The following is a 57,671-nucleotide window of genomic DNA, read 5'->3' on the forward strand; positions in this document are numbered from 1 at the left end:
CGGTGAAAATGGGATTGGCGACGTTGACCTTCCCGAACCAAGCGGTGCGGTCCAAAGTAAAAACGGGGTCGACTTCATGATTGAATCCGCTAAAAAGTACGGTAACGATCTAACGATTGTGCCAACTGGTCCTCTTACTAACTTAGCCCAAGCAATCAAACAAGCTCCAAAAGCCATGGAGCAGGTTGGCAATGTGACTTTAATGGGTGGTGCTTTAACAGTTCCGGGTAATGTCACCCCCGTCGCCGAGGCCAACATCAACCAAGATGCCATTTCAGCCAACGAAGTCTTCACCAGTAACCTTCACATCAACATGGTCGGCCTTGACGTTACGTTACGAACCCTTTTGACCAAGCAAGAAACCCAAAAGTGGCGCGATTCTGGGACAATGGCTGGAAAGAAAATGGCTGACATCGTGGATTTCTACATCAACATCTATGCTGATATGTATCCTGAACTTGGCGGCTGTTCACTTCATGACCCACTCGCCGTTGGTGTAGCGGTCAACCCTAGTTTCGTAAAATTCATTGATATGAATATGATCGTTACCACCAAACCCGACGCATACTATGCTAGAACGATTGGTGATAAGAATCGATTAGATGATCCTAACACCAACGTTAAGGTGGCTGTAGCGGTTGACTCCAAACGCTACTTAAAAGAATTTATGAAAAATATGAATAATGCGTTTGAGACCATGTAAAAAACCAAATAAAAATGAGCTAAACATAATTGTTTAGCTCATTTTTATTTGGTTGTGTTTATATTTATTGATCAGCTTTAAAATACTTCTTTAAAAAAACTGCCACACCATCATCGTCATTCGATTTAGTCACATCCGTCGCAATTTTCTTGATTGGTTCCTGCGCATTCGCCATCGCAACTCCAACCTTGGCCTTCTTAATCATTCCGGCATCGTTTTCAGCATCACCAAATGCCATTAGATTAGAAAAATCATCACCATAGTGACTAAGCAATGCTCCTAATCCATAGGCTTTATCAACACTGGGTGCCAAGAATTCTAGGATTTGGGGTTGTGAACGAACAATGTGATACTGCTTTTTCACATCTTCGGGCATGTCACTAACAGCTTTATCAAGAACGTCTGGTTCGGCTGCGATAACCGCCTTAGAGTAGCTTTCGTCTGGCATCTCAGAAAACTTAGTTGGTACAAACTGCATGTCAGCATTCAACATTTGTTGATAAATCGATGGTTTTAAATCGGAGATTGGATAGACCTGGGTAAAATCAAGAATATCTAACGGGAGGCCGTTTCTTTGAGCGTATTCATAAAGTAATTTGAACGCATCTCGATTCATCCCACGCTTAAATAATTCATACTTATCGGCATTTCGAACCACGAGCCCACCATTAAAGGTGATGGTATAATCATCTGGCTCATCAAGGTCTAGTTGCTTAATGTACTTCCAAATGGCATTGATTGGTCGTCCAGTACAGAGCACCACTTTGATCCCCTGTCGGTGTAACTTTTTTAACTCGTCTTCGTTTACTTTACTGATCTTCTTATCACCTGTAAGCAGTGTGTTGTCAAGATCGAGTGCGATCATTTTAATCATATTAATTCCTCATCATTTAAATTATTCATAAAAAAACGCCCATACCGGGCGTTTTCATATCTTAAGAAGTTAACTTCGACTCTAATTGTCTCAATTCTGCTTCACGAACATCTCGCGGTAAGAACCGTCTAATTTCTTCTTCGTTATAGCCAACTTCAAGACGTTTGTCATCAAAAATGATCGGACGCTTGATTAGGTCAGGGTACTTTACTAATAGGTCAACTAACTCGGTTAAAGATAAGTCATCTAAGTTCAAGTGCAGTTTCTTAAAAACATTTGATCTTGTTGAAATAATATCCTCACTGCCATTTTCGGTTAAACGAAGAATTTGTTTTACTTCGTCAGCGTTAAGTGGGTTTGAATTGATGTTTCGTTCCTTAAATGGAATATTATGGTCTTTCAACCAAGCACGGGCTTTACGACTTGATGCGCTGCTTGGTGCAACATATAAATTCAACATGTAATAACCTCCTCATGTCTAACATTTAACATGACTTGTTTAAATTAGTACGAATGTACTTATTAAACAACTAAATTGTATCATATATTATTACTTCGTCAACGTTATTTTAAACTTAAATAAAGCCTGATTTCTAGCTTTTATTTACACTTTCCTTAATAAATATTATAATTTGTACTATATAAGAGGGAGAGGCCAAACTATGAAACTCAAAATACTATGTACGAGCGATATTCACGGTTATTTAGCGCCAACAAATTACGTTAAACCAAATGAAAACATGCCCTTTGGTTTAGAAAAGGCAGCAACCACAATTAAGCACGAACAGGAAGGCTTCGACCACACCTTAATTTTAGATAATGGTGATTTTTTAGAGGGGTCTCCTCTCGCCTACTACACGGCCGAAGTTTTAAAACTTCCGAGTGCTCAGGCGATTAATAAAGCATATGATACGATTGACTATGACTTTGGATCACTCGGTAATCACGAATTTAACTACGGACAAAGCTACTTAAAAAATACCATCAAAAACACCAAGCGCCAGTTTATCTGCGCCAACATCCTAAACGAAAAAGATGAGCCAGCCTTTGGGTCGGCCTATGCCATTAAAGACTTTGGGGATCTAAAGGTGGGAGTATTAGGTCTTACCACTCAGGCCATTAACCAGTGGGAGAATAAGGCCAACGTTAAAGGGCTTAAGTTTAAATCTGGCTTAGAAACGGCCAAAAAATACGTCCCAATTCTTCGCCAAAAAGCTGACGTGGTGGTTATTTTGTATCACGGGGGCTTTGAAAGAGACAAAGTAGGCAAACTTAGTGAAAAATTCACTGGTGAAAACGAAAGTTATCAAATTTTAAAAGAAGTTCCCGGAATTGACGCTTTAGTGACGGGTCACCAGCACCGAAAGCTCGCTAACCATCTCTTTGGTGTTCCATACGTTCAACCGGGACATCGTGGTGATTACGTAGGCCAAATTACCCTTGATATTAATGATGACGATAAAACGGTGGTTGATAGTAACGCCAAACTAATCTCAACGGCTCAAAACAAACCATTTCAGCCGACCAAAAACGTCGTTGATCCAGTCGACCAAGATGTTGAAAAATGGCTCTCAAAACCACTCTCAAAGATTAAAGGTAATCTCAAATATAAAGATCCCTTCGAAGTTCGAACCCATGGATCGGCCTTTATCAATTTTATTCAAAGGGTCCAAATGGAAACAATGGGAGTTGATATTTCGGCAACCGCGCTCTTTACCGACGAAGCCCATGGATTCGAAAATCCAATCACCATGAGAAACATCATCACCAACTACGTCTATCCAAACACGTTAGCAGTCTTAAACATTACTGGAGCGGACTTAAAAGCTGCCCTTGAAAAAACTGCTGATTATTTTGCCTTAAAGGATAATAAAATCATCGTCAATCCAGTATATACTTATCCGAAACACCGGGACTATAACTATGACATGTACGCGGGCATTGATTACACTATTGACGTCTCCCGGCCGATTGGTTCCAGAATCGTTAACTTAACCTATCACGGTCGCCCAGTTCTGGACCATCAACCCTTGAAGATCGTTTTAAACGCGTACCGTGCCGTTGGTGGTGGCCACTACCCCATGTACGACGAAAGTAAAATTATTTCCTATAACACCATTACCATGAGTAATTTGATTGCGAAGTACCTTCAAGATCATCCCGTAGTTGACGCTAACAACCAACAAAACTTCAAAGTCATTAAATAAAAAAGTTCCTCACCACGTAAATGCCAATGGTGAAGAACCTTTTTTATCCAGCTTTTTTCTTTTTATTGTTTTTCGGTTTACCGCCCACGTACTGAACGGCTTGCAACTGTCGAATTGTAGTAACCTTAATTTTACCAGGATAGGTCAATTCGTTTTCAATTTGGTCCTTTACTTCATTGGTTAACTCACTACTTTGCGTATCGTTAACCTTCTTTGGATCAACCATGATTCGAATCTCACGACCGGCCTGAATGGCGTAACTATCCTTAACACCGGGATGTTCATTCGCAATTTTTTCCAAACTCTTTAATCGATTGATGTACTCTTCGACCGATTCGCTTCTGGCACCTGGTCGAGCTCCTGACATTCCGTCTGCCACTGCGACCAAAATAGCGTATGGGTTATCTGGTTCAACGTCCCCATGATGAGACGCAATTGAGTTTATGACAATTGGATCTTCACCATAAGCCTCAGCTAACTTTACTCCCAGTTCAACGTGTGTTCCGGAAACTTCTCTGTCAATCGCCTTCCCGATATCATGGAATAATCCAGTCCGTTTAGCCATCCGAACATCTAAACCAAGTTCAGCAGCCATCACAGCTGATAGTTCGGCAACTTCGATAGAATGCTCTAAGACGTTTTGACCATACGACGTTCGAAACTTTAAGCGTCCCACCGTCTTCATTAGGTCCGGATGAACCCAGCCAAGGTGCAAGTGACTCACGGTCATCTCACCAGTCTTTCTTAATTCATCCAAAACTTCCTGTTGGGTTTGATTGATTTCATTTTCAATTACACCATTATTAACCTGCTTAACGGCCAACAGATCGTTAATGGAATTGCGCGCAATCTCTCTTCTAACCGGATCACTGGTACTAATGATTAACGTTTCCGGGTGTTCTGGATCAAAAATTAAATCAACCCCGGTAAGGGTCTCAATCAATCGTAATCGTTGGTCATCTTTGCCAGCAATCTTGGCGCGCATTCCAGCATCCGGAATAATCACTGAGCGCTCAATGTGGTCACGAGGAACGTCAACTGGCCCCTCTTGAACTGCCTCAATCATAAGATTACGGGCCTGTTTGGCAGCATTAAATGCCATTAAGTCATTATTTTCCTTAACGGTAGTATCAAAGTCACGTTTTAAATCAGCTTCAAGGGTGGCCAAAACGAGCTGTTTGGCCTGCCCTTCAGTTAATTCACCTCGATCGTGGATGATTTGTTTTCTTTGCTTCTCAAGTTCTAAGACGTCATTACGAGCCTTTTTGAGGTTTTCAACTAGAAGGTGATTACTGTTCTTTTTAGTTGTTAGAGCGTCCTCTGACTTGTCCAAGCGGGCAACGGAAGTCTCTAAGCTTTTTTCTCTATGATCAATTCGCAGTTTGCGGCTCTCATTTTCTTGAACTTGGGCATCGAGTTCAGTTTCTTCTTCTTTACGATAATTTTCAGCTGCTGCTTTACTTTTATCTTCAAGTTTTCTTTTAGTATCATTAATCTTAACTTGGTTATTATCTTTAATCTTACTAGCAGCAGTCCTGGCGGCTGTCAGTCCCTTGTAGACGTGTTTTTTTCGTACGTAGTAGCCACATGCTGCTCCAAGTAAGAGTGCAATAATAATTGCAATGGAAGCTATCAATTTGACACTTCCTTTCTTTTCAATTCATTTTAATCTATTTAAATAATAACATTTAAATCTTTATTTTAAAATAAGTCACTCGTGCTTTTTGATGATATCATGAAGTATAATGGTATTAAGGAGTGATTCTATGTTTCCTGAAAGACTCAGAGCTTTACGAACCGGTCAGAAAATCACATTGACTGACCTTGCAAACGGATTAAACACAATGTTTCCCACTGACAAAGAGCATGAGAATACCGCCTCACAGATCGGCAATTGGGAACGTGGAATCCGTAATCCTTCTTACATTGAAGTCAAAAAATTAGCTGAATTTTTTGGGGTGTCAATGGACTATTTGAGTGGCCGAGTTGACCATGAAGAATCCGATCTTTCCAAGTTATTTATCTCTGGAAAGCAACTCTTCTTCAACGGCGAAGCCATTAATAACAACGATCGGTACGAGATTTTTCAACTTATCAACGGCTACCTTCACGGTAAACAAAACAGAGACGATGACCACCAAAATCACCAAGAATCGCTTGATTTACACTACTAAGGACACCAAATGGATAAACGTAAACTCAGAAAAAAACTCAAAAAACGTCATCAGTTGAAACAGGCGACTCCACCTTACATTCATCAAATGGAACAGTATCGTGACGAGTATCGGGAGTATCCTGAGATTAAATACTTAATTAACAACGTCCTAGCAGCCAATCAATTACTTACGGCTGGTAGACTTCCGCAGGATTTGCCCAAGCTGATTCTTCCTGATGACATTCAGGACCAGATTTATCAAAAAATCAATTCCAAGTACGCCATGAATGATCGTAGCGGTGATTCCGAATGGAACCGGCTTTCAGGCGATCTTTCTGACCTTGACAAGCACTTGCGTGACTTTCGTGATTATCTCGAAAATCAATACGGGATGTGGGCATACATCTCCTCATCGTTTACCTACCATCTTGCAAAATACTTAGATGGTCATGCTGCCCTTGAAGTGATGGCAGGTAACGGCTACATCTCAAAGGGACTCCGTGATAACCACGCAAACGTCATCGCAACTGACAGTTTAGATTGGCAAAACGAGAACGAAACTGGCAGACATCCCGTCACTAACGTGGAAAAGTTATCAGCTCTCGACGCATTTCACAAGTATCAGGACCAGATTGACTACGTAATTATGTCGTGGTCTCCAGACGGCATTCCAATCGATAATGAACTTCTTGAAGCAATCAGAAAGTCAAATCGTGATATCAAATTAATCGTCATTGGTGAGAGAAACGGGGCCACCGACTCCAAAGAGTTCTGGCAAAACGCACAACTTTACGATGACGAGGGCATTAAGAACCTGAATCAACACTATTCAAACTTCGATTTAATCCAAGATCACGTTTATTTAGCAAAATAAAAGAGCCTCCAACTTTTGTTGGAAGCTCTTTTTGGCATCTGAACAAGTCAGACGGACTAACTAGGTGTTCACATCACCTGCTAATCAAACCATCTGCAATCCGGCAGATAAACATGGTTCCCACAATCAGACTAAAAAGTCTGCTCGGCTCGTCGCATGCTTGCATTGTATCATAATTTGCAATTAAAAGCTATTTGGAACTTGCATCATCCTGTTCATTAGCCGCAATCTGATCTAATTTATCCTGAGTCCAGTCAACGAACTGCGCCAAATAAGTTCCATCGGGCTCCTTTCCAAAACTAGTTGAATCCGCCAACTCATCAATTCGCATTTTAGAACGGTTGACGTTGGGAGAAGCAATGATCATGTACACATTGACTGATTTTATCCCGTCTCCCACCGTTATTTTAGCAATGTTTTTAGCGTAGTCTAGCGGTAAATTAATGACCGAGGTCTGCAGTTTCAGCTGAATGTCATGATCAGAAACGGTAATTTCAGCGCTGGCGATCCTGTCTTCTTTCAGATTACTTGCGATAAAATCAGTCATCTTCTTCAAGTTTCCCTTTAAGTCAGATTGCAACTTTTTAAGGGACATTTCCGACACCTGTTTCTGAAAATCATCATTTCCAGCTGCTTCAACAAACTCTTTTTCATCAATTTTCATTTCATTCACCTAACTTTATTTTCTAAACTTCATATAATGAGCCACACGTTCTTTCGTCGTTGCCTTTCGGACCTGATAAGCAATCGTGAACCAGTAAATATTTACACCAATGGAACCAATTACCAGCACAATGACGGCAATTCGAAGTGGCCATGTTGCACGACTAATGGTAATCATCGCAATAATCGCTGCGATTAACCCAATCGTGTAAATAACCTGAACGGCTGCCAACAAATAATATCCTAAACGACTTTTAAACGCAACCAGAATCATCGGAATCAAATACATAATGGCTGCAATTGCTGACGTGCGAACTAGGCCACTGACACTCGACTTGACCGTTAATTTCATGATTGGCATCGTCATAGCAATGTTTACAATCCAGAACAATATCAGTGAAATAAACGCCCACGTTAACGTCTGTTTTCTTTTCATTTTACTCATCCTTTTAGCTTCAGTATAACGAACTTCTTAATTTGATACCAACAATTTTTGTTTTAGCTAAATTCGTTACGTAAATTCTTAAAACATGGTATAGTTAGTGTATAAGAAAACAAATGAGGTGAGCTAAATGGCCAAGAATTACAAGAGGATTTTAGCACCGGTGGATGGTGCTGAAGATACAATGCCTGTTATGAGTCGTGCAATCACAATGGCTAAACAAAATGACAGTCACTTAGATATTTTAAATGTAATTGAAGTTAACCAATTCAACCGTAGTTACGGGGATGCAATTACCGCCGACGCTGTTTACCAGTTAACTGACAAGACAAAGAAGATTCTTGAAACTTTGAAACAACAAGCAATTGACGCTGGGGTAACCGACGTATCAATTCATATGCGTTTTGGTAATCCCAAGAAAGTCATTGCCAAGGAATTTCCAAGCGATCACCATGATGACCTGATCATCATCGGTGCTACTGGTCTTTCAGCCGTTGAACGTTTGATGGTTGGCTCGGTCACTAGCTACGTCACACGTGCTGCTACTCAAGACGTCTTAGTAGTCAAATAGTCACAAAATCTCTACCCACTTATTGAGTGGGTTTTTTATTTTGAGGAATTTTATGAAGAAATGGAAATATGAATTAACCGTCCCAAAATCATTTGATCAACAAACCGTTCGGGAGTATCTGCACGAATATCTTTTAATTCCCAAGCATTTGATTTTCTCACTAAGAAAAAATCATCGCGTGTTAATTAACGGTCAGTACCTACCCATGAACTTTCTGGTTAAGCAAAATGATCGAGTCACACTCGAGTTTATTGCTGCCGATTTTAAAGTCCCGTTCCCACACGTTCCATCAGATTCATCGAAACCACTAAACGTTGTCTACGAAAACTCTGACTTTTTAATTGTTAACAAGAATCGCGGCGACAAGACTCATGCCAATCAACCTCACGAAATGGGATCCACCCTTAATTTTGCTGCCAACTACCTTCAACCCCAAAACGACGCTTACATGGTTCATCGCTTAGATCAACAAACCAGTGGTGCACTTATCATCGGCAAGAATCCATCCGTGGTCCCCATCTTAGTCAAAATGATTGAAATTAAAGCAGTCAAGCGAACTTACTTGGCCTGGGTTCATGGTCATTTTAAAAATCAATTGGGAGTAATCAATCAGCCAATTGGTTTTGATCCTTACGACCAGCGTAAACGCAAAATTAACGGACCAAATTCTAAATCAGCGATCACAAATTACAAGGTCATAAAAACGGATCCAGACAAAACCCTCGTGGCCCTTCAACTTCAGACCGGTCGAACCCATCAAATCAGGGTGCACTTGGCTTCCACTGGTCATCCGATTATTGACGATCCCTTGTACGACCCGAACGGTTATCCTAATCATCCCATGCTGCTTCATTCTTGGCGGGTCCAAATGATGACACCGTTCTACCATCAACCACTTGAAGTTATTGCCCCACTACCGCCTGAATTCAATATGTAAACAAAAAGAGTGAACTCATATGAGTTCACTCTTTTCTAATTAATTAGTTACATTAATTATTTCTTAGCTGGTTTTTTAAGTGGTTCCCATTTCCAGTTTTCAACTTCTGGCAAGTCAGTACCGTACTCTCTAATGTAATGGTCGTGCTTGTCGAGCATGTTGTTCATTTCTTGGATAAATCCAGTACCCTTAAGGGCGTATTCTGGAATATCAGAAACAACTTCCTTAGACAAATTGAATCGGTCTAATTGGTTCAAGACACGCATGTCAAATGGTGTAGTAATGTCACCATTTTCACGGTATCCATGAACGTGAACGTTCTTATTGTGACGATCAAAGAAGATGGTTCTGATAATATCTTCGAAACCGTGGAATGCGAATACAACCGGTTTGTCCTTAGTAAAGAGTTGATCGAATTCCTTGTCACTAATACCACGAGGGTCTAGTTCTGGGTTACGTAACTTAAGCAAATCAACAACGTTGATGTATCTAATCTTCATTTCAGGGAAACGCTTGTGCAAGATTGAAATTGCAGCAAGGGTTTCAAGAGTTGATTCAACACCAGCAGATGCCATAACAACGTCAGGTTCTTCACCATTGTCAGTTGAAGCCCAGTCAATGTAGCCAAGACCGTTCTTAACAAGGTTTGAAGCTTCGTCAATGTTAAACCATTGTGGACGTGGGTGCTTTGAAGTAGTAATCAAGTTAATTCTTTCGTAACTATCAAATGCTTCGTTACCTACAGCCAATAATGTGTTTGCATCAGCTGGGAAGTATTCACGGATAAACTCAGGTTTCTTTTCAGACAAGTGGGTAATCATACCTGGATCTTGGTGAGTGTAACCATTGTGATCTTGTTGGAATACAGTTGATGAATCGATGAAGTTCAATGCAGGATACTTGTTTCTCCATTCGAGTTCAGAAGCTTTTCTCAACCACTTGAAGTATTGAGTAAGCATTGAATCTACAACTCGACCGAAGGCTTCGTAAGTTGCAAAGAATCCATGACGACCAGTAAGGGTGTATCCTTCAAGCCAACCTTCGTCTTGGTGTTCTGATAGTTGTGAATCAATCAAACGACCATAGTGAGCCATGTACTCATCATATGGTGGGTTGATATTTGGCAACCATTGACGACGAGTAACATCGAATAAGTGCCATAATCTGTTAGACCATGTTTCATCAGGGCCGAATCCACGGAAGTTATTAGGATTTCTCTTAGTAACGTCACGTAGCCATTCGGACCAAACAACCATGTCTTCGTTTTCAGTAGCACCTGGAGTCTTGATATCAAGAGCGTAATCACGGTAGTCAGGTAAGTCTAATGGCTTAGGATCGATACCACCGTTAGTGATTGGGTTCGTTGACATCCGTTTGTCACCCTTAGGAGCTAATTCTCTAAGGTATGGCTTTAAAGTACCATTTTCATCAAATGATTCTTCAGGTTTGTAACTCTTCATCCATTCTACGAATTCATCAGCAGTACCCATGTCATCTGCTGATAGTGGAATTGGAACTTGGTGAGCTCTAAATGATCCTTCAATTGGAAGACCTTCAGCGTTCTTCTTAGGGCCAGTCCAACCCTTAGGTGAACGGAAGATGATCATTGGCCATTTTGGTTCTGTAGCAGTTTCTGCAGTTTGGTTCTCACGAGCGTTCTTTTGAATGGCTTTAATTTCTTCAATTGAAGCATCCATAACTTTAGCAAGCTTTTCGTGAGTTTCCATTTGGTCGGTACCGTAAGGCATGTTGGTTTCAACGAAACGAGGCTTCCAGCCCATACCTTCAAAGTACTTAGTAATGTCTTCGTCAGTCATACGAGCTAAGACAGTTGGGTTAGCAATTTTGTATCCATTTAAGTTAATGATTGGTAAAACAGCACCATCAGTAACAGGGTTGATGAACTTACTTGACATCCATGAACCAGCCAAAGGACCAGTTTCTGATTCACCGTCACCGATTTCAACGGCAGCGATAACGTCAGGATTATCAAAGATTGCACCAACACCATGTGAAAGTGAATAACCTAATTCTCCACCTTCATGAATTGAACCTGGAGTTTCAGGTGCAGCATGTGATGCAATTCCACCAGGGAATGAAAATTGCTTGAACAGGCGAGCCATTCCGGCTTCATCTTGAGAAATCTTAGGATAGATTTCTGAGTAGCTTCCATCCATGTAAGAATTTGAAACCATAACTTGGCCACCGTGACCTGAACCTTCAATATAGAACATATTAAGGTCATACTTGTTGATGACACGGTTCAAATGGGTGTAAACAAAGTTTTGTGAGGCAATTGTTCCCCAATGTCCAATTGGCTTAACCTTTACATCTTCAGAAGTCAAAGGCTTCTTAAGCAAAGGATTAGCACGTAAAAATAGCTGACCTACTGACAAGTAATTTGCAGTATTCCAGTATTGTTGCATTTTTTCAAAATATGATTTGGAATCATAATCTACTGCCATGCTATAACACTCCTTTTAAATAATCGGCAGCTCGTTTTCGAGCTGGATCTAATCTGTTTTTGAAAGCGCCAAACTTATTGGCTTACCTACAACAACTATGATAAAGACTTTTGGTGAAATGTCAACCATTTCGACAATTGATACGAACCAATTTTAAGCCCTTAAAAACCCTAATTTCAAGCAATTTTAAGCACTAAAAAGTCTCCAATTTTTCAATTGGAGACTTAAAATATTTTATTCAATTCCACGAAGTGCTTTATTAATTAATGCACTAATAACTGACGGTGAAAATAGCCCCATAATCTGCGCAACTTGGGGAGCAGATGTGTCCCCAGTAAAGATGACGTTTAGTGGGAAGTAAAGCTGTTTACCCTTCATCCCCGTTTCTTTGCCAACCTCATTAACAATTGGACCATAATCAAGTCCCTTATTTTGACCGTTTTCGCTGGCCTCATGAATCTTGTCTTCTAAAGCATTGAATAACTTTTCCAAATCATCGTGTGAAAAGTCGCTGAGTTTTGAGTAATCAATGTTTTGACCCAAAATATTGTAATAGAAATCCATGTATTCCATGATTTCAGTCAACTTAAACACACTGTGTTTGTAAATATCAATCACCTGTTCAGCGTAATCGTGCAGGTTGGGAATGTCATCTTCTTGAATCTTCTTGGCAATGTCAGTCTGCCCTTCGTCAACGAGTTCGACCACTCGATCGGCAAGTTCACTTGATGGCATGCTCTTTACGTATTGCGAGTTAATCCAGTCTAATTTGTGTTGGTCAAAGAAAGCTGGCGATTTTGACATTCGCTTTGGATCATACGCCTTAATCAGTTCGTCCTTTGAAAAGATTTCCTTTTCACCAACCGGTGACCACCCAAGAAAGGCAATGAAGTTAAAGATTGCTTCACGTAAGTATCCCTCACGCTTGTACTCACTGATGAACTGCAAAGTATCCTTGTCACGTTTACTTAACTTCTTACCGGTCTTCGGATTATAAATCAATGAGATGTGCCCAAAGTTAGGGTGCTGCCATCCTAATGCATCATAAACGGCCATTTGCTTAGGGGTGTTAGCAATGTGATCGTCACCTCTTAAAACATCAGTAATATCCATTAAGTGATCATCGACCACCACAGCAAAGTTATAGGTTGGTAATCCATCACTCTTTTGAATGATAAAATCGCCACCTAAATTGTCAGAATTAAATTCAACCTTACCTCTCACAATGTCGTCCCATTCGTAGGTATGATCCTTTGGTAAATGTAAACGAATTGTGTAAGGTAATCCCTTATTTTCAGCGGCTTGAATATCAGCTTCAGAAGCACCATACCAACGTCCATCGTAATGTGGAGCCTCTTTATTTGCCCGTTGCTTTTCCCGCATCTCTTTTAGTTCGTCTTCAGTGGCAAAGTCCTTGTATGCCAGACCCTTGTCCATTAATTCACTGATGTATTTATCATACAAAGCTCTTCGCTCCGTTTGATGATAGGGAGCATACTTCGGATTAGGCTTATCAGGGCCTTCATCCCAGTCAATCCCTAACCAGCGTAAGTTGTCCATCTGGCTTTTTTCACCACTGTCAACGTTACGCTTTAAATCAGTATCTTCGATTCGAAGAACCATCGTTCCGCCGAAATGTTTTGCAAACAGATAATTAAATAAAGCAGACTGTGCATTTCCGATGTGTAAAAAACCAGTTGGGCTTGGTGCATATCTAACTCTAACGTTCTTTTTCGCCATCTTAATACTTCCTTTTTTGCCAGCATTGGCACTCTTTTAAATCTCTTCGTACATTCTTACATTACGTTAATTCCGAACCAATGTACGTGCTTACAACAATTCCATTATATCACTTTTAAACTAACTCAAAAAATTGAGTAAAAGTCGATTCTAGTTATTCAAATCAACAAATGTGTTGTAATTAAAGTACTTATAATGAATGCGCATGTTGGAAATTTCAAACGGGGTTCCATCGTCTAAAAAGAAAATCCCACCCATGACCACGACTGGTTCATCAGGTTTTAAGTTCAATAGTCTTTGATCATCAATCGTGGACGGTTGGGCTTCAATCGACATGTAGGATTTGGTTCCCGTCTTGTTTAGCTTTTCCTCTAAGTAGTTAAAAATCGAACCCTTAACCACTCGCTTACTCATCTTGGGCGCCACTTTAACCGGAATATAACCAGACTCGATAATAATAGGTGTCGAATCAACCGAGCGGAGCCGTTTAATCTCATACACTTCATCACCTTGTTTTAGAAACAGATCTTCTAAAATCTCAGGGGTGGGGGCAACAACTTTAAATTCCAGTAAATCAATCTTTGGATCGTACCCCTCAACCTTCAGATTATTGGTAATTCCAAGGTTAGATCCCTCGTAACTAAAAATGGATTTATTCTTCAAATAAAGTGGATTAATAAAGGTCCCAGAGCCACGTTTCTTAAAAATAATTCCTTGTTCCGCTAAGATACCTAAAGCTTGCTTAACCGAGCTCCGACTGACGTGGTACTTTGAACTTAAAGTCCGTTCATCCGGTAAACGATTATTATTGAAATAGTTGGAATCAATCTTCTTTTTTAAATCATCCATTACCCGTTTATAAACTAGATCAGCCATTCAATACTCCTTATTAGACGTTTCTTACCCATTATTTTAACATATTAAAAATAATAAATTTTGGCTAAAAAAATAGAGCTCCGATCAAATCGAAGTTCTATTTTTCTAATTAATTATTCGTACTGATCGACTTCTTTTTTCGCGTTCTTATGTTCCTCCATGAACCGTTTATTACTCTTGTACAAGTCCCAAACGACCCAAGTCAAGAGGGCCAGAACTAAAATAATCAAGATGTAGGCAATCCAGTTCCCCATATCGGTTTGAGCTGGAGTTGGATTATCACCAAAGAAGCTGACAATCTGACTTGGCAAACCATAGAGATTCAAGAAAGTCAAAGCAATCACAGATGCCCAACCAGCAATTTTAACCCAAAGGGCATTAACGAACCGTTTTCCACGCATTTCAAACTTACTATCGGTAAAGATCAGAAGCGGCAACATGGAGAATGGTAAAGCAAACGCCAAGAAGACCTGTGAGTTGTTCATCAGAGTATTAAGCGCTTCATGCTCTTCAATGGCCGGTTTTCCACTACTCAAAAGTACACAAATAACAACTGGGATGATTGAAATGACACGGGTTACCAAACGACGAGCCCACAAAGGCATTCTCATATGGATGAAGCCTTCCATAACAACCTGACCAGTCAAAGTACCAGTGATAGTGGAGTTTTGACCAGAAGCAAGCAAAGCCACGGCAAACAGGATTGAAAGGACTCCGGTTTTAGCAACACTTGCTAGTAATGGGTTGGTCATAAAATCAGGATTCTTTAAGGCAGCAAACAAACCAAAGAATGATGGGTCTTTAACGGCACCAGACTTGAAGACCGCAACCCCCATAATCAATAACAATGCGTTAACAAAGAACGCCATTGTCAATTGGATGTTGGAATCCCAAGCTGAAAATTTAACTGAGCGTGCCACTGAATCCTCGTCGTTATTATCAGTCTTACGGGTTTGCGAAATGGCAGAATGTAAGTATAGATTATGCGGCATAACGGTGGCTCCGATGATACCTAAGGCACCACTTAATGGAGTTTGACCACCTACAAATGGATGGGTTTGAACGGTTTTGATGTTTGGAACTAAGTTTAAGAAAACCTTTGACCACTGTGGGTTTGAAAGAGTTACTTCGTAGGCAAATACCAAGAAAATAACACAAATCAAACAAACAACAATGGCTTCAATCTTTCTAAATCCAATACTTGTAAGTAGTAACAGTACCAAAACATCAAGAACCGTAATTAAAACGGCAATCAACAATGGAATATGGAATAGCAAGTACAACGCAATCGCTGCCCCGATAACTTCCGCGATATCGGTCGCCATAATTGCTAACTCAGTTGTTATCCAAAGGATAACCCCTAATGTCTTACTACTTCTTGCACGAATCGCCTGCGCTAAATCCATTTGTGTCACGATACCAAGTTTAGCCGCCATGTATTGAAGTAACATCGCGATCAAACTTGAAATCAAGATAATTGACATCAGCAAGTATCCAAAGTTCTGACCACCGGTAATTGAAGTTGACCAATTTCCGGGATCCATGTACCCCACCGCAACTAACGCTCCTGGTCCTGAATACATGAATAATGTTTTCCAAAATCCTAATCCTTCAGGGACATCAACGCTTCCGTTAATTTCTTGGAGGGATTTACCATTCGCATACTCAATTAGGGCATGCTTTTTCTTTGGTGCTTTTTTTTCATCTTTCTCACTCATTTTCCTTTGCATCTCCTTCCACGTTGATTCTACATAAATAAGAATTAAAAGTAAATGAAATTTTTACTTATATTTTATTAATATGATAAAATACCTCCGAGAGGTGAGCCATTTGTCAAAGAAAAAAAAGAATCAAGTCCACAAAACCTTAGTCGAACAAATCCTTGAAAAACACAATATTCCTTTTCAACAGATGATTTTTGCCACCCATCAAGAGGGAGACGTTCAACAAATCACCACTAACGAAGCTGACGTTGATCAACATTTAATCTACAAAACGTTAGCGCTGACTGGAAAAACAACTGGTCCCGTCATTGGAGTGGTTCCCTTAGATGAACGCTTAAGTTACAAAAAGTTAGCCAAAGCTTCTGGCAACAAAAAAGTGGGCATGGTTCCCCTAAAAGACTTAGTTAATACTACCGGATATGAGCACGGTGCAAATACCCCCATCGGAATTTATGAACAAAAGGGTTATCCCATCTATATCGATGAAGAAGCCCAAAAACAGGGTGACATCATTGTGTCATCCGGTCAGATTGGTCGTTCTGTTAAAGTAAATGCTGAAGCCGTCAAACAATTAGTCAACGGAACCTTTGCTGATATTACCGAATAAACTAAAAACGTCGATCCGTTTGGATCGGCGTTTTTTATCCATCCCATTCGTTTTTAAATTCAGCAACAAATTCACGCATGTACTGAGTTCTCTTCTTTCCAATTCGTTTAGCAGCATCGGTATTTAAATCGGAAGCAATCTTAAACAACTTTTCGTAAAAATGATTAATGGTGGTATCGTCAGTTGCGTTGCGATAATCTGCTTTAGTAGTTAAAGTCCGCGGCTTAATTGTCGGATCATAAATGGTCCGATGATGTGCCCCACCATACTGAAAGGCCCGCGCAATTCCAATCGCACCCAGAGCATCTAATCGATCAGCATCTTGAACGATTTGACCCTCTTTTGATAACGGTTGTTTGTGTTCAATGTTGTCACTAAAAGACATGTGGTTGATAATGTCCATCACCTGCAAAATCTCATCAGGACTAAAGCCAAATTTTGCTAACCGCTCTTTGACTTCCTCTCTTTTAGCGTCCGGATCATCCACCAATTTATCGTCAAAAACGTCGTGTAAGTAAGCAGCTGAAAGGGCAATCTCACCGTTAGCTGGTTCGGTCCCCATCAATTGTAAGACCATGTTTGCGACCCGTTGGATGTGGTCAAATCCGTGTCCACTCTTATCCTTACTCATGTTCTCTTTGGCGTACTCTTTTACCTTTGCAATTTTATCGTTCATGTCTCTCACTTCTACTAAAATAATTTCCCACATTATAAATATATAACTAAAAAAGAAGCCATCCAATAGCTTCTTTTACTTACATAATAAAATTAATAATTTCCATCAGGATCGGAACCACGATAACGAACAGCACGGTGCTGGTTACCACTAAATTAGTGGCATAGTCCACGTCCCCATGGGATTGACTAACTAAAATCGGCAAAACCGCTAGTTCGGGCGTTGCCGACTGAATTACCAACGTCCCAAACTCTGGAAAGGTCATGTTCACGCCAAAATGCATAAACGCTAAGAGGGTTCCAATCATGATTGCTGGCGCAATCACAAATCTTCCTACCAGTCCGGCAATGGTATCCTTATCAAAATGAATTGAAGATAAGCCGGCATCGGCTAAAATGATTCCAATGTAGATCAATGCCAACGGTGTCACTAATCCACCAATCATGTTGCAGGTCTTATCAATCCAAGCTGGCAATTTGACGTTCACGATCAAAATCCACGCCAAACCTAAGATAAATCCAACCAGTGGCGGCGGTAAAATCTGTTTGAGGGTAACCTTCTTTTTCTTTTTTCCCCTTTGTTTCGTTGGGTCATCTCCTGAAATGAAGAAGATTCCGATCGCCCAGGTTGAGACGGTGTTCATCACATAGTAGACCAAGAAATACGTCATCCCGGCGTTTCCAAACAACGCAATGTTTAAGGGTAATCCCATAAAAATCGTGTTGGCGTTGACCGACATGTTGATAAAGGCCCCTCTTCGACCCCTTCTGATCCTTAAAACAAAAACCAATGCGATTGCGATTACATAACCCAGGGTAAAACTAATCAACGTGTATAGTAGTCCGCCAACTAGTCCAACTAATTTTCCCCGATTCAAATTATCCAAAACGGAAATAAAAATCGAAACTGGTAAGGCAATGTTCATAATTAAGAACGAAACATTTCCCTTAAAACCATCCGTCATTTTGTTGGAACGACGAAGAAAATACCCTAAAGCAATAATAATAACAATCTCAGCGACACTCTCTAGTGAGGCAATAAATGCGGTCACTGTTTAATCCCTCCAATTAATTAATAAATTAAATTGTGCATACTTCTACGTTACCACTTTCAAACCGTGTTAGTGACCTGTGCAAACAAAAAGAAGCCAGATTGAACGTCTGACTTCTTTATTAATTACTTATCTATACGATAAAGTTGATAATGGCCATCAAGATTGGAACCACGATCACGAACAGAATCGTGCTGGTTACGACCAAGTTAGTAGCGTAATCAACGTCACCATGGGACTGACTAACCAGAATTGGAAGCACAGCCAAACCAGGGGTGGCAGATTGAATTACTAAGGTGCCAAATTCGATGTTTGGAATCCCAGCACCGGTGTGCATGAAGACCAGTAAGGTTCCAATCATAATTGCCGGAGCAATCACGAAACGAGCAAGTAGTGCGGCAATGGAATCCTTATCAAAGTGAATTGATGAAAGACCGGCATCGGCCAAAATAATCCCAATGTAGATTAAGGATAATGGTGTTACAAGACCACCAATCATGTTACAAGTCTTGTCAATCCACATTGGCAACTTAACGTTAACAATCAGAATCCAAACTAACGCAACCAAGAAACCAATCAGTGGAGCTGGAAGCAACTTCTTCCAGTTAAAGTTCCCCTTGCTTTCACCCTTCTTCTTGGTGGGATCGTCTCCTGAGATGAAGAAGATTCCGATGGCCCAAGTTGAGATGGTGTTCATTACATAGTAAATCAGGAAGTAAGTCATCCCAGAAGTTCCAAACAGTGCCAAGTTCAAAGGTAGCCCAATGAAAATGGTGTTGGCGTTCACTGCCATGTTAATGAAAGTTCCCCTACGACCCTTTCTAATTTTTAGGATGTAGACTAGGGCAATGGCGACAACGTAACCTAACGCAAAACTAATTACGGTGTATAACAGTCCGCCAGCTAGCCCGACTAACTTTCCACGGGTCAAATTATCTAATACTGATACGAAGATTGAAATAGGCAAAGCCACATTCATGATTAAGAATGAGATGTTTCCCTTGAAACTGTCGGCGAATTTTCCCGACTTTCTCAAGAAATATCCAAGTGCAATGACAATGACAATCTCAGCAACACTTTCTAGTGAAGTAATAAACGCTGCCAATGTAACATTCCTCCAATTATTTGTTTAAATTAGTTAAATCTGGGTATTCGGGATACCATTTTTCATCATCAACGGCCGACTTAACGTCCGTAATCTTTTCGCGCGTAATCCCTTGATCAACTGCGCTTTGAGCAACAGCAGTCGCAACGGTCTCAGAGAATTCGGTTAACTGGTCAACTGGTGGCAAAATGGCAGCCCCAGGAACCGTTGAATCCACAATTCCACCAAGGGAATGAGCAGCAGCACTAATCATGTCGTCGTTAAGTTTAGTGGCGGTGGCAGCAATGGCACCTAACCCAATTCCTGGGTAGACTAAGGCGTTGTTAGCCTGTCCAATCTCATACTTAACTCCGTTGTATTCAACGGGTGCACTTGGAACACCGGTAGCGACTAAGGCACGACCATCAGTCCATTTGATCAAATCGGAAGCAGTTGCTTCAGCCAACTTAGTTGGGTTTGAGATTGGCATGATGATTGGACGGTCAGTATGAGCGGCCATTTCCTTAATAACATCTTCAGTAAATGCGCCGTGTTGAGTAGAAGTTCCAACCATGATTGATGGATGAACAGCCTTCACAATTGAGAGTAAGTCGGTCAGGTTTTCTGAGTCAGAGAATTCAGAACGACTTCTCGCAAACTCTTTTTGTCCAGGAGTTAGGTCGGACATGTCGTCAAACAAGAGGCCTTGCTTATCAACCATGTAGAAATGCTTCTTAGCTTCTTCCTCGGATAAGCCAGCTTGCACCATCTCTTCACAAACCCGCTCGGCAATTCCGACGCCGGCAGTTCCGGCACCAAAGCACAGGTACTTCTGATCGGTCATCTTTTCACCAGAAATCTTAAGGCCACCTAAGACACCAGCAAGGACGATAATTCCAGTTCCCTGGATGTCATCATTAAAGACCAAGTAATCATCCTTGTACTTATCAAGGATGTTTGAAGCGTTGGCACGCCCAAAGTCTTCAAAGTGTAAGTATAAATTAGGGAACAAGTCTTCTGCTTCTTTTACAAACTTGTCAACGAAGTCGTAGTACTTTTGGCCGTAGTCACGGTTCTGGTGATTACCAAGGTAGAGTGGATTGTCGAGTAAACTCTTGTTAGTAGTTCCAACGTCTAAGACCACTGGTAGGACTTCAGATGGGTCAATGCCAGCAGCGGCACTGTAAACCATTAATTTACCAACCGGGATGTCAATTCCTTGAGTTCCCCAGTCACCAATTCCAAGGATTCCTTCGCCATCGGTTACAACGATCAACTTGATGTTGCGTCCAGAAGCAGTGTTCTTCAAACTTTCACGGATCGTTTCAGGGTCATCGTGATTGATTGATAAAAACGCCGCGTTTTGTGGGTTAACGTACAGTCTGGAGTAATTTTCAATTGAGTCAGCGATCGTTGGGTCGTAAACGACTGGCATGAATTCAGTGACATGTTTAGCGAAGGTTGCATAGAATAGAACCCGGTTTTCGTTAAAAATACTCATCAAGTAGATGCGTTTTTCAAGGTCACTACCCTTGTGTTGGTATTCGTCATAAACGTTTTCAACCTGTTCGTCCAAAGTTTGAACGTTTGGTGGAAGCATCCCCACTAGTCCTAATGTCTTTCGTTCATCATCAGTAAATGCAGTCCCTTTATTGATAAAGGGATTGTTCAATATTTCTTCACCTTTAGCCATATTTTAAGACTCCTTTTTGTAGTAAAATAGTCTGTAATTGATTCTTTTAAATACTAATTCACTATCAAAAAGATAGTCAAACGCGATTTATTCATAAATTTAATTTATATGAGGCCATCATGAAGCTAAAAGATTTAATGTACTTCAACAAATTAACCGAGCTTAAAAATTACACCGACGTTTCCAAGTATTATCACGTTAAACAACCCACAATTACCATGGCCATTAAACGCCTAGAGGATAACTTCAACGTCGAATTAATTAATCGAAATCAGGCCCACCACCAAATTAAACTCACTAAGGCCGGCGTCGACCTTGAAAAACACGTCCAGGTAATTATGAAGGAAGTAGACAAAATTAACAACGAAATGGGCAACATCAGTGACCATGTCATTCGCTTTGGTCTTCCACCAATCATTGGGAACTACTATTTTCCCAAGCTGGCGTCTAAACTATTTTCACTTGGAATCCTAAATGATCTTGATAACTCAGAGAGTGGTTCCAAAAAGCTTTTAGGGGAATTAAAAGACGGTCGAATCGACTTAGCACTTCTAGGATCATCCAAACCGCTTGAAAGTAGTGAGATCGACGCGACGGTTTTAACCAAAGACCACTTCATGCTGGTCGTTAATCGACAGTCACCACTGGCAGACGCTCACTCCGTTAAATTTGCCGACCTCAAAAACGAAGAGTTTGTGGGCCTCTCCAGTGACTTCGTTCACACTCAGGTCTTTTCGGATCTGTCTAAGCTTCACGCCATTCACCCCAAAATTAAGTATCGTACGTCTGACATTGAGCTAGCCAAACAATTAGTCTCTGAAGACGTGGGGATCACCTTTCTGGTTAGTAAAGCCATTAAACCTTCTGACAACCTCGTTTCTATCCCCATTGACGATGAAGATTTACCCCCGTTTTATGTTTCGGTGGCCTTTCGTAAAAGTCACGTTCTTTCACCCGAAGAGCAAGAATTAATCAACGTTTTAACCAAATCAATTGCACAAAAAAAGTAGGAATTCCAAACGGAATTCCTACTTTTAATTTTTTAATGACTTAGAAACTAAACTTCTTTGTCAGTTTGAGTCTCAACCCCAACACCTTCGTATTCGTCAAGAATCATCTTCTTGAGATCTGCGATCAGTGGTTCTTTCGGGTTAGCAGTTGTACATTGATCAGCATATGCCAGTTCGGCAAGATGATCGGCAGCTGCTTCTAACTCTTGTTTGCTTACACCTTGTGACTTCAGATCAAGTTCAACTCCAACCGAGTGAGCTAATTCGATGAAGCGGTGAACCAAGGCTTCCTTTAATTCTTCATTGGAGTTTCCAGGAAGACCAAGGTAGCGAGCGATGTTAGCGTAATCGTCGTCGGCTCTAAATGATTCGTACTTAGGCCATGTGGCAATCTTCTTTGGTTTCTTGAAGTTATATCTGATAACGTGTGGCAAAGTAATGGCGATGGCAAGCCCATGGGTGATCCCGAATTGTCCACCAATCTTATGGGCAATTGAGTGGGTAATTCCAAGGAAAGCGTTCGCAAATGCCATTCCGGCGATCGTTGAGGCGGTATGCATCTTGTCTCGAGCTTCCATGTTACCGTTGTACGAGTCAGTCAAGTTATCAAAAATCATCTTGATGGCCTGAAGTGACATCGGACGAGTGTAATCTGAAGCCATGGTTGAGACGTATGACTCAATCGCGTGAGTTAAGGCATCAAGTCCTGAGGCAGCAATGGTGCCCTTTGGTACCGTCTTAACAAACTGTGGATCAACAATGGCAACGTCAGGTGTCAAAGCGTAGTCAGCTAATGGATATTTAACGTGAAGCTTTGAATCAGTAATAACTGAGAATGGCGTTACTTCTGAACCAGTTCCAGAAGTACTTGGAATGGCAACCATTTGTGATTTTTCTGGTTTGTTGTATCTGTAAGCACGTTTTCTGATATCCAAGAACTTCTGTTTTGCACCGAAGAAGTCAGTCTCAGGGTTTTCGTAAATCAACCACATCATCTTAGCGGCATCAAGTGGTGATCCTCCACCAAGGGCGATGATGGTATCTGGCTTAAAGGCGTTCATTTGGGTAACCCCAGCGTTAACCATGTCAGTTGTTGGTTCACCATGAATGTCATCGAAGATGTAGTACTGAACGTCATCTTCTCTTCGGTTCAATTCATCTAAGACTTTGTCAACGTAGTGATATTTAACCATAGAAGGACTAGTAACAATAAAGGCCTTTTTAATACCAGGCATGTCGTGGAGGTAGCGAACTGAGTTCTTTTCGAAGTAGATTCGAGGTAGTTTAATCCATTGCATATTATTTCTTCTCTTTGCGATAGTTTTAATGTTCAACAAGTCATAATCAGTAACGTTATGGGAGATTGAGTTTTTACCCCATGATCCAGTTCCAAGCGTAAGTGATGGGGTCATGTTGTTGTACAAGTTACCAACTCCAGCAAGACCAGATGGTGAGTTAACGATCACTCTCGAAGCCTTAACGGCCACCCCAAAGTCAACGGCCAATTGATCATCTGAGGTTTGAATTGCTGCGGTATGGCCTAATCCACCGTAGTTTAGAAGTTCAGCACAAATTCTGAAAGCATCCTTGTGGTCTTTTGACTTGTAGACCGAAAGAACTGGTGATAATTTTTCCCCTGACATTGGGTACTTAGGACCAATTCCGGTCATCTCAACGGCAAGCACTTGAGTGTCTTCTGGGATCTTGATCTTAGCCATGTCAGCAATTTGTTGCGCAGTGGCACCAGCAATTGGACCCTTAACACTAAGACGCTTGCTGTCAAACATGGCGTCAGTTAATTTTTGTTTTTCTTTTTCTGGAACAAAGTAAACCCGGTTTAATTCGAGTTGTTCTTTTACATCCTTGTAAATGTCAGCATCGATTACGGCACTGTTTTCAGTGGCACAGATCATTCCGTTATCAAAGGTCTTTGATAAAACGATATCGTTAACGGCACGTGGGATGTTAGCGGTTTTTTCAACGTAAACGGGACCATTACCAGGACCAACTCCTAAAGCTGGTTTCCCAGCGGAGTATGCGGCCTTAACCAATCCAGGACCACCAGTTGCAAGGGTAATGTCAACGCCAGGGTTCTGAATCAAAGCGTTCGTAGCTTCTCGACTAGGCTTTTCAATCCATTGAATGGCGTCCTTAGGTGCACCAGCTTTAACCGCAGCATCACGCACGATTCGAGCAGCTTCAATTGACGATTGAAGGGCTTGTGGGTGCAAACTAAAGATGATAGCGTTTCTAGTCTTCATTGAAATAATTGCCTTGAATAAAGTAGTTGAGGTTGGGTTAGTAACTGGAGTGATTCCAGCAATAACACCGAGTGGTTCAGCAACTTTAATCAGGTCATTTTCAGAATCTTCTGAGATGATCCCAACGGTTTTATCATTACGAATATCATGCCAAATTTCTTCGGTGGCAAACAAGTTCTTAATGGCCTTGTCTTCTTCAACACCACGTCCGGTTTCTTCATAAGCCATTTTAGCTAATTTTTGGTGGGCGTTAACCCCAGCAAGTACCATGGCGTGGGTAATCTTATCAACCTTATCCTGGTCGAAATTACTCATCTCATCTACGGCAATGCGTGCTTTTTGAACTTTGGCATCAATATTCTTATCGATCTCTTCAACATTGGGTTGTTGCTTTGCATCTGTCATACTTCCAGCCTCCAATATTTTCTTGTTATTTTCTTCACAACTAATATCATATCATCATCTTTTTCAAAAAGCAATGGTTCATTGTTATTTTTATCACTTATTATTCTGACGGTTATTAAACTCTTAAAAAATAATTAATTAATTTGACGAATACTATTGTTAAATAATGCACTAACTGTTAATTAAAAAGACAAATAACGCCCTCATGACGCTATCTGTCTAAATCCTTATTTGTTAAAAAGTTTATGTCTAACTAATCTGACACACTTTTGCACCCCAACAAATGTGAAATCAGTTGTAAGAGCTAATAATAATCCAATTCCTCCGACTGACCACGTAAAGATCGTGACCAACGAGAAAATTTTACCAAGAAAGATGAACACCGCCAAAAAGAGTGTGATACTCAAAACGACGATGGTTAGTTTGTAGCGGTTAAATGGTCGACAAACCATTGTCAAAGCCAACCAACAGATGACCCCAGTAATCAAAACACTCAGTGATGAAGTAATTGAGGTGAATAGTCCAAAAATATCGCCAATCACACCAATCACTAAAATGTAGAAAACGACACTTAGTGCGGCTGGAAGTGAAATTTCATAAATGTTAGAAGCAAAGCGGTCCTTTAAAGCTCGATAATTTGGTTCAAGCGCCAAGAGAAACGATGGGATTCCGACCATTAAGTCATTAATCGGCGTGAGTTGAATTGGTTGAAACGGATAGTTTCTGGCAAAAAACAGAAAGAGCACGCTGAGCATGACCGAGAACATGGTCTTAATCAGGTACAGGCAGGCGATGCTATCAATGTTGTTGATCACCCTCCGACCTTCGTTTAACACTTTAATGAGGGCGTCGAAGTTGGAATCAATAATCACAAAATCGGCAATACTCTTGACACTCTCAGATCCTGATGCCATTGCGATTCCACAGTCTGACTGCTTTAAGGCCAGTAAGTCGTTGACCCCATCACCAGTCATGGCAACCGTCCGACCGTTTTCTTGTAGCGCCTTAATTAGCCGTTGTTTCTGGTCGGGTTTGACCCGTCCAAACACCACGTACTGCTTGACCAAATCACGGTAGTCGGCGTCGTCTTCAATCGTCGTCATGTCAACGTAATCGTAGGCATTGTGAATGCCAACTCGTTTGGCAATGCTTGAAACGGTGACCGGATCATCGCCAGAAATGACCTTTAAGTCGACCCCCTGGTTATAGAAGAACTGCAGGGTTTCAGAAGCGTTTGGTCGAATGACATCCGTAATCAAGATTAAGGCAATCAGTTCACTACCAGCGATACTATCCTCGTTTAATTGGTCCACTTTTGCGAGCGCAATGACCCGAAAACCCTGTTCGGCGTAATGCTTAACTTCTTGTTGTTGCTTGTCAGTTAGATCCAAAATGAACTGAGGTGCTCCGAAGACGTATTTTCCCTTGTCATCTAACTCGGCCCCACTCCACTTTCTCGCTGAAGAGAACGGCACGATCATACTAGCGGCGTCTGGGTGTTGCTTGAACTCATTTTTAAGCGCTGAAGCGGTCTCATTGTTGTCATCAATTTCATGGACCAAAGAGCCCATGATTTCAGCAATTTGTTGATCAGTGTAATTAGGGGCTTCTTTCACCATCTGTTTAAATTTCAATTTGCCACTGGTAATCGTCCCGGTTTTATCCAGACAGATCGTGTTCACCCGTGCCAGAGTTTCAATGGAAGAAAGGTCTCTGACTAAGACCCGTTTTTTGGCCAGGTGATAGGCAGAAATTGCGAGGGTCACTGACGTCAAAAGAACCAATCCTTCAGGAATCATCCCAATCATGGCCGCCACGGTTCCCAGAATGGCATTATTAACGCTCACCCCGTGCATCAAACGGGAAACAAAAAGTGCTACTCCAAGCGGAATGATAATAAACGTCAGAATTTTGATGATTTTTTTAATCAGTGAGATTAAGACACTGTTCTTACTCTTGTCGGTCTTAGCCTGGTTTGTAATCGTGTTAACAAAGGTCTCATCGCCAACTTTAGTTGCAAGCATGAAGGCTTTTCCACTAACCAGAAAACTACCAGACGTCAGTTCATCGCCGGTGGTTTTCTCAATTGGATTGGATTCACCGGTGATTTGAGACTCATCAACCTCAATCCCCTTGGTTTGTTTTACGACTCCGTCAACCGGTACCTGGTCCCCACGATCCAGTTCAACGATGTCTCCTAAAACAATCTGGTCCGGTTGAATAAGTTCAATTTTTCTGTTCCGTCTAACTTTGATCTTGCTCTGAGACAACAACGCCATTTTGTCAACCTGGCGCTTAGAACGAATCTCCTGAAAGATTCCGATGGTAGTGTTCGCTATGGCAATCACCAAGAACAACATGTTGATATAGCTACCGGTATAAAATACTAGCGCACCAAGAACTACGTTGATTACGTTAAACAGCGTAAAGATGTTTTCCACCAAGATCTGTTTCACAGACTTCGTTAGTGGTTTAGGCGCCGTATTCTTATAACCGTCTGCCACCTGTTGTTTAACTTCCGTACTCGTTAGTCCCTCACTTGGATTCACGTTATTAATATCGATCTGGTCACTTGCCACAGTTACACCTCCTTATGTAATTAATTCATTTCTAATTAATATTGTATAAGAAGGAATTAAATTTTGCACCACTAATGAAAGAAAAGCGCAAAGCTTTAAAAATAGTTAAAAAAAGAGATGGTCCAACCGGATCATCTCTTAACACTTATTCTAAATTAAATTAGTCGATTTCAACGTGATGGTTTTGGGTTTCATCATCTTGTGATTTTGGTAAAGTAATGGTTAAAACACCGCCATCGTAATCAGCTGAAATCTTGGTCTCATCAACATCAGGGATGTAAAACGAACGGTTAACGTCACTTGATGAACGTTCTCTACTTAAGATCCGACCATTGTCACCCTTATTTTCCTTGTCAATGTCATGAACAGCATGAATTGATAGGGTATCGTTATCATAACTAATGTCAATATCATTTTTTCTAAAGCCAGGTAATTCTGCCTTTACGACGTAGTCATCGCCTTGGTCTAAAACATCAGTTTTCATTCTGTTGCTTCCAGCAACTGAGTTTAATAAACTCTTGCCAAAGTCGCCAAAAAAGTCATCCATTGGATCATAACTAGCTTTTCTTAAATCGTTTGCCATAACTAAAACCCCTTTTTATTATTTTATTTGCTAATCTCTTAGCACCCTCTATACTAGGATGGATCGTCCCTTTCACACAAGAAATTAGCTCATAATTGGGGTAAAAAGTGCTACTTACAAAATAACTTTCGTATTAACCGTTAATTTTTCCTCGAAACCGTAAAATCAAACATTTTTCGTAACATAATAAGGAATTTATTTTAATAAATTGCTTCCATTCAAGCGGCTTTATGATAAAATCAATTAATTATGCCACTCATCTTAAATACTTAAAAAAATGGATAAGTACGTTATAATATATTTATTGTTTAAAATTTTGAAATGAGGAATGAAATTTGAATACCGGTCAGATAATACTTGATCTAATAATTATTTTAATAACGTTCTTCTTTGCTGCATTCTTTGTCGCGTGTGAGTTCTCACTGGTCCAATCAAGGCCAAGCGCCCTCCAAGAAAAACTGGATGATGAAGATATCAGTGACAAAAAGAAGAAAAAAGTTAATCGTGAAATGAAAATGGTAACCAACCTTAACGAGTATCTTTCGACAACCCAAGTAGGTGTTTCACTTGCGGGAATCATTCTTGGTTGGATTGGTGAATCATTCGTGATTGAAATCCTGGTTTCCATCATGGAATTAAAGGATTTCAGTGTTAATCCCGCTACCGCTCACAGTGTTGGTGCGATTGTTGGGGTGCTGTTACTTACCTATTTAGAAGTGGTCTTTACCGAAATTGTGCCTAAAAATATTAGTATTGACATGCCACTGAAGGTTTTGAGCGTGATTGCTGGTCCGCTTCACTTCTTTCACATTTTATTCTATCCATTTGTGTGGTTACTAAATGTGTCAGCAACTGGCGTGGTTAAGTTACTGGGAATCCCCGTGGCAAACGAAAACGATGAGGCCTTCTCGCAATCAGAGATTTTGAGTCTTTCAAAGGATGCCGTTAAAAATGGTGACCTGGAGCGAAACGACTACTTGTACATGCAGCGTTCGTTTGAGTTAAACGACAAAGTGGCCAGGGACATCATGATTGACCGGACCCAGCTAGTAACAATTGACATCAACGATACGGTCCAAGATGCTATTAACGTCTACATTCAAAAGAAATTCAGTCGAATTCCCGTTGTCAAAGACAACGATAAGGATAATATCCTGGGGTACGTTTACAGTTACGATTTGGTCAGACAATCGCAGGTCGATTCCAACGTCAAGGTCGGAAAGTTAATCCGAAAGATTAGTACCACCCCCGAAACCACCCCCATTACGATGGTACTTCAACAAATGATTAAGATGCATCAACCAATTGTTGTCGTAATCGATGAATACGGTGGAACGTCTGGTTTAATTACCGATAAGGATATCTACGAAGAGTTGTTTGGAACCGTTCGAGACGAAATCGATCCGCAGGTTAACGAATACATCTTTAAACAGCCCAATGGCACCTTCCAGGTGAACGGAAAATTAAACACGTACGACTTTGAAAAGTACTTTGACGTTGAGATGCCTGCTTTTGACGACTCTGACATCGTTACGATTGCTGGTTTCATCATCGAACAAAATCCTCACATTAAAGTGGGTGACGTTGTTACAATTGATGGCTTTCAGTTTAAGGTTCTTGACTACAAGAACTCGTTCATTAACTGGCTAGAGGTCAATAAACTGGAACCAACTGATGATGAATCAGACGCAGATGACGACCAAAAAGACAAATAACTAATATCAATAAAGCCGAGGATCCTCCTCGGCTTTACTAATACATAGGGGTAATAGAAACAATGAAAACAGTTTTAAAAAAATGTCCGGATTGGCTTTTTTACAGTCTAATTTTTCTGATTATTATCATGGCCTACATCTGGACGTTTTACTTAACCGGTAACTCACTAATTTGGGGAATGGACGGAATTGCCCAACACTATCCCATTCTCGTAAACTTTAAACACATGCTAACTGAATTTCTTGCCCATCCCAGCCACGGCTTTACCAACTGGTCGTTTAACATTGGCCTCGGTGCTGATCAGTTAACCAGTTTTTCGTACTACGTAGTCGGTGATCTCTTCAACTACCTGATTGTTTTATTCCCAGACCACTTACTGGAACTCGGGTACGGCCTTCTGGTAATCCTGCGACTGTACGTTGCCGGATTGGCCTTTTTATTATTCATCAAACAATTTCATTTTAAAAAATACAGTATCGTACTCGGAACTTTAACTTACACGTTTGCTGGTTACACTCTTTATTCGGGGATGCACCATCCCTTTTTTATTCTACCGATGATTTTCTTCCCACTGATTTGCTACGGCGTCGAACGCATCATTTATAACCATTCCTTCATTCCACTGATGCTGGCTGTTTCCTTAACTTTTTTAAGTAACTTCTACTTTGCCTACATCATTGGGCTTGGCAGTATTATCTACGTCATCATTAGGTATTTCAGCATTCGTAAAAATCCTGATTTTCATTTTGTGAGTTCACTGGTCAAAATGGTTGCAGCCATTCTAGCGGGAATTTTGATTAGTGCCGTCATTTTCGTTCCAACCCTCTTATTTGCCCTGAGTTCCACGAGGACCACATCGACCTTTGCGAACGGCTATCTTTTCTATCCTCTCTACTATTACCTTTCCATTCCAAGTAAAATTCTCGGAAATGGCTACCTGGCCATTAGCTTCTGGCTCATTGTTGGGATTAGTGGACTCGGATTTTTGGGCATTGTTTACACGATGACTCACTTCAAGAAATACCTTTACCTAAACATCGGCCTGTTGGTGGTTTTCATTGGTGCCTTGATTCCGGCTTTTGGAGCCGTCTTTAACGCCATATCGACCCCATCAAACCGGTGGATGTGCTTAGGCTTACTTCCAATTGGGATGGCTGCCACAATTCTTTCAGATCATCTCACCACGTTAACTAAGCGTGACGTAGAAGTCATGATTGTCGCAATCATCGCTCTCATTGTGTTTATTTGGGCTTCTCGTGGATTCATCATGAAGTTAAGTGCGCATGACTACGGCGAAATCGTCCTCCTGCTGATTTTAATGGGAGTCATCCTATGTAGTCAGCTCTTCCATTTAAAGCCAGTGACAACCATTGGAAGTGTGACCGCGGTTTTAATCGTTAACCTTATCTCACTTGGCATTGGCTACTACAGTCCCAACGTTGCCGGCTTTTCAAAGGGCATGCTTAATAAACACGTTGCCACTAACTTCATCAATAATTTCTACGACGGAGCCGATCAGTACGTTGAACCACGGTTAGGTGGATATCGGACCTCACTTGGTAATCGATACCACTATGCTGGTCGAAACGACGTCAACTTATCAAACTACTCTAACATCAATACCAACATCCCGATGTTATTTTCGACCCGTGATATTTCATCATATCTGACGGTGGAAAATGGGGCCGTTGGTCAACTTGAAAACTCCGTTCAAAATAACCAACGGACCTTTAACGCTCCGGTCGCTCAAAATGACTACCGCACCACCCTCGATAACCTAATGGGGGTCAAGTACCTCTTTATTCGCACGGGTCAACAAAACAAATCACAACCCTTTGGCTTTAAGATGGTCAAAGGTAAGGACAAAAAGCCGCTCCTATTTGCGTCTGATAATCCGCTCGTGAATCAAAAAGACCCCGACGGAACCTACGTTTTAAAAAACAAAAACGCGCTCCCAATTGCTTACACCCAGGATCAAACAATCTCAAACCAGCAGTACCAAAAACTGTCACCAACCGAGCGTGAACAAGCAATGATCAGTGGGGTCCACGTTGATTCGCCAATTAAGGGCATCAAATCAGCTAAGCTAAAACAGAATCAGAAACAACTTAGTTATGAGGTGAAACCGGACTACGAAAAGACCCTCGATAACTACGATAAATTAACGGCCTTCACTAACAATTCTAAGAGCGTCGAGTACAACGAACCAACCATTAACCACACGTCTCAAAAAGAAGCTTTAAAGATCCTTTCTGAAAACGTCCAACTGGAAAATGACACCAAGAAACAAAATCAAGATGGTCTCCACGTGGTAACTAAGGATGCCCTTGGCAAATCAGTCCCGTATTTTCTTAAGATTAAGCAACCTAACCGCACCAAAAATGCCGAAATTTACTTACAATTAGAAGGCATTAAGAGTCATGACTACTCATCGGCTTCAAAGGAAAGCATGACCAAAAGACAGCACGCTATCAAAAATCAACCGTACACGAAGATGATGAAACTAAACGAGAAACGAAAGAACCTTCACACTCCGTTTGTCGGTCAGTACTCCCTTAATGCTGCAACGAAAGGAATGAAGAACGGTTACTCACAGTATGGACGCGACAATCTCTCAAACTACACGCAAAAGAAAAACGCTTTGATTAACCTAGGGTATTCCACCAAACGCCGCAATCAAATTAAATTGACGTTTGATGGTGTCCACCAGATTAATTTTAAACACGCCAAGATTATTGCCGTTCCGTTTGGCAATTCGTATGAACAACGGATTCAAAAACTTCAACGTAACCGTCTCCAAAACCTTCAGGTTAAAAAGAACGAAGTCAAAGGAATCAGTAATAACAAGAAGAAGTCCGTCTTAACCACTTCCATTCCCTATTCAACGGGATGGAAACTCTTCGTCGACGGCAAACAGGTGCCCACTAGTCGGGTCAACACTGGCTTTGTCGGAGCACCCATTCAAGCTGGTAAACACCAGATTGAACTGAAATACCAAACTCCGGGACTGCTATTAGGATCAATTGCGAGTGCCTTCGGAATTTTAATCCTCGCTATCAGTGGAATCGTCATCTGGATCGTAAAGAAACGAAATTAAATTAAAAACGTACGGATAACTAATTCCGTGCGTTTTTTGGCTGCTTTGACTTCTAAGATTCTGTGCATTTAAACTTGTTAGAGGTTACACTAATAGTGACTATTTTTCATATTTAAGGAGGTAGTAATCATCAAACCGATTCGCATTTTATACATCTCAATTGCCGGTAACACCCGCAACTTCGTGCAAAATTTAGAGGACTACGCGGAAGCCCAGCACCAAAAAGATGCTGGTAACCCACTAATTGAACCAACCGAAATCTCAGATCAAAGTGACTTTGCTGACGAAACATCACCGTACTTTGTTTTCGTGCCGACCTATCTTGACGGTGGCAACGGAATTGATAACGGGGTCAAAGAACTCATGACCAACACCATGGGCGAATACGTTGCTTACGACCATAACGCTAACTACTGCATGGGAATCGTCGGCAGTGGTAATCGCAATTTTAACGTCCAATTTTGTCTCACAGCCAGAAGATATGCGGAACGTTTTAGCGTCCCTGAAATTGCAGAATACGAATTAAGGGGCACCGATCGTGATGTCGTTCGCATTTATCAAACCATGTGTGAAAGAGCCAGAGAATATAGTAATGAAGTCGCTTTCAAAAAATAACAAATAAGAACCATTTTATGAGTGTATTGATTAGCATTTCACAATTTTATCTGGTAGGATAACCTATAATTCATGAATATTGTTTCACACTAGGAGGTAAGTTGCATCATGAAAATTATTGTTGTTGGTTGTACCCATGCGGGAACTTTTGCGGTTAAACAAATCTTAAAAGAGCATCCCGATTATGACTTAACTGTCTATGAAAAAAATGACAATATCTCATTTCTATCATGTGGAATCGCCCTTTATTTAGGTGGCGAAGTTAAGGATCCAAAAGGCCTGTTCTATTCTGATCCAAAGGAATTAAAGGGACTTGGCGCCGACGTGCAAATGAAGCACGAAGTCACTAACATCGACTCAAATAACAAGGAAATCACCGTTAAGGATTTAGAATCCGGTGAAAGTAAGACCGAACATTACGACAAGCTCGTAATGACCAGTGGTTCCCTTCCGGTTGTCCCTCCAATCGAGGGCGTTCATAGCGATCACGTCAAGCTTTGTAAGAACTGGACCGACGCTCAGGTACTTTTCGATGACGCCAAGGACGCTAAACGGATCGCTGTCATTGGAGCTGGATACATCGGGGCCGAACTAGCCGAAGCCTATTCCAAGACTGGCCATGAGGTCACTTTGATTGATGGAGTTGACCGGGTTTTAAGTAAATACTATGACCCTAAGTTTACTGACATCGTTGAAAAAGACTACAAGGACCATGGGGTTAAATTCGAAGGAAACCAAATGGTGCAAAAGTTCATTGATAACGGTGATACAGTCTCAATTAAGACCAGCAGTGACGAATTTACTGCTGACCTAGCTATTTTGTGCATTGGTTTCAAACCCAACACGAGTCTACTCAAGGGTCAAGTTGACATGCTTGAAAACGGTGCAATCATCACCGATGATTACATGCATGCTTCTAACAAGGACATCTTCGCCGCTGGTGACAGTGCCGCCGTTCACTACAATCCAACCCACAAAAACGCCTACATTCCGCTGGCAACCAATGCGGTTCGTCAAGGAATCTTGGTTGGAAAAAACATCGAAAACGACACCGAAAAATACATGGGGACGCAATCCTCCTCCGGTTTGAAGTTGTACGACCGAAACCTTGCCTCAACCGGATTAACCATGAGTGCCGCTAAGGCTCAGGGCATTAACGCTCATCAAGTAATTGTTGAAGACAACTACCGTCCTGAATTCATGCCTACCACGACTCCTGTGCTAATGTCACTGGTTTACAGTCCTGACACCCGTAAAATCTTGGGTGGCGCATTGACCAGTCTTTATGACATTTCACAATCCGCTAACGTTCTTTCGGTTGCCATTCAAAACGAAAACACCATCGACGACCTAGCCATGGTTGATATGCTGTTTCAACCAAACTTTGACCGTCCGTTTAACTACCTCAACATCTTGGGTCAAGCGGCTCAAGAAAAAGAGGCCAAAAACAAGTAATTGTACGTAAACTAAAATGCACCGCAAAAGAGCCCTTAACTATCGTAAGTAGTTAAGGGCTTTGGTGTCACAACTATTTTCCCATTTCTTTTTCGACATACTGACTAATCCGGTCCATGGCTTCTTTTAAATTTTCCATTGAAGTAGCATAACTAATGCGGACATAACCCTCCCCGCCTGGGCCAAACGCACTTCCGGGAATGACGGCTACCTTAGCTTTACGGGCTAAGTCATAACTAAAGTCCATACTATTTTGAATTAAGCCAGCCGGTATTTTAGCGAAAATGTAAAAAGCTCCATCAGGATTGGCCATCTTAAAGCCCATCGCATTCAATTTCTCGTAAACAAAATCACGTCGCTTTCGGTACTCCTTTTTCATGGCATCAGTATCATTCATTCCATTTCCAAGGGCTTCGGCGGCCGCAGCTTGTGCGTTTGTGGTGGTTGAAGTGATCGTAAATTGATCGATTTTTTCAAGTTGGCTGGTGATGTCTTTAGGCGCCGCCATGATTCCAATTCTCCAACCGGTCATCGCGTGTGACTTTGAAACTCCATTCAATAAAATGGTTTGTTTGGGAAGATATTTAGCGATTGAGGTATGTTTACCGTCATAAGTCAGTTCGCTGTAAATTTCGTCAGAAATCACAAAAATATCGTGCTTTTTAATCACATCGGCCAGTTTTTGGAGTTCGTCAGGATGATAAGTTTTGCCAGTGGGATTAGTGGGAAAATTCAAGACAATCGCCTTGGTTTTGGGATGATCCTTTAAATTTTGTTCTAACTGTTCTGGAGTGAGAACAAAGTCAGTTTTAGAGGTGTCCATAAAAACCGGGGTGGCTCTCCTCAGTTTAATAATCGGAAAGTAGAGTGGAAAAATCGGCGTTGGTATCAAAACCTCATCCCCAGGATTTAAAACCGATGTTAACGCCGTATAAATTCCGCCCGTCGCACCAGCGGTCATAATGATCTCCGTCTCCGGGTCGTAGTTTAAATCGTATTTACTTTGTAAAAAGTGCGCAGCTGCATCCCGCAGTTGTTTGGTTCCCTTGGTAGGAGCGTAGTGACTCTCATTTTGTTGAATACTTTTAATTGCCGCGTTCTTAACGTGTTCAGGGGTGTTAAAGTCTGGTTCACCTAACGTTAACGGAATAATATCAGGAATCTGACTCACCTCATCATTAAATTTTAAAATCGACGATGGTGATAACTGCAACATTTCGTGGTTCATTTTACTTATTAAATCAGCTGACATAATAGTGCTCCTTTCGATAGACAAAAAAATCCCAGTTAACATTCGATGCTAACTGGGATTAAAAACACATTCGTTATTAGAAATATCCAACGATAATCTGTAATTAGCCTAGTTAGTATCCTTACGGTATCTAACCAGGCACTCAAAACAACCTTACTTAGATACGCACTCGTACCAAGTAAAGTAAGCATAAAGATTGTTTTGATGATTAATATGATTATTCATGGAATATTCCTCCTCTTCTTTAATTGCCACTAATTAAACAACTCAAATTACTTTCTGTCAATCATTTTTAAAATATTTATTTCAAGAACGCCATAAAAAAAGAGCTAACACCAAGGTGTCAACTCTCTTTACACTTAATCTTATTGTTCGTTAAATTGTAAGTCCAAGCTAATGTGCTTACCATCTTTACTATCAATAACACGTGAATCAACAAAGACACTGTTCTTCTTAGTCTTAGTGATGTTGTCAGTTGGGTCAACGTCAACTAAAGTTTGAAAAGCGGCATCAGTTAATTTTGATAGTGGAACGTAAGGGATGAATGGAACACCCAAGTATGAGTGTAATGTTTCATCGTATTGGTCACGCAAAACGTTCATTTGGTCCAAAACGTCTTGAAGGTCTTTCCCAAAATCAGTTACATCCAAGAAGTAAACGTTTCGAACTTCATCAGTTTGTTCCCAAGGTTGGTCGGTCAAGATTGCTGATACTAAATCAGCCATTTTGTCTTCGTAATCTTTAATGTCATCGAGTTTTTCAATAATCTTTTTTTCGCTCATGTCATTCTTCCTCTCAATATTCAGTCTGATAGTTAATGACTATCACTTACAGTAATCATGATATCACATTTGAGGCGACTAATCGACACCTGATCACCCATTAAGGTGCGGGAAATTGGGTTGGATTCTTTTTGTGAGATTGAGAAATAATGGTAAGATAATGCATATAAACTGATTAAAGGAGCACTCAATCAATGAACAATGAAACAGTTGGTAGTCGAATGGACCGCAATGTCGGAAACGTAGTTATTAACGTTGTTGATAAAAACGGTCAAAATTTGACTAACCCATTAAAATATTCGCAAACTCCCGGGGAAGCATTTTCAATCGAAGTCCCTGACCTAAAGGGATACGTCGTTCAGGGACTTAGTGGTGATCAGAATGCCGTCAGTTACCTCACTAACGTCACCTTTAAACGAAACGTTGATTATCCGGCAAACATGGGTCGGGTTGTGGCCGTCAATCCGAACGAGAATATCAACGGAACTTTTGCAAGAGGAACGCTCACTTACAACTTGGTGTACGCACCAAGTGCGCAGGTGGTTTCCCCTGGTGTTGATAGAACAGCACCCAATCAAACGCAGTACCAAAGTGCTCTAAAAAAGAAGAAACACCACTGGTTCCGCTGGATCGTAATTATTTTCCCGATTATCATTTTGTTGGGAATCTTTGGCTTATACCGTTCAGGAAAGAGTGCCCAGCAACAGGTTAAACAAAATCAGCCCGTGGTGGTTAAAAATTATAACAATAAACCCCAGAACAACGCTGATAATGGTGGCAACAATGGCAGTAATGCAGCTAACCAAAAAACTCAAGATGTCATTGAAAAAGCCAAACAAGAAATCGAACAAAATGCTAGTGAACGGGATAATAATGCTCTTCAACAAATTATCATGACCATCCAAGATGGTATCAATATGATAAAAGCCAACATTGAGTCTTTCATCGGATTCTAATTCAAAAAGAGATCATCACTGATATCAGTGATGATCTCTTTTTGTTTATCTTTCTTTATAAGGCAACATGTACTTTTTAAGGGCTTTTCCGGTAAATGATTGGGGAACTTTTTCCGATCCCTCGGGAATTCCACTGTACAGGACGTTTCCACCATACGTTCCGGCTCCAGGTCCCATGTCAATCAACCAGTCAGCCTGACTGATTACATCAAGGTTATGTTCGACGATAATTAAACTGTCACCCTCAGCAACCATTCGTTTAAATAACTTCAGCAATCGTTGCGTGTCATTCATGTGCAGACCGGCCGTGGGTTCATCAAGAAAGTAAATCTTGCCCTTCTCTTCTAGCATCTGGGCTAATCGTAGTCGTTGCAGTTCACCACCAGATAGCGTGGTCAAAGCCTGATTTAACGCTAAATAATCCAATCCGACTTCGCTCATCTGTTTCAACGGATTCGCGATTTCAGGAACATCCCTGAAGAACTCAGCCGCGTGAGCAACGGACATTGACAAAACGTCGGCGATGTCTTGGTCGTGATACTTGTATCCCAAGGCTTCCTGACTGTAGCGTTTTCCGTGACACAACTCACAGGTCTGAACGACCGGATCCATAAAGGCCATGTTGGTAATTGTGACCCCTTTTCCCTTACAACGCGGACAAGCACCCTTGCCGTTGTAACTAAAGAGTTGGGTCGAAACGTTGTTGGCCTTCGCAAAAAGTCTTCGAATTGGGTTTAAAATGTTGAGATAGGTCACGGGAGTAGAACGAATACTGATGCCGGCTTGTTTTTGCGTCAGATCAACGTAATTGCCGTTTAAATGGTCCTTCATGGCCTCCGCTAGTGAACTCTTACCAGATCCAGCCACTCCTGACAAAACGGTCATAATCCCAGTTGGTACCTTGACACTCACATCATCAATGTTATGCATGTGAACATGCTCCAAATCTACAAATCCGTTAGGTTGAAGTGGTTTGGCGAAGTGATGAGGTGCCCTTAACCATTTTCCGGTCAAAGTATCAGAATCCAACACTTCTGGATAACTTCCAGTAAAGGTAATCTTTCCACCGTCGGCACCAGATTTTGGTCCCACTTCGACCACGTGATCGGCAATCGACATAATCTCTGGGTTGTGGTCAACGATAAAGATGGTATTACCCTTCTTCTTTAGGTTAATCATGGCTTTTTTTATCAAAGCGATGTCGTGAGGATGGAGCCCTACACTGGGTTCATCAAAAACGTACAGAATATCCGACAGTGAATTGGTCAGGTGTTTAGCAATCTTAATGCGTTGCACTTCACCACCTGATAAGGTGCTGGTGGTCCGATCGAGGGTCAAGTACCCTAATCCAATGTCGATTAAGGGTTTAATCTTAGACTCTAAACCCCGGATGATTTCATCTCCAAGGTTATCTTTAATGGACTCCAAAAAGTCCAAGAACTGAACCAGGTCCATCTTAGAAACGTCGTTAATGTTAAAATCATTAATCTTAACACTCAAAGATCTGGGGTTAAGTCGAGCTCCCTTACATACCGGGCAAACTTCACGGGTCACAATCTCACTAATGGCTTCTTTGTGGTGCTTACCCTCACGACTGTTGATGATTGAACGTTTGATTCTAGGAACCACACCCTCGTACTGGCTTGTTTTGTAGTAGGCAGGCGCATTGTACAGTTTTTGCTGCGGCGCGTGCATCAACAAGTCGTACTCTTCGGGAGTATAATCTTTAATTGGTTTGTCATTATCAAATAAACCACTGTAACCGTATCCCCGCCAACGCCAGGTTCCGGGTCCAAAACTAACGAAGGTAATCGCTCCGTCATTAAGTGACTTTTCTGGATCAATTAACTTTGACTCATCAACTTCATCGACATAACCTAATCCCTGACAGTACGGACACATCCCCTGCGGCAGGTTAAACGAAAAGACCTCCGAGTATCCCACAAACGGCTTTCCAACCCGTGAGAACAGGAGCCGTAATAACGAGTAGATTCCCGTATAGGTGGCAAGCGTCGACCGGGCGTTGCCGGTTAGTTGTTTCTGTTCAATTGCAATGGCAACTGGCAAATTTTTGATGTCACCAACGTGCGGCTGCCCGTACTTTGGGAGATACTGTTGTGAAAAACTAGGAAACGTTTCGTTTAGTTCACGACGTGACATGGCCGCAATCGTGTCGAATACTAACGACGATTTCCCCGATCCGGACTCACCGACAAAAACGGTGATTTCGTGTTTAGGGAGTTTGACGTTAACGTGCTTTAAATTATTTTGGTGTGCGTCAGACACATCAATTGAATCTTTATAATAAGTGTCGACCATGGTTTACCTCACTAATCTTGACGTGTTTTACTTAACTTTCTTGATTCGCTCATCACACAGAACAATGCGAATAAAATCAGTCCGCCGGATACGATAAATAAAGCGGGATAGTTGAAAAATTCAACCATTAATCCACCAAAGAGTGGTCCCACTGCCCTTCCAAGTGACATAAAAATATTAAATAGTCCCTGAAACTTCCCCTTTTGTCTGGGGTCCGCTAACGTATCGATCCACGCCGGAATTCCCGGCAATCCGTTCATCTCACCAAAGGTCAAAATAACCATGATAATTACGAAAACGGCGTACTGTCTAGCAAATATTAACATAAAGAAGCTTAGCGCGAAAATGATTACCCCAAAGGCAATCTGACGACTCATCTTAAACCGAGCCCCGATTTTATTAATAATCGGTTGAATGAAAACAATCAATAACCCATTAATCGTCCACAAGAAACTGTAATTTTCAAATGAGATCCCTAGTTGAGTCATGTGGACCGACATGACACTTTCCCAGAGCGTATAACTCATATAAATACAAAAAACCATGATGCAGATTAGCCAAATCAGTTTTAAACCGCGACTCTTTTTCTCAGAAACATCGTCGTCATCTTGTGAACGCTTAACGGCCGTCGGTGCTGGTCGATGTAATTTAATGTTAAATTCAAAAATCGTCATCAACAACAACACAATGTAAAAACCCGTTGCCACGATGAAAACAATCGAAATCCCGTACTTCATCAAGAAACCAACCAACGCGGTTCCGACAACGACCCCCAGATTAAGCCCCACGTACAACGAATTAAAAACGTATCGCGTACTTTTAGAGGTGATCATCGATGCGTACGAATTTAAGAGCGTCATGCTGGAGCCGTTACCCAGTCCGTACAGCAGTAACATAATGCCAAAGATGGGCCAGCCGTGAAAGAAGATCAAAGTCACAATCGAAGTCATCGTAATTAGGACACTGATGATGGCGGTCTTATATGGTGACCAGCGATCGAAAAGATAACCACCCAGATAGTTCCCAATAATCATGAACATTGACATGGCAAACAGCACGATGCCGGCCGTTGTCAGAGATTCATGAAGGTAATTATGCATGTAGACCGTGGTTAGCGGCCACATAAAGGATGACCCGGTATTTAATAGTAACGAATAGATTAAAACGGTACTCAACCTTAATTCTTTTTTTCTTCCTTTTACCATTTGCTTGCCTCACTTCATTATTCATTTTAATTTTTTCTTTAATTTCAATGCTTACACGATCGACCATAATAAAAGGGGAAACTCAACCGTAGTTGAAATCCCCCTAATAATCAGCAATGCTTACTTTTTTGTCGCATGCTTCTTTTCGTTATCACGCTTTTTGGCAACCAATCCGGCTACCATCGAACCCGCTACCAGCACCGAAACAACACTGGTTAACAGGATTTTCATTTTATTTTTCATGATGAAACTCCCTGCTTTTCTCCCTAATATAGTTATATCTTGTTTGCAACAAAAAAGCTACTTCTTTCTCTAATTTATAATTTTTATAATGTGATTGCCAACCGGTTACACCATTCACACTATGTAACCGCACTTTCAAAGATGAAGTTACCTGTCCCACGCTTAACCAAACTTTCTACTAAAATTAAATCCAATTTTAACTGGGAAAAAACCGATCCTTCTACTATAATTAAGGTCCATAAGGCAAATTAACGAAACGTTAATTGGAGGGAGAAACACATGATTCATATTGTTACTGATTCAACTGCTCAATTAACCCCAGATGAAATTCAAAAAAATAATCTCACGGTCGTACCACTTCAGGTTACCATTGATGGTAAAACTTATGAAGATGGTGTTGACATTACCAGAAAAGAATTCTCCGATCATCTTGCAAACGACAAAGAATTTCCGAAGACCAGTCAACCTTCTCTGGGTCAATTCATTCAAGCCTACGAAAAAATTCAAAAAGAAGATCCAGACGCTTCAATCATCTCCATTCATTTAACCAAGGTTTTAAGTGGAACGGTTGAGACGGCTAGGACCGCTGCCAAACAAGTGGGCGGAGACATCTCAGTCCTAGACAGTGATTCAACTGATAGTGGTCTTACTTTTGCCGTCATACGCGCTAAAAAATTGGCCGATCAAGGCAAGTCTGTTAACGAAATTATGGACAATTTAAAGGCTTTTGTACCAAACATTATGACCTACGTTTTCATCAACAGTTTTGATTACATGGTCAAGGGTGGGCGTGCTAGCCGGGCGGTTGGCTTTATTTCCTCACTAATTCAACTAAAGCCCGTAATTCAACTGACTGAGGGAACTTTAAAACTGAAGTACAAGTGCCGTGGCATCAAGAAAATGACCAAGATTGCCAACCAAGTAACTGATGAAATCATCAATAATAAGGATATTTCCGAAGTTGGTCTTTCATACGTTGACGACGGAACGGCCCCAAAGAAAATTGCCGCTAAGATCAAGGAAGCTAGACCTGACATCAACGTGACTTGCCGTCTGACAAGTCCCATCGTTATGACCCACGTTGGCCCTGGTGGATTTGGCTACATCTTCGCATAACTTAATCCTAACAATTAAGATCGGACATTTATGTTCGGTCTTTTATTATGAAAGGGGGAAATCATGGAATCATCGCTTGTTTATTCGGACTTTTAATGAGCCAATTATGATAAATTAGCGGTTAACACCGTGTCAACATGTGGGTATAATTAAATTATTACATAGAAGGAAGGATTTTTTATGCCATCGTCAACTTTTGTAAATCTCCCCCAGGCAAAAAAGGATCGCATCAACAGTGCCCTTTTAAATGAATTTTCCACTCATCCCTTCGCTGACGCCCAAGTTGCCAGGATCATCAAGGATGCCAAAATCTCACGTGGAGCCTACTACAAATACTTCATTACTTTAAAGGGTGGCTATGATTACACGCGCAGACTGGTTTTATCAACCATTCATCGACCTTTCACAAATAAAAAGCTTGATGAACTGAAACCAAGCGACTACGTTGATGCCGCCCGTTCCTTTCTAGAAGATAGTGCTGAAAGTGAATACTTTGAATTTATTCAGATGGACATCCTGCATAATCAGAAAAACATTGATGATTCGGCAATCATTAAGCTGCCAGCCAAACGGTGGGCCATTACCGTTCTGTGCCACCAGACGATTAAAGAAGCAATGGAATCTCCCAGTGATTCCGAAAAATTACTTCATCGGCTTCAAAAAGTTCTTGAAATTATTTATTAATTAATCCGTACAAAAAGGAGACCCAGAAGTGGGTCTCCTTTATTAATTGATTTCAAGCATTAATTAATCTAAAATTCTTCGTAAGTGGCTGGATCTTGATTATGAGTTCGACCATCTGGTTTGGTTAACGAATCAATCGTTTCCATATCTTCAGGAGTAATCTCAAAGTCAAAGACGTTCAGGTTACCACTCTGTCTACCAGGATGAGCTGACTTAGGAATTGGCAGGGTTCCTAACTGAATCTCCCAGCGTAAAATCAATTGACCAACGTTTTTATGGTACTTAGTGGCCATGTCAACCAGAACTGGGTTCTTTAACATCTCACTGGCACGACCAAGTGGGCTCCAGTCCTCGGTTAAAATCCCGTGTTCCTCATCATAGTGACGCATATCAGCCTGATTAAAGTAGGGATGAAGTTCAATCTGGTTGATTGACGGCATGACGCCCGTCTCATCAACTAGCTTGTCCAAGTAGTCAGGTAGGAAGTTACAGACTCCAATCGTCCGAATCAAACCATACTGTTGGGCATCGATCAGTGCTTGCCATGCTTCAACATAGTTCCCCTCTTTGGGATTAGGCCAGTGCAACAAGTAGATGTCAAAGTAGTCTAGACCAGCCCGATAAAGTGACTCTTGAATGGCATTAATGGCACTCTTTCGGTCGTAGTAACGGCCTGGCAACTTTGAAGTTACCAACAAATCAGAACGGCGGACGTTCGAGTTTTCAATTCCACGACCAACGGCCCCTTCGTTTTCATAATTATAGGCAGTGTCGATTAACCGATAACCCTTATGAATGGCAGAAGTGATCGCCATTGCACCTGCAAAACCCTTTAAAAGATAGGTTCCAAAACCAATCTTTGGAACCTGCATTCCGTTATTTAACGTGTAATACTCATATTCCATGATGAGAACTCCTCTCAATGTGTTTCTACGATCAGGATAAGCGGAATGAATATTCGTTTCAAGCAAGTCGATTTGTGATAGGATAGTAGTTACGATTTAAGGAGTGATAACGTGAAAAAGAAAAACCAAAAAAATAACGGATCCTTTAACTTTCGGGGATTCTTCCATTTAATTCGACAAACTAAACCCCACTACTGGCAACTAATGGTCGGACTGATCCTGGGACTAATCGCTACCGGAGCCCAACTAACGGTCCCAAAGATTGCCCAGGTCATGGTGAACGACTTCGCCAAGGGCGTGAGTCTAGTCCTGATTTTTGCCATGGTTATTTTATTCGTCTTGAGTGCCCTCATTAACGCAGGCTCAGGAACGCTCCTGGGTTTCTTCGGTGAAGACGTAGTGGCTAACCTTCGAGAACTACTATGGGAGAAAATGGTGAAGTTAAACGTTCACTACTTCGATAGCGTGAAGACCGGAAAAATGACCTCGCGGCTCGTGAGTGACACGGATCAGATTAAAGACTTACTGTCAGTTTCATTTCCCAACACGATTACGTCGATCTTTCAACTAATCGGGGCTTTAATCATCATGCTAATCATGGACTGGCGAATGGCCTTAATCATGTTTATTGCCATTCCCATCGTCATGACCGTGATGCGACCCATTATTCACAAGTCGAGTCAGATTGGGAAGTCGCGTCAGGACCAAATGGCTGATTTCAGCGGAAAGGCGCAGGAAACTTTAAACGAAATTCGCTTAGTCAAATCATCAAATGCCGAACCGTACGAAACCAACGCTGGTTCTAACTTGATTCACAATCTGTATCGAATCGGCCTCAAAGAGTCGGTCTACGATTCCATTGCGGGACCAATCCTGAACACGGTCATGATGGCTATGATCGTTGGCATTTTAGCCTATGGCGCTCACCGGGTTGCCATTGGAGCCATGACCATCGGAACCATGTTTGCCTTTCTAATGTACCTGTTTCAAATCATTGGTCCCGTTAGCATGCTGGGTCGTTTTGTCACCGACCTCTCGAAGGCCAATGGTTCTACTGAACACGTCCGAGAACTCCTCATTGAACCAGAAGAAGACTTTGCGTCGGGCTTCTCAGATGACATTGGCGGTAAAACGTTGCGCCTCAATGACGTTAGTTTTGCCTACGACCCCGATGAACCGGTCTTAAAAAAAGTCAACGTCGCCGCCAAGCCCAATCAAACTACGGCCTTCGTTGGACCTTCTGGAAGTGGAAAATCAACCATCTTCAGTTTGATTGAACGTTACTACCAACCAACATCTGGCACCCTTACAATTGGCAAGGAAAACATCGAGGACATTAACCTCTCCAACTGGCGGCATCAAATCGGACTGGTTAGTCAGGATTCAGCCATCATGGCGGGGACGATTCGCCATAACTTGACCTATGGACTAGACGAGCAGTTTACCGATGACCAACTCTGGCACGTCCTAAGCCTGGCGTACGCGGAGGGCTTTGTAAGGGAGATGCCCGACGGACTTTCCACTCAAGTTGGTGAACGAGGAATCAAGGTCAGTGGTGGTCAAAGACAACGACTGGCGATCGCCCGGGCCTTTTTGCGAGATCCAAAAATCTTGATGCTTGACGAAGCCACGGCCAGTCTTGATTCACAATCAGAGGCCATGGTTCAAAAGGCGCTTCATCAACTCATGAAGGGTCGTACTACCCTTATTATTGCTCACCGATTGAGTACCATCGTTGATTCAGACGACATTTACTTTGTTGACCACGGTGAAATCAGTGGACACGGGACTCACGAAGAGTTAATCAAGACTTTGCCCAAGTATCGCGAATACGTTAAAATTCAATTCAAAAAATAAGGAATTCAGCAATGAATTCTTTTTTTGTGTCACAAATCGGGATTTTCCTGTTATACTTTAAGAATTATTTAAGAAATTGGAGGTTACATTTGATGGACAATAAAAAGTTATCATTATTTGCGTTAATCTTAATGATCTTTACATCCGTCTTCGGATCAGCGAACATTTCCAGAGCGTTCTATCTAATGGGGTATGCCTCAATCATCTGGTACATCCTGGCAGCGCTCTGCTTCTTCATCCCGTTCGCGTTCATGATTGCGGAGTTTGGTGCGGCTTTTTCAGAAAAGCACGGTGGCATCTACACTTGGATGAGCGAATCAGTTAATCCTAAATTCGCCTTCACGGGAATCTCAATGTGGTATGCTTCCGCCATCATCTGGATGGTCAACACCAGTTCAGCCATCTGGGTCCCACTTTCAAATGCAATCTTCGGCGTTGATAAAACGTCAGATGCTCACCTCTTTGGGCTTTCAAGCGTTGAAACCATCGGCCTTTTAGCCGTCCTCTTGATGATCGTAATTACGTTCATCGCTACCCGTGGAATTAGTCAAATTCAGAAGGTCACTTCCATCGGTGGGTTTGCGGCCATGTTGACCAACGTAATCCTCATTGTTGGTGGTGCCATCATCCTTTTAATTAACGGCCACACCTTTCAGCCCCTCTCCTGGAAAGCCGTCTTAGTATCACCCAATCCGCAATACGATTCATTAATTAATGTCCTCGGATTTATCGTATACGCAATCTTTGCCTACGGTGGACTAGAAACCATTGGGGGGCTCGTTGATCAAACCAAGACTCCCGAAAAGACTTTTCCTAAAGGAATCACCATCTCGGCCATCACCATTTCCGTCGTCTATTCGATTGGGATTTTCATGGTCGGAGCTTTTACGAACTGGAACCAGGTCTTGGGTTCAAAACACAACATTAACCTAGTCAACATCCCTTTCGTTATCATGAATAACTTTGGTTATCAACTGGGGACCGCCCTGAACTTTCCTCATGGCGTCTCCGTTCAAATCGGGATGTGGGTCAGCCGTTACGTTGGGGTTTCCATTTTTCTAGCACTGAGTGGGGCCTTCATCACGCTTGTTATTTCGCCAATCAAGACGATCGTGGAGGGTACTCCCAAAGAAATCTGGCCGAGGTTCTTTACCAAAATCAACCGACACAACGTGCCAGGCAACGCCATGATGATTCAAGGACTCTTAGTCATCTTGTTCATCCTCGTAATCTCGTTTGGGGGACAAAGTGCCAAAGCCTTCTTCAACATCTTGGTTCAGATGACCAACGTGGCCATGGTAATTCCGTACCTGTTCATTGCCTTTTCGTTCATTGGGTTTAAAGCCAACCAGAAAATCAAAAAGCCCTTTGTCTTCTACAAAAATTCACTGGTTGCCAAATTAGCGGTCTGTGTCGTAATGCTAACGGTCGGTTTTGCGATTATTTTTACGATTATCGCTCCCGCTTTGAGTGGCAACTACGTAAGCAGTATCTGGATGGTCGTTGGGCCTGTCTTGTTTGGTATTGTGGGTTATCTTTTGTACCACCACTACGAAAAGAAATATCTAAGTAAATAAGCAAAAATGAGGCGTCCCTGTGGTGAGAGACGTCTCATTTTTTAGTAAATAATACTTTAATTTGGATTTATTACATTCAATAAGAACACAAAGTTATCCAAAGATATAGCGTATACTAAGTGTGTAGACAACTTCACTGATATTTTGATCAAAATAAAGAGAGAAGTAAAAGTCATGAGCAATAGACATTTATATAATTGTCAAGAAGGCTGCCCAGTTGAAAGTACATTGCAAATAATCTCTGGCAAATGGAAAAGTGTTATTTTGTATCACTTATTTAAAAGTAAAGTAGTTAGATTTAATTATTTAAATAAGCAGATCAATGGCTGCTCAAAACGTATGCTGGCGCTACAATTAAAGGAACTAGAAAACGATAATATCATTGAAAAGAAGGTCTATCCTGTCGTTCCACCAAAAACAGAATACAAAATCACTAAATTTGGTGAATCACTAAAACCGGTTATTGATGAAATGGAAAAATGGGGAAAACTGTATAATTCAATCAACGACGATCAGAGATAAAAGCTTCAATCACAGTAATCTAATTATCTGGTGAAACTCTTGTAACCTAGTAACAAAAATTACATTATTGTAAAGCATCATTTTCTCCTTAAAATTAACAGTAACTTAAATAAGGAGATTAGATAGATGATGAAAAAGAACATGAAGGCAATTGGCTTTACTAAATATTTATCAATTAAAAATCCAGACAGTCTATTTGAATTTAGTACAGAAGTCCCTACCCCTAAACCTCACGATTTATTGGTTAAAGTAGAGGCTGTATCGGTAAATCCTGTTGATGTTTATACTAGACGCGCCCAACGAAAGCAACTTGTTCATCCTAAGATAATGGGATGGGACGCCTACGGAACTGTAGTTACAACTGGAGCAGAGACGAGCATTTTTAAAACTGGTGATAAAGTTTTTTATGCTGGATCGTATAAACGACCTGGAAGTGACAGTGAGTATCAATTAGTCGACGAAAGAATAGTGGGGCATGCACCCAAAAAACTAAGTATTGAAGAAATTGCTGCGATGCCACTAACCAGCATAACGGCATGGGAAGCAATGTTTGAACAAATGGATATCGATATTAATGATACCGAAGGTAACTCATCAAAATCTATTTTAATCATTAATGGAGCTGGTGGCGTTGGTTCGGTGGCAACACAATTAGCCCATCTGGCAAATTTGAACGTCATTGCAACTGCAGGAAACGAAACGACTAAGCAATGGGAATTAAATCATGGAACTGATCATGTTGTCGATTACCACGACAGCATTGTTGACCAGGTTCATGATTTAGGGTTTAAGCACGTTGATTATATTTTGGAATTAGCAAATCTCGACGCTTACTGGTCAACCATCACAAAATTAATTGGTCCAAACGGGAACATCGCCTCTACCACCGGATCCGGTCGAAATTTGAACTTTAGTTCATTAAAATCACGGATGGTAAGATTTGGTTGGGAATGGATGTATGAAAAATCATGGTACCAAACTACCAACATGATTACACAACACATAATCCTGGATAAAATTGGAAAACTACTTGATGAGGGAAAAATTAAAAGTACCCTCACTAAAACAATTAGTCCCATTTCTGCCAAAAATCTTCGTAAAGCAACCAGTATGGTGGAGTCCCATCAAATGATGGGGAAGGTTGTTGTAAAACGATAATCAAATAATTGATTTGTGCCATAAAAGGCTAATCACTAAAGATTAGCTTTTTTTATTTCCAAAACTCCTTGAAAATAACCCGCTTCGCTTGAAGATTCTAACTCATGTATAATAGTTATAAGACATCTTTACCGCAAAACACTAAGAGGAGAAAACATTATATGGAATTATTAGTTTCAATGTTTCCGATACTAGTCCCAATAATTCTGCTGGGCTTTTTAAACATGCCAGCTTTAAAGGGAATGAGTGTAACGGCAATACTTGTTATTTTAGCTAGTTTATTGGTCTGGAAAATGCCAATGAAAGCTCTGGCAGCTTCAGCCATTCAGGGAGTCCACAAAAGTCTGACGATTGCATGGATCCTCCTTGGGGCACTGTTATTACTAAGAGCACTGGAATACACCGGATCAGTGGATCGAATCAACGCTGGCTTTACCAATTTAACCACCGACATGCGCCTACAAGCCATCCTGATTGTCTTTCTGTTTGGTTCTCTAATCGAAGGCGTTTCTGGTTTTGGAGCTCCCGCCATGGTCACCGCACCACTGCTAATCGCTCTGGGATTTAAGCCCCTATCTTCAATCGTTTTGGCCCTTGTCGCCGACTCAACGGCCGCCTCGTTTGGAGCCGTCGGGACCCCGCTAACGGTTGGTCTAAGTAACACCGTTAGTACGGCTGAGATGGGAAAAGTCGGGTTAAAGATTGCTAACCTCGAGTTAATCAGTGGGACCCTGGTTCCGCTGATCCTAATCGTGATGCTAGTTTTCCTACTTCCCAACCAATACACCAAGCACCGCTTCAAATCAGTTTTACAGGTTACTCCATGGTGTCTTGCCATTGGTTTAATCTACTCGACTTCAACCATTATCAGTCAATTATTACTGGGATACGAATTAACATCCGTTATCAGCCCAATCATTGCGCTGATTTTTGCCATCTTAAGTATTAAGTTCAACATCTTACTACCAAGGGATGTTAAGAAAAATCCATGGCAGCAGTCCGAAAAAGTAACTATCAAAGAGCCCCGAACCGACATTTCACTAATTAGAGCGTGGTTACCATACGTCCTCGTGGTCGTTTTACTGGTAATCCCTAAACTCGTCAAACCGGTCCATAACTGGTTAAACAGCCACGTCAACCTATCATTAACCAACATTCTTGGCTTTAAGGCAATTGACTCGAGCTGGCTCCTTTTAGCTTCACCGGGAACCGTCCTCTTGATTGTTGCCCTACTAACGGTTCTGCTTCGTGAAGAATCATTTCGTTCGTTTTCACACGAAGCGTGGGACGTGGTGAAATCAATGAAGACCACGCTTCTGACCTTAATTGTGACTTTAATCATGGTCCAAGTCTTTACTAACACCAATTTTAACGGCGCCAAATTAGACAGCATGCCCGGTTACTTGGCATCGTTTATGGCTACTCACCTGCATGGCGTCTGGCTAGCAATCGCACCAATCCTAGGCGCGGTGGGATCATTTGTCACCGGGAGCACGACCGTCTCCACCTTGACTTTCTCATCAATTCAGGCTGATGTCGCCGTGGACGCTGGTTTAGATAAATTTCTCATTCTCGCCGGTCAGGTCATCGGCGCCGCCGTTGGAAACATGATTTGTGTCTACAACATTGTTTCCGTGAGTGGCGTAGTTGGCTTGAAGGGACAAGAGGGGACAGTAATGCGGAAGACTGCCATTCCAGCAGCCGCTTATCTCTTTTTTCTCATTATCTCCATCTTCATATTCAAATAATTATAGGTAAACAAAAAATCCATCCCAATTCAACATTGGAATGGATTTTTTTCAGATTTAATTATCAAAAATTTTAATCTTTAAACGTCCATACTTCGTTAAGTAAAAAGCCAATAAATCCTAGAATCAGGATTAAATCAGTCCACATAACGGAAAGATGAGAGATCCCGATTATTACCAAAAGAAACACCAGCAGGGTCACAACCCCACCCCAAACACGTTGCTTGGAGGTAATTTCACCCGCAATCTCCATCGCTGGATTCTTAATAAATAAGGTGACCGCCCAAATGATGATACAGAGGGCACTCAAAATAATCAAAATCCAGTCAATGAAACCAATGGGAAAACCGTAGATAATCTCCTGAATCCCCTCAACCACGCTGGTTCCAAATAAAATCATGGCCATGGCCGTCCACAGTAAACTGATACGACTAGTAAATGCGTTTTTCTTCATATTTAACACCTACCTTTAGATAAATTTTAACATATATTTAACTTTGAAAGAAAAATGTTGAAAAAAAAGGGACTAACATCATTTGTTCATTGACGTCAATCCCTAAAAATATTTTATAGCAATGCTTTAAGTTTTACCTCTGATCAGCGGCCCACTTGGCAAACTGGGTCCAAATCTCATGCTTTTCTTTCTCATCATCAGTACCTTTTGACGCCTTAATCGTCGAAGCTAACTTGGCTTTTAAGGATTTTTTCTGATCAGCCGTTAAATTCTTCACCGACTCGGTTAAATTAACCTGGCCCTCTTCCATTCCTTGATTAGCCAAGTTCAAGGTCCCGTGCTCGTGGCTGTTTTCAATAAACGACCAAATTGGAATAATGATAAATAAAGTCAAAGCAATTCTAGGAAAGAAAAACGCCAAAATAATCAAAATGACGTACGCCGCAATTGAATAGTTAAAGTTTCTGGCAAAAATATAGTTGAAAACTTCATGTTGCTTGGAGTGCTTTCGGTACTTGACTTCCGCAATTTGTGACACAATGATGCGAAAGACCACCAATAAAATTAGTGAAAGAGTGCCATAAAGCATCACCGTGATTTGCGATGTATCGTCGGTCATAAGCTTTGTAAAAGTTGGAATTAACGACATGAAAAAGAGGAACACCAGGTCCATGACAACCGTCTTGTTGGCAACTTTTTCGGTATCATTGAATACTTGTGCATGCTGGTACCACAAGTTCCCAACAAAACAGAAACTAACGGCATAGATTCCAATGGCACGAAATAGAACCAGATACTCAACGTTTCCACCCATTTTCTCAATCGGCAGTTCCAACACCATCACGGTAATAATGATGGCAATAATGGCGTCACTGAAGGCATCAAGTCGATCTTTCATTTTTTTCTTGATTTCACCCATAACGTTTCCTCACTTTGATAGATTTACGCTAATTATAGCACGCCATTATAGAGATTTTAAGCCCATCAGAAAAGCGTTTCACAATTACCAACGTTATGTTTAATTTACATGCAACAAAAAAGGCTATCAAGTACTTGATAGCCTTTCATTTGACAAAACATATCATAACCGCGATCACTGATTAACCGTCCTTATGGTGTTCCACTATCTTTTGAACCATACTTGATGCTCCAGTTAAGCGTAGCGTCATATCCTCCGGTACTACCGACGGCACTTCCACTCTGGTTCATCCTTAAATCAAGTCCTTGATTAGCACCCCATTTAATTGGAGTCGTAATCTTACCATCTTCCTTTTTTCCAGGATAATTGTAAACCTGGACGTTACCAGTTCCTGGGTTCAAAATGATTGGTTGCTTGCTGTTTAAGGCAAAGTAAGCCAGTGAAAATGGTGACCCGGGCCTCCCAATCTCATGTGGATTTTCAGGAGTATTCTCCTGAGAAAGCCAGACACTGTACGGACTCTTAACCCGACGATCATCGGTTAAACTAGCAATCTCGTACCCCTTGTTGATGTCAATCGGAGTCTTTTTCTTGCCAAGGTTTCTTGGTTGCATGTACTGATCCTTAAAGAAGTAGTCATTTTGAAAGCCGTAGTCTAAATCCTGCGGTTGATTCAGAACAACCGATCCATTGTAGAAATTATAGGTCTCTTTTCGTCCTTGAAACTTAAGTGAATCCTGGTTACGATCGGTTCCCGTCAATTCAGGGATTGAACTCATATTATCAGGATTATTGTCCCCAAGTTGAAGGTCAGCGGTAATATTAGTTACCTCTCGACCATTCATGTCTGGAAGATTCTTAATTGTAATCTTCTTAGCATTCTTAAAGTTAGAGTTGGAGTCTTTCCCACTAATCTCATAATCGGTGGTGTCACTGACCGTATAATCACTATTACTAATTGGTTCTCCGTTAACATCAATGTTCTTGATGTCTTTAATACTTGGAACCACAAATGAATACGAACCATCTTTAAACTGCGTGCCTTCAATCATGTTATGAAGGGAAATCTTGTACTGAACCTCACTTCCGTCTTTGACGTCGGTCAGATTATTGGTCCAAGTATTACCACCGTCATTTGACATCTGGTTTTGTAAAATAACCCGTGGTTTAACGTTGTCGTACGGGTTATTCGACATTTCGACGGTCGCCTGACTTGACTTAACCACTCCGTCATCCGGTGCCGTAAAGTTACTTCCCTTAGCGGTTACCGTATTCTGCTTAGTATTAGGATCTGGATCAGTAATAATCGTGCGAAATCCAACTGAGTCAGGTTTCCCATCATCGTCGATGGGTTCAATTCCATTAGGATATTCCGCCACGATTTGATCGTTATCGTCTAGACCACGCATCCCTAGATTGGTAATGTCATCTGTAACCTTAACGTTATCCCAGGTATTTCCTAAACCATTATCTTTGTAGTTGTAGGTATCGACCTTATAAAGCATCACGTCTCCAACTTTAGCGTTAGTGACAAGGTCCTTAAATTCACTTGGATCGATTTCCTTAATCATGTCATTTGCGGCACCGGTATCACTATCGTAGGGATTAATATCCTTATACTTCCCCTCACGTTGAAGTGCACTTAAATCACAAACTAATTTTTTAACCCCAGGAATCTGAGGAATTTCGGTATTGGCAATGGCACTGACCATGTTCAACGCACCAGTTGCACCAGTAAATCCCCACCATGCGTAGTCACCTTGAAATTGGCTCAAAGGAACATTTTCAGTAGTGGTATGCTGATCAATTCCGTCAATTGAGTGACCAGACTTGGGATCATTATAAGTAACCGTTGCGGTGGCGTGATCCGACCTGGCGTTACTATCTGGTTGCCAGTCATTAGGCATCCACTTATAAGTCACCGGGATCCATGTTCCCTGATTAGCCGTTAAAGATGGCGTCTGACTATAATCATGGTGATTGATTCCAATATGATCTTTATCGTGCCAGTCAAATGGACCAGTGAATTCATTTGGGTAAATGAACGCCGTATGTGGAATCTTTCGCGGCAATTTATGGTCACTATAATCTCCGTTGTAGTATGGATCAAACTCAAACGATAAAGCATTGTGAATAAATTGGGTTCTCAAATATGCTTTTTTAGGATTAACATGATCATTGTCAATTGCCTTTGAAGCGGTTCGGACATTTCCATATGAACCGAGTGATTCACCCGATGATCCGATGGCATTTGGATTGTCATTTTGCAGGGTAAAGGTCAGTCCATCAGCTAATGTTTTAACTTTTTTCGGGTTTTTCATATAAACGTAAAACTTAATTGTAAACGGTTTTTGTAAATCAACTTGGTTCTTCCACCACATGGTTTGAGCAGAATGATCATCACCAGTATTATCAGTTACCACCTGAACGTTGGGATATCTTTTTTGAACGCTTTCATTCGGTTGAATCCCAGCAAACATAAATTCATCCATTGACGGACCTGATTCTGGTGGTGCAGGAATGTTATACGGATTATCTGGATCCGCCCTAACACTCATCATTGCGCCACAAATCATAAATACAGCAGTACAAACCACTCCTATTAATAGCTTATAAAGTACTTCTCTTTTTATTCTCATTTTTTCTCAATTCTTTTTATTTTTCTTTTTGTGATAGAACATCCGACAAATCCAAAAAATAATCCAAATTTCGATGGTCAAAAATACCGCAATTAAAACCGGTACGTATGACTCTACTTGGTTTGATAACTTTAGTGGGGTAAACGTCTTGTGCAATCGAACCGTTTGCTTGTCAGAATGGATCATAATATCCATCCGATACCTACCAGGCTGCAATTTTTGATAGGGAATTGTCCACACCAAAGGAGTATTCGGGGCAATACTGACATCCGAATATTCCTTTATCGTATCCAACTTTTCGTTATGAAAAACTTTGACTCGCACCCTCGCATGTTGAATCAGCTGTGGGTAATTATTCTTAATCGTAACTTTAAACGCATTTAATCCATCATAATTTCCACTCTCAATGTTTGAAATTTTTAAACGATCTAATTTCAATCCATCCTGTCCACTTAACGAAACTCCAATAACGTAACTGGCTAAACTGTTAACCTTCTCGTTTGAAACGGAAGGAACCACTCCAGTAGCAGTGATGCCAGCAAGTTCTGTTCCCATAACTCGTGAATTTGTCCTGATTTGGTAATTGACTACCTTACTTGCATCCGGAGCCAAATTCACTTCTCTTTTAAGTTTTCCAACAACTTGTCTAGAAACCGAATTCTGATCATTTTTAAGCACGCTTGGATTAGCGTATGAAATACTGCCACTCGACGTGGTCGTTGCATTATTCAGCGTTAACCTAATTTTAATGGGACGGTCTCCGTGATTTTTCAAAAGAAGCGGGAGCTGGTATTCCCGATTCGGTTTAGCTTGAATCGCAAAATACTCCTTTCCCTTTTGAAGCGGAAGTCCACCCAAAACCGGCGTGGCAGAAAATGACGGATAATCATCCGAATTGGCCTGGGAAGTCATTGGCACAAACAGTTCAATCAACAAAACTCCAACTAAAATTATAATTTTAATTAGTTTTCGCATTTGAATTTTATTTCGAATTCTTCAATTCTAATTTTTTAATGAAATGACGGTTTAATATAATCAGAAAAGCGATAAAGAGAAAAATCACTCCGGCTACCATTGTGCCCCATTTAAGCATTTGTCCTGTTTGAGGTAACGTACCTTGTTGCTCCCCACTAACAGCAATGGTTGGCGGAATTTTAGTGCCTTCTGATTCAGAGGGACCTGGGGTTTTATTAGACATGTCTTCAGGTTGACCACCCTGTCCATTGGGTCCTGGGGTTACGTTTCTACCAATTCGAATTGTGGTATTTGAATTAGATTCACTCTTCGCAAACGAAGCTGCATTCGCTTCTAACCCAATGGCTATTAAAATAGTTAGTCCAGTTAACAGTACCATCCTTAAAAACTTAGAACATTGTATTCGCATTTGTACATCTCCCAACCTAGTTATTTAGATTGATCGTTTCTTTTATCAAGTTCTGCTTGCTGTGCGGCAATCAAATCCTTTTGTTTTTTGTGTTGACGGTACAAAACGTAGCATAAGATCAAGATTAAGATTAACAAGATAATCAATAGGATGATCCACCACCAGTTTTTATTAGCATTATTAATTGCTGCCTGAGCAATTGAAATATGGAAGTCTTTTTCAATATCCCACTTGTTTCCGTTAATGTCTGAAGCCTGCAAACTCAAATGATAATTACCGGGTAACAACGCGTTTTTGCCAAAATTATTCATAAAATTAAAGTTGGAATTAGGCGCCATACTTAAGCCACTCTGGTTGGCCTTACTCAAGACCTTCTTCGGATTACTCTTTCGGTAAATCTTGTCTTTTAAATGCATTTGACTAACCGTCGTGGGCTTTTCGTTCGCTAACTTAGTATAAATCACCGGTTCATTAGATACCTTCCCCGGTTTAATGCCTTGAGCCGTAAGCTTTGGTTTAATGGTTTGATTAGTGTTGTCACGAAGATAGACGGGCATTGCTAAAGCAAACTTATTATTAACGCTGACTCCCCTTAATTTAGCTGCAGAAGGTGGTAATTGTGGACTAACGTACAGTCCACCCATGATGACACCTTGATAGGTCTTGTCAGGAGCTTTTACGTTAAAGTTAACGTTGGTTCCCTTATTAGGAGCTAAGTTAATCGTCTGCTTCTTGTCTCCTTGGACTAAATCCTTGAATTTATACTTCAAAGTTTTATCAGTCGGAAACTTATTAGTCGGATTGAGCGCAATGGCACCACCACCGGAAGTAAAAGCAGTTGTTGGTTCAATTCTAAAGGACTGGGGTGATTTGGATAAATTAACGATG

The 57,671-nt window shown here is 41.2% G+C and carries 48 protein-coding genes (2 of these 48 cut by a window edge); 20 read left to right on the forward strand and 28 right to left on the reverse strand.

What is annotated here, in order from left to right; translation table 11 throughout:
- A protein-coding gene (locus tag AC6UD8_RS04625) for a nucleoside hydrolase (RefSeq protein WP_500699597.1) crosses the window boundary here: on the forward strand, positions 1-703 show its 3' portion. The gene continues 257 nt to the left of window position 1, outside the view; the window shows 703 of its 960 coding nt (coding positions 258-960); its start codon lies off the left edge, out of view; its stop codon occupies positions 701-703.
- A 64-nt stretch (positions 704-767) separates the two neighbouring features.
- Here the strand turns inward: AC6UD8_RS04625 and AC6UD8_RS04630 are convergent, their stop codons facing one another.
- A complete protein-coding gene (locus AC6UD8_RS04630) occupies positions 768-1,577 on the reverse strand; it encodes a Cof-type HAD-IIB family hydrolase (protein WP_500699596.1) in 810 nt (269 codons plus the stop codon).
- 61 nt (positions 1,578-1,638) lie between these two features.
- Positions 1,639-2,037 (reverse strand): transcriptional regulator Spx, encoded by a 399-nt coding sequence (gene spx / locus AC6UD8_RS04635; RefSeq protein ID WP_010022968.1) that lies wholly within the window; start codon positions 2,035-2,037, stop codon positions 1,639-1,641.
- A gap of 202 nt (positions 2,038-2,239) precedes the next feature.
- Here spx and AC6UD8_RS04640 point away from each other — a divergent pair, with 202 nt between their 5' ends.
- On the forward strand, positions 2,240-3,784 hold the full coding sequence (locus AC6UD8_RS04640; protein ID WP_500699595.1) for a bifunctional metallophosphatase/5'-nucleotidase: 1,545 nt from the start codon (positions 2,240-2,242) through the stop codon (positions 3,782-3,784).
- A gap of 43 nt (positions 3,785-3,827) precedes the next feature.
- Here the strand turns inward: AC6UD8_RS04640 and rny are convergent, their stop codons facing one another.
- Positions 3,828-5,420, reverse strand: coding sequence for a ribonuclease Y (gene rny / locus AC6UD8_RS04645; protein WP_500699594.1), 1,593 nt, complete (start codon positions 5,418-5,420; stop codon positions 3,828-3,830).
- Positions 5,421-5,550: 130 nt separating this feature from the next.
- Between rny and AC6UD8_RS04650 the strand changes: the two genes are divergently transcribed.
- Together AC6UD8_RS04650 and AC6UD8_RS04655 are read left to right on the forward strand one after the other, a co-directional pair.
- Positions 5,551-5,958, forward strand: coding sequence for a helix-turn-helix domain-containing protein (locus AC6UD8_RS04650; RefSeq protein WP_500699593.1), 408 nt, complete (start codon positions 5,551-5,553; stop codon positions 5,956-5,958).
- Between the two features lie 9 nt (positions 5,959-5,967).
- Positions 5,968-6,813 carry an SAM-dependent methyltransferase gene (locus AC6UD8_RS04655; protein WP_500699592.1) on the forward strand — a complete coding sequence of 282 codons (846 nt, stop codon included), beginning with the start codon at positions 5,968-5,970 and terminating at the stop codon, positions 6,811-6,813.
- 190 nt (positions 6,814-7,003) lie between these two features.
- Here the strand turns inward: AC6UD8_RS04655 and AC6UD8_RS04660 are convergent, their stop codons facing one another.
- Both AC6UD8_RS04660 and AC6UD8_RS04665 read right to left on the reverse strand, forming a co-directional pair.
- Positions 7,004-7,477: a hypothetical protein gene (locus AC6UD8_RS04660; protein ID WP_500699591.1), complete on the reverse strand. Its 474-nt coding sequence runs from the start codon at positions 7,475-7,477 to the stop codon at positions 7,004-7,006.
- 15 nt (positions 7,478-7,492) lie between these two features.
- On the reverse strand, positions 7,493-7,912 hold the full coding sequence (locus tag AC6UD8_RS04665; RefSeq protein WP_500699590.1) for a hypothetical protein: 420 nt from the start codon (positions 7,910-7,912) through the stop codon (positions 7,493-7,495).
- A gap of 136 nt (positions 7,913-8,048) precedes the next feature.
- On the opposite strand from AC6UD8_RS04665, the gene AC6UD8_RS04670 reads away from it, so the two are divergent.
- Both AC6UD8_RS04670 and AC6UD8_RS04675 read left to right on the forward strand, forming a co-directional pair.
- Positions 8,049-8,489: a universal stress protein gene (locus tag AC6UD8_RS04670; protein WP_500694084.1), complete on the forward strand. Its 441-nt coding sequence runs from the start codon at positions 8,049-8,051 to the stop codon at positions 8,487-8,489.
- A 52-nt stretch (positions 8,490-8,541) separates the two neighbouring features.
- Entirely contained in the window at positions 8,542-9,426 is an 885-nt protein-coding gene (locus tag AC6UD8_RS04675) for an RluA family pseudouridine synthase (protein ID WP_500694085.1), read from the forward strand.
- Between the two features lie 56 nt (positions 9,427-9,482).
- Here the strand turns inward: AC6UD8_RS04675 and AC6UD8_RS04680 are convergent, their stop codons facing one another.
- The 4 genes from AC6UD8_RS04680 to AC6UD8_RS04695 all read right to left on the reverse strand — a co-directional run bounded on the left by AC6UD8_RS04680 (position 9,483) and on the right by AC6UD8_RS04695 (position 16,225).
- Positions 9,483-11,891 carry a phosphoketolase family protein gene (locus AC6UD8_RS04680; protein ID WP_500695833.1) on the reverse strand — a complete coding sequence of 803 codons (2,409 nt, stop codon included), beginning with the start codon at positions 11,889-11,891 and terminating at the stop codon, positions 9,483-9,485.
- Between the two features lie 234 nt (positions 11,892-12,125).
- Positions 12,126-13,631 carry a glutamate--tRNA ligase gene (gene gltX / locus AC6UD8_RS04685; RefSeq protein WP_500699589.1) on the reverse strand — a complete coding sequence of 502 codons (1,506 nt, stop codon included), beginning with the start codon at positions 13,629-13,631 and terminating at the stop codon, positions 12,126-12,128.
- A 150-nt stretch (positions 13,632-13,781) separates the two neighbouring features.
- Positions 13,782-14,507, reverse strand: coding sequence for a GntR family transcriptional regulator (locus tag AC6UD8_RS04690; protein WP_500699588.1), 726 nt, complete (start codon positions 14,505-14,507; stop codon positions 13,782-13,784).
- A 113-nt stretch (positions 14,508-14,620) separates the two neighbouring features.
- Entirely contained in the window at positions 14,621-16,225 is a 1,605-nt protein-coding gene (locus AC6UD8_RS04695; RefSeq protein WP_500699587.1) for an Nramp family divalent metal transporter, read from the reverse strand.
- Between the two features lie 112 nt (positions 16,226-16,337).
- On the opposite strand from AC6UD8_RS04695, the gene AC6UD8_RS04700 reads away from it, so the two are divergent.
- On the forward strand, positions 16,338-16,838 hold the full coding sequence (locus AC6UD8_RS04700; protein ID WP_500699586.1) for an aminoacyl-tRNA deacylase: 501 nt from the start codon (positions 16,338-16,340) through the stop codon (positions 16,836-16,838).
- A 34-nt stretch (positions 16,839-16,872) separates the two neighbouring features.
- Here the strand turns inward: AC6UD8_RS04700 and AC6UD8_RS04705 are convergent, their stop codons facing one another.
- The 4 genes from AC6UD8_RS04705 to AC6UD8_RS04720 form a co-directional block, all read right to left on the reverse strand.
- A complete protein-coding gene (locus tag AC6UD8_RS04705) occupies positions 16,873-17,514 on the reverse strand; it encodes an HD domain-containing protein (protein WP_500699585.1) in 642 nt (213 codons plus the stop codon).
- Between the two features lie 79 nt (positions 17,515-17,593).
- A complete protein-coding gene (locus AC6UD8_RS04710) occupies positions 17,594-18,565 on the reverse strand; it encodes an AEC family transporter (protein WP_500699584.1) in 972 nt (323 codons plus the stop codon).
- A gap of 133 nt (positions 18,566-18,698) precedes the next feature.
- The gene (locus AC6UD8_RS04715) at positions 18,699-19,670 is read right to left on the reverse strand and encodes an AEC family transporter (RefSeq protein WP_500695836.1); all 972 of its coding nucleotides are present in this window, start codon (positions 19,668-19,670) and stop codon (positions 18,699-18,701) included.
- Positions 19,671-19,686: 16 nt separating this feature from the next.
- Complete coding sequence (locus AC6UD8_RS04720; protein ID WP_500699583.1) at positions 19,687-21,342, reverse strand: malolactic enzyme; 1,656 nt, start codon at positions 21,340-21,342, stop codon at positions 19,687-19,689.
- Between the two features lie 119 nt (positions 21,343-21,461).
- On the opposite strand from AC6UD8_RS04720, the gene AC6UD8_RS04725 reads away from it, so the two are divergent.
- Positions 21,462-22,352 (forward strand): LysR family transcriptional regulator, encoded by an 891-nt coding sequence (locus tag AC6UD8_RS04725; RefSeq protein ID WP_500699582.1) that lies wholly within the window; start codon positions 21,462-21,464, stop codon positions 22,350-22,352.
- Positions 22,353-22,399: 47 nt separating this feature from the next.
- On the opposite strand, the gene adhE is transcribed toward AC6UD8_RS04725, so the two are convergent.
- From adhE to AC6UD8_RS04740, 3 genes are all read right to left on the reverse strand, one after another.
- The gene (adhE, locus tag AC6UD8_RS04730; RefSeq protein WP_500694096.1) at positions 22,400-25,018 is read right to left on the reverse strand and encodes a bifunctional acetaldehyde-CoA/alcohol dehydrogenase; all 2,619 of its coding nucleotides are present in this window, start codon (positions 25,016-25,018) and stop codon (positions 22,400-22,402) included.
- A 227-nt stretch (positions 25,019-25,245) separates the two neighbouring features.
- Positions 25,246-27,597 carry an HAD-IC family P-type ATPase gene (locus AC6UD8_RS04735; RefSeq protein ID WP_500699581.1) on the reverse strand — a complete coding sequence of 784 codons (2,352 nt, stop codon included), beginning with the start codon at positions 27,595-27,597 and terminating at the stop codon, positions 25,246-25,248.
- Between the two features lie 160 nt (positions 27,598-27,757).
- Positions 27,758-28,180, reverse strand: a complete 423-nt coding sequence (locus AC6UD8_RS04740; protein ID WP_500694098.1) for an Hsp20/alpha crystallin family protein — start codon at positions 28,178-28,180, stop codon at positions 27,758-27,760.
- Positions 28,181-28,515: 335 nt separating this feature from the next.
- Between AC6UD8_RS04740 and AC6UD8_RS04745 the strand changes: the two genes are divergently transcribed.
- The 4 genes from AC6UD8_RS04745 (at position 28,516) to AC6UD8_RS04760 (ending at position 35,063) form a co-directional block, all read left to right on the forward strand.
- The gene (locus AC6UD8_RS04745; RefSeq protein WP_500694099.1) at positions 28,516-29,895 is read left to right on the forward strand and encodes a hemolysin family protein; all 1,380 of its coding nucleotides are present in this window, start codon (positions 28,516-28,518) and stop codon (positions 29,893-29,895) included.
- Positions 29,896-29,957: 62 nt separating this feature from the next.
- Positions 29,958-32,993, forward strand: a complete 3,036-nt coding sequence (locus tag AC6UD8_RS04750) for a YfhO family protein (protein ID WP_500699580.1) — start codon at positions 29,958-29,960, stop codon at positions 32,991-32,993.
- 129 nt (positions 32,994-33,122) lie between these two features.
- Complete coding sequence (gene nrdI, locus AC6UD8_RS04755) at positions 33,123-33,608, forward strand: class Ib ribonucleoside-diphosphate reductase assembly flavoprotein NrdI (RefSeq protein WP_500699661.1); 486 nt, start codon at positions 33,123-33,125, stop codon at positions 33,606-33,608.
- A gap of 108 nt (positions 33,609-33,716) precedes the next feature.
- On the forward strand, positions 33,717-35,063 hold the full coding sequence (locus tag AC6UD8_RS04760; RefSeq protein WP_500699579.1) for an FAD-dependent oxidoreductase: 1,347 nt from the start codon (positions 33,717-33,719) through the stop codon (positions 35,061-35,063).
- Between the two features lie 73 nt (positions 35,064-35,136).
- Here the strand turns inward: AC6UD8_RS04760 and AC6UD8_RS04765 are convergent, their stop codons facing one another.
- Complete coding sequence (locus AC6UD8_RS04765) at positions 35,137-36,315, reverse strand: aminotransferase class I/II-fold pyridoxal phosphate-dependent enzyme (RefSeq protein WP_500699578.1); 1,179 nt, start codon at positions 36,313-36,315, stop codon at positions 35,137-35,139.
- 365 nt (positions 36,316-36,680) lie between these two features.
- Positions 36,681-37,097, reverse strand: a complete 417-nt coding sequence (locus AC6UD8_RS04770) for a hypothetical protein (protein ID WP_500694103.1) — start codon at positions 37,095-37,097, stop codon at positions 36,681-36,683.
- A 194-nt stretch (positions 37,098-37,291) separates the two neighbouring features.
- Here AC6UD8_RS04770 and AC6UD8_RS04775 point away from each other — a divergent pair, with 194 nt between their 5' ends.
- Positions 37,292-38,053: a hypothetical protein gene (locus AC6UD8_RS04775; RefSeq protein WP_500699577.1), complete on the forward strand. Its 762-nt coding sequence runs from the start codon at positions 37,292-37,294 to the stop codon at positions 38,051-38,053.
- Positions 38,054-38,098: 45 nt separating this feature from the next.
- Here the strand turns inward: AC6UD8_RS04775 and AC6UD8_RS04780 are convergent, their stop codons facing one another.
- The 3 genes from AC6UD8_RS04780 to AC6UD8_RS04790 form a co-directional block, all read right to left on the reverse strand.
- On the reverse strand, positions 38,099-40,372 hold the full coding sequence (locus AC6UD8_RS04780) for an ATP-binding cassette domain-containing protein (protein WP_500699576.1): 2,274 nt from the start codon (positions 40,370-40,372) through the stop codon (positions 38,099-38,101).
- An 11-nt stretch (positions 40,373-40,383) separates the two neighbouring features.
- The gene (locus tag AC6UD8_RS04785) at positions 40,384-41,577 is read right to left on the reverse strand and encodes an MDR family MFS transporter (protein ID WP_500699575.1); all 1,194 of its coding nucleotides are present in this window, start codon (positions 41,575-41,577) and stop codon (positions 40,384-40,386) included.
- A gap of 120 nt (positions 41,578-41,697) precedes the next feature.
- The gene (locus AC6UD8_RS04790; protein ID WP_500694107.1) at positions 41,698-41,820 is read right to left on the reverse strand and encodes a hypothetical protein; all 123 of its coding nucleotides are present in this window, start codon (positions 41,818-41,820) and stop codon (positions 41,698-41,700) included.
- Between the two features lie 279 nt (positions 41,821-42,099).
- Here AC6UD8_RS04790 and AC6UD8_RS04795 point away from each other — a divergent pair, with 279 nt between their 5' ends.
- Together AC6UD8_RS04795 and AC6UD8_RS04800 are read left to right on the forward strand one after the other, a co-directional pair.
- The gene (locus tag AC6UD8_RS04795; RefSeq protein WP_500699574.1) at positions 42,100-42,936 is read left to right on the forward strand and encodes a DegV family protein; all 837 of its coding nucleotides are present in this window, start codon (positions 42,100-42,102) and stop codon (positions 42,934-42,936) included.
- Between the two features lie 180 nt (positions 42,937-43,116).
- Positions 43,117-43,620, forward strand: a complete 504-nt coding sequence (locus AC6UD8_RS04800; protein ID WP_500699573.1) for a TetR/AcrR family transcriptional regulator — start codon at positions 43,117-43,119, stop codon at positions 43,618-43,620.
- Between the two features lie 68 nt (positions 43,621-43,688).
- On the opposite strand, the gene AC6UD8_RS04805 is transcribed toward AC6UD8_RS04800, so the two are convergent.
- Positions 43,689-44,525: an aldo/keto reductase gene (locus tag AC6UD8_RS04805; protein WP_500699572.1), complete on the reverse strand. Its 837-nt coding sequence runs from the start codon at positions 44,523-44,525 to the stop codon at positions 43,689-43,691.
- A gap of 111 nt (positions 44,526-44,636) precedes the next feature.
- Here AC6UD8_RS04805 and AC6UD8_RS04810 point away from each other — a divergent pair, with 111 nt between their 5' ends.
- The 5 genes from AC6UD8_RS04810 to AC6UD8_RS04830 all read left to right on the forward strand — a co-directional run bounded on the left by AC6UD8_RS04810 (position 44,637) and on the right by AC6UD8_RS04830 (position 51,387).
- Positions 44,637-46,382 carry an ABC transporter ATP-binding protein gene (locus tag AC6UD8_RS04810; RefSeq protein ID WP_500699571.1) on the forward strand — a complete coding sequence of 582 codons (1,746 nt, stop codon included), beginning with the start codon at positions 44,637-44,639 and terminating at the stop codon, positions 46,380-46,382.
- A gap of 92 nt (positions 46,383-46,474) precedes the next feature.
- A complete protein-coding gene (yjeM, locus tag AC6UD8_RS04815) occupies positions 46,475-47,959 on the forward strand; it encodes a glutamate/gamma-aminobutyrate family transporter YjeM (RefSeq protein WP_500699570.1) in 1,485 nt (494 codons plus the stop codon).
- 174 nt (positions 47,960-48,133) lie between these two features.
- Complete coding sequence (locus tag AC6UD8_RS04820) at positions 48,134-48,481, forward strand: winged helix-turn-helix transcriptional regulator (RefSeq protein ID WP_500695850.1); 348 nt, start codon at positions 48,134-48,136, stop codon at positions 48,479-48,481.
- Positions 48,482-48,610: 129 nt separating this feature from the next.
- Entirely contained in the window at positions 48,611-49,639 is a 1,029-nt protein-coding gene (locus AC6UD8_RS04825) for a zinc-binding alcohol dehydrogenase family protein (RefSeq protein WP_500699660.1), read from the forward strand.
- 161 nt (positions 49,640-49,800) lie between these two features.
- A complete protein-coding gene (locus tag AC6UD8_RS04830; protein WP_500695851.1) occupies positions 49,801-51,387 on the forward strand; it encodes an L-lactate permease in 1,587 nt (528 codons plus the stop codon).
- A gap of 73 nt (positions 51,388-51,460) precedes the next feature.
- Here AC6UD8_RS04830 and AC6UD8_RS04835 read toward each other — a convergent pair whose 3' ends face one another.
- The 6 genes from AC6UD8_RS04835 to AC6UD8_RS04860 all read right to left on the reverse strand — a co-directional run.
- On the reverse strand, positions 51,461-51,841 hold the full coding sequence (locus tag AC6UD8_RS04835) for a hypothetical protein (protein ID WP_500694116.1): 381 nt from the start codon (positions 51,839-51,841) through the stop codon (positions 51,461-51,463).
- A gap of 133 nt (positions 51,842-51,974) precedes the next feature.
- Positions 51,975-52,760 (reverse strand): TMEM175 family protein, encoded by a 786-nt coding sequence (locus AC6UD8_RS04840; RefSeq protein WP_500694117.1) that lies wholly within the window; start codon positions 52,758-52,760, stop codon positions 51,975-51,977.
- A 191-nt stretch (positions 52,761-52,951) separates the two neighbouring features.
- Complete coding sequence (locus AC6UD8_RS04845) at positions 52,952-55,336, reverse strand: hypothetical protein (protein WP_500723573.1); 2,385 nt, start codon at positions 55,334-55,336, stop codon at positions 52,952-52,954.
- A gap of 69 nt (positions 55,337-55,405) precedes the next feature.
- The gene (locus AC6UD8_RS04850; protein WP_500723575.1) at positions 55,406-56,374 is read right to left on the reverse strand and encodes a WxL protein host-binding domain-containing protein; all 969 of its coding nucleotides are present in this window, start codon (positions 56,372-56,374) and stop codon (positions 55,406-55,408) included.
- 7 nt (positions 56,375-56,381) lie between these two features.
- The gene (locus tag AC6UD8_RS04855) at positions 56,382-56,783 is read right to left on the reverse strand and encodes a hypothetical protein (RefSeq protein ID WP_500699567.1); all 402 of its coding nucleotides are present in this window, start codon (positions 56,781-56,783) and stop codon (positions 56,382-56,384) included.
- Between the two features lie 20 nt (positions 56,784-56,803).
- Positions 56,804-57,671, reverse strand: the 3' portion of a protein-coding gene (locus tag AC6UD8_RS04860; RefSeq protein ID WP_500723577.1) for a DUF916 domain-containing protein. It continues 200 nt past the right edge of the window; 868 of the gene's 1,068 nt are visible here — the last part of the coding sequence; the start codon falls outside the window, past its right edge; it ends in the stop codon at positions 56,804-56,806.

It is taken from the genome of Fructilactobacillus sp. X1R3C1, from assembly GCF_059901545.1.

What these genes read in the sequence shown, in the direction of transcription:
- AC6UD8_RS04665 (WP_500699590.1), bottom strand. Translation starts at nt 7,912, where the DNA reads ATGAAAAGAAAACAGACGTTAACGTGGGCGTTTATTTCACTGATATTG.
- AC6UD8_RS04770 (WP_500694103.1), bottom strand. Translation starts at nt 37,097, where the DNA reads ATGAGCGAAAAAAAGATTATTGAAAAACTCGATGACATTAAAGATTAC.
- AC6UD8_RS04795 (WP_500699574.1), top strand. Translation starts at nt 42,100, where the DNA reads ATGATTCATATTGTTACTGATTCAACTGCTCAATTAACCCCAGATGAA.
- AC6UD8_RS04675 (WP_500694085.1), top strand. Translation starts at nt 8,542, where the DNA reads ATGAAGAAATGGAAATATGAATTAACCGTCCCAAAATCATTTGATCAA.
- AC6UD8_RS04760 (WP_500699579.1), top strand. Translation starts at nt 33,717, where the DNA reads ATGAAAATTATTGTTGTTGGTTGTACCCATGCGGGAACTTTTGCGGTT.
- AC6UD8_RS04655 (WP_500699592.1), top strand. Translation starts at nt 5,968, where the DNA reads ATGGATAAACGTAAACTCAGAAAAAAACTCAAAAAACGTCATCAGTTG.
- AC6UD8_RS04850 (WP_500723575.1), bottom strand. Translation starts at nt 56,374, where the DNA reads ATGCGAAAACTAATTAAAATTATAATTTTAGTTGGAGTTTTGTTGATT.
- AC6UD8_RS04670 (WP_500694084.1), top strand. Translation starts at nt 8,049, where the DNA reads ATGGCCAAGAATTACAAGAGGATTTTAGCACCGGTGGATGGTGCTGAA.
- AC6UD8_RS04805 (WP_500699572.1), bottom strand. Translation starts at nt 44,525, where the DNA reads ATGGAATATGAGTATTACACGTTAAATAACGGAATGCAGGTTCCAAAG.
- AC6UD8_RS04720 (WP_500699583.1), bottom strand. Translation starts at nt 21,342, where the DNA reads ATGGCTAAAGGTGAAGAAATATTGAACAATCCCTTTATCAATAAAGGG.
- adhE (WP_500694096.1), bottom strand. Translation starts at nt 25,018, where the DNA reads ATGACAGATGCAAAGCAACAACCCAATGTTGAAGAGATCGATAAGAAT.
- AC6UD8_RS04640 (WP_500699595.1), top strand. Translation starts at nt 2,240, where the DNA reads ATGAAACTCAAAATACTATGTACGAGCGATATTCACGGTTATTTAGCG.
- AC6UD8_RS04830 (WP_500695851.1), top strand. Translation starts at nt 49,801, where the DNA reads ATGGAATTATTAGTTTCAATGTTTCCGATACTAGTCCCAATAATTCTG.
- AC6UD8_RS04630 (WP_500699596.1), bottom strand. Translation starts at nt 1,577, where the DNA reads ATGATTAAAATGATCGCACTCGATCTTGACAACACACTGCTTACAGGT.
- AC6UD8_RS04835 (WP_500694116.1), bottom strand. Translation starts at nt 51,841, where the DNA reads ATGAAGAAAAACGCATTTACTAGTCGTATCAGTTTACTGTGGACGGCC.
- AC6UD8_RS04785 (WP_500699575.1), bottom strand. Translation starts at nt 41,577, where the DNA reads ATGGTAAAAGGAAGAAAAAAAGAATTAAGGTTGAGTACCGTTTTAATC.
- AC6UD8_RS04845 (WP_500723573.1), bottom strand. Translation starts at nt 55,336, where the DNA reads ATGATTTGTGGCGCAATGATGAGTGTTAGGGCGGATCCAGATAATCCG.
- AC6UD8_RS04725 (WP_500699582.1), top strand. Translation starts at nt 21,462, where the DNA reads ATGAAGCTAAAAGATTTAATGTACTTCAACAAATTAACCGAGCTTAAA.
- AC6UD8_RS04660 (WP_500699591.1), bottom strand. Translation starts at nt 7,477, where the DNA reads ATGAAAATTGATGAAAAAGAGTTTGTTGAAGCAGCTGGAAATGATGAT.
- AC6UD8_RS04840 (WP_500694117.1), bottom strand. Translation starts at nt 52,760, where the DNA reads ATGGGTGAAATCAAGAAAAAAATGAAAGATCGACTTGATGCCTTCAGT.
- AC6UD8_RS04750 (WP_500699580.1), top strand. Translation starts at nt 29,958, where the DNA reads ATGAAAACAGTTTTAAAAAAATGTCCGGATTGGCTTTTTTACAGTCTA.
- AC6UD8_RS04650 (WP_500699593.1), top strand. Translation starts at nt 5,551, where the DNA reads ATGTTTCCTGAAAGACTCAGAGCTTTACGAACCGGTCAGAAAATCACA.
- spx (WP_010022968.1), bottom strand. Translation starts at nt 2,037, where the DNA reads ATGTTGAATTTATATGTTGCACCAAGCAGCGCATCAAGTCGTAAAGCC.
- AC6UD8_RS04775 (WP_500699577.1), top strand. Translation starts at nt 37,292, where the DNA reads ATGAACAATGAAACAGTTGGTAGTCGAATGGACCGCAATGTCGGAAAC.
- AC6UD8_RS04855 (WP_500699567.1), bottom strand. Translation starts at nt 56,783, where the DNA reads ATGCGAATACAATGTTCTAAGTTTTTAAGGATGGTACTGTTAACTGGA.
- AC6UD8_RS04695 (WP_500699587.1), bottom strand. Translation starts at nt 16,225, where the DNA reads ATGAGTGAGAAAGATGAAAAAAAAGCACCAAAGAAAAAGCATGCCCTA.
- AC6UD8_RS04690 (WP_500699588.1), bottom strand. Translation starts at nt 14,507, where the DNA reads ATGGCTGATCTAGTTTATAAACGGGTAATGGATGATTTAAAAAAGAAG.
- AC6UD8_RS04780 (WP_500699576.1), bottom strand. Translation starts at nt 40,372, where the DNA reads ATGGTCGACACTTATTATAAAGATTCAATTGATGTGTCTGACGCACAC.
- AC6UD8_RS04740 (WP_500694098.1), bottom strand. Translation starts at nt 28,180, where the DNA reads ATGGCAAACGATTTAAGAAAAGCTAGTTATGATCCAATGGATGACTTT.
- AC6UD8_RS04800 (WP_500699573.1), top strand. Translation starts at nt 43,117, where the DNA reads ATGCCATCGTCAACTTTTGTAAATCTCCCCCAGGCAAAAAAGGATCGC.
- AC6UD8_RS04820 (WP_500695850.1), top strand. Translation starts at nt 48,134, where the DNA reads ATGAGCAATAGACATTTATATAATTGTCAAGAAGGCTGCCCAGTTGAA.
- gltX (WP_500699589.1), bottom strand. Translation starts at nt 13,631, where the DNA reads ATGGCGAAAAAGAACGTTAGAGTTAGATATGCACCAAGCCCAACTGGT.
- yjeM (WP_500699570.1), top strand. Translation starts at nt 46,475, where the DNA reads ATGGACAATAAAAAGTTATCATTATTTGCGTTAATCTTAATGATCTTT.
- AC6UD8_RS04825 (WP_500699660.1), top strand. Translation starts at nt 48,611, where the DNA reads ATGAAAAAGAACATGAAGGCAATTGGCTTTACTAAATATTTATCAATT.
- AC6UD8_RS04765 (WP_500699578.1), bottom strand. Translation starts at nt 36,315, where the DNA reads ATGTCAGCTGATTTAATAAGTAAAATGAACCACGAAATGTTGCAGTTA.
- AC6UD8_RS04680 (WP_500695833.1), bottom strand. Translation starts at nt 11,891, where the DNA reads ATGGCAGTAGATTATGATTCCAAATCATATTTTGAAAAAATGCAACAA.
- AC6UD8_RS04790 (WP_500694107.1), bottom strand. Translation starts at nt 41,820, where the DNA reads ATGAAAAATAAAATGAAAATCCTGTTAACCAGTGTTGTTTCGGTGCTG.
- AC6UD8_RS04705 (WP_500699585.1), bottom strand. Translation starts at nt 17,514, where the DNA reads ATGAACGATAAAATTGCAAAGGTAAAAGAGTACGCCAAAGAGAACATG.